The 55,237-nt window shown below is 70.4% G+C and carries 53 protein-coding genes and 1 tRNA gene (1 of these 54 cut by a window edge); 25 read left to right on the forward strand and 29 right to left on the reverse strand.

Annotated features, from left to right (window positions below; all coding sequences use genetic code 11):
* Nucleotides 1-248 precede the first annotated feature (248 nt).
* On the reverse strand, nt 249-1,424 hold the full coding sequence (locus P7A99_RS07125; RefSeq protein ID WP_277793219.1) for a TetR/AcrR family transcriptional regulator: 1,176 nt from the start codon (nt 1,422-1,424) through the stop codon (nt 249-251).
* Nucleotides 1,425-1,649: 225 nt separating this feature from the next.
* Here P7A99_RS07125 and P7A99_RS07130 point away from each other — a divergent pair, with 225 nt between their 5' ends.
* The 3 genes from P7A99_RS07130 (at nt 1,650) to P7A99_RS07140 (ending at nt 8,214) form a co-directional block, all read left to right on the forward strand.
* The gene (locus tag P7A99_RS07130; RefSeq protein WP_277793220.1) at nt 1,650-4,496 is read left to right on the forward strand and encodes a TonB-dependent receptor; all 2,847 of its coding nucleotides are present in this window, start codon (nt 1,650-1,652) and stop codon (nt 4,494-4,496) included.
* 17 nt (nt 4,497-4,513) lie between these two features.
* Complete coding sequence (locus P7A99_RS07135) at nt 4,514-5,626, forward strand: tyrosine-protein phosphatase (protein WP_277793221.1); 1,113 nt, start codon at nt 4,514-4,516, stop codon at nt 5,624-5,626.
* 116 nt (nt 5,627-5,742) lie between these two features.
* Entirely contained in the window at nt 5,743-8,214 is a 2,472-nt protein-coding gene (locus tag P7A99_RS07140) for a glycosyl hydrolase 115 family protein (RefSeq protein WP_277793222.1), read from the forward strand.
* A gap of 150 nt (nt 8,215-8,364) precedes the next feature.
* On the opposite strand, the gene P7A99_RS07145 is transcribed toward P7A99_RS07140, so the two are convergent.
* The 8 genes from P7A99_RS07145 to P7A99_RS07180 all read right to left on the reverse strand — a co-directional run bounded on the left by P7A99_RS07145 (nt 8,365) and on the right by P7A99_RS07180 (nt 15,481).
* Nucleotides 8,365-9,813: an adenosine deaminase family protein gene (locus tag P7A99_RS07145; protein WP_277793223.1), complete on the reverse strand. Its 1,449-nt coding sequence runs from the start codon at nt 9,811-9,813 to the stop codon at nt 8,365-8,367.
* 147 nt (nt 9,814-9,960) lie between these two features.
* On the reverse strand, nt 9,961-10,776 hold the full coding sequence (locus P7A99_RS07150; protein ID WP_277793224.1) for a DUF1521 domain-containing protein: 816 nt from the start codon (nt 10,774-10,776) through the stop codon (nt 9,961-9,963).
* A gap of 252 nt (nt 10,777-11,028) precedes the next feature.
* Nucleotides 11,029-11,832, reverse strand: coding sequence for a type III secretion system export apparatus subunit SctT (gene sctT, locus P7A99_RS07155; RefSeq protein ID WP_277793225.1), 804 nt, complete (start codon nt 11,830-11,832; stop codon nt 11,029-11,031).
* Nucleotides 11,829-12,101: a type III secretion system export apparatus subunit SctS gene (gene sctS / locus P7A99_RS07160; RefSeq protein WP_058348272.1), complete on the reverse strand. Its 273-nt coding sequence runs from the start codon at nt 12,099-12,101 to the stop codon at nt 11,829-11,831. Before sctS ends, sctT begins: the two co-directional genes overlap by 4 nt.
* 13 nt (nt 12,102-12,114) lie before the next feature.
* Nucleotides 12,115-12,777, reverse strand: a complete 663-nt coding sequence (sctR, locus tag P7A99_RS07165) for a type III secretion system export apparatus subunit SctR (protein ID WP_277793226.1) — start codon at nt 12,775-12,777, stop codon at nt 12,115-12,117.
* Nucleotides 12,778-12,783: 6 nt separating this feature from the next.
* On the reverse strand, nt 12,784-13,782 hold the full coding sequence (locus P7A99_RS07170) for a FliM/FliN family flagellar motor switch protein (RefSeq protein WP_277793227.1): 999 nt from the start codon (nt 13,780-13,782) through the stop codon (nt 12,784-12,786).
* Complete coding sequence (locus tag P7A99_RS07175; RefSeq protein ID WP_277793228.1) at nt 13,779-14,423, reverse strand: response regulator transcription factor; 645 nt, start codon at nt 14,421-14,423, stop codon at nt 13,779-13,781. The genes P7A99_RS07170 and P7A99_RS07175 overlap by 4 nt, the downstream gene beginning before the upstream one ends.
* Nucleotides 14,420-15,481, reverse strand: coding sequence for a sensor histidine kinase (locus P7A99_RS07180; protein ID WP_277793229.1), 1,062 nt, complete (start codon nt 15,479-15,481; stop codon nt 14,420-14,422). Before P7A99_RS07180 ends, P7A99_RS07175 begins: the two co-directional genes overlap by 4 nt.
* An 80-nt stretch (nt 15,482-15,561) precedes the next feature.
* Between P7A99_RS07180 and P7A99_RS07185 the strand changes: the two genes are divergently transcribed.
* Nucleotides 15,562-15,792, forward strand: coding sequence for a hypothetical protein (locus P7A99_RS07185; protein ID WP_277793230.1), 231 nt, complete (start codon nt 15,562-15,564; stop codon nt 15,790-15,792).
* Nucleotides 15,793-15,807: 15 nt separating this feature from the next.
* Entirely contained in the window at nt 15,808-16,467 is a 660-nt protein-coding gene (locus P7A99_RS07190; RefSeq protein WP_277793231.1) for a hypothetical protein, read from the forward strand.
* A 176-nt stretch (nt 16,468-16,643) separates the two neighbouring features.
* Here the strand turns inward: P7A99_RS07190 and P7A99_RS07195 are convergent, their stop codons facing one another.
* From P7A99_RS07195 to P7A99_RS07250, 12 genes are read right to left on the reverse strand one after another with little or no spacing between them, the layout of a single operon-like run.
* The gene (locus P7A99_RS07195; protein ID WP_277793232.1) at nt 16,644-17,303 is read right to left on the reverse strand and encodes a hypothetical protein; all 660 of its coding nucleotides are present in this window, start codon (nt 17,301-17,303) and stop codon (nt 16,644-16,646) included.
* Nucleotides 17,300-17,779 carry a hypothetical protein gene (locus tag P7A99_RS07200; RefSeq protein ID WP_277793233.1) on the reverse strand — a complete coding sequence of 160 codons (480 nt, stop codon included), beginning with the start codon at nt 17,777-17,779 and terminating at the stop codon, nt 17,300-17,302. The genes P7A99_RS07195 and P7A99_RS07200 overlap by 4 nt, the downstream gene beginning before the upstream one ends.
* Nucleotides 17,776-19,113, reverse strand: a complete 1,338-nt coding sequence (locus P7A99_RS07205) for a FliI/YscN family ATPase (RefSeq protein WP_277793234.1) — start codon at nt 19,111-19,113, stop codon at nt 17,776-17,778. Before P7A99_RS07205 ends, P7A99_RS07200 begins: the two co-directional genes overlap by 4 nt.
* Nucleotides 19,110-19,709 carry a FliH/SctL family protein gene (locus P7A99_RS07210; protein WP_277793235.1) on the reverse strand — a complete coding sequence of 200 codons (600 nt, stop codon included), beginning with the start codon at nt 19,707-19,709 and terminating at the stop codon, nt 19,110-19,112. The genes P7A99_RS07205 and P7A99_RS07210 overlap by 4 nt, the downstream gene beginning before the upstream one ends.
* The gene (locus P7A99_RS07215; RefSeq protein WP_277793236.1) at nt 19,706-20,275 is read right to left on the reverse strand and encodes a hypothetical protein; all 570 of its coding nucleotides are present in this window, start codon (nt 20,273-20,275) and stop codon (nt 19,706-19,708) included. Before P7A99_RS07215 ends, P7A99_RS07210 begins: the two co-directional genes overlap by 4 nt.
* Nucleotides 20,272-21,015: a type III secretion system inner membrane ring lipoprotein SctJ gene (gene sctJ, locus P7A99_RS07220; protein ID WP_277793237.1), complete on the reverse strand. Its 744-nt coding sequence runs from the start codon at nt 21,013-21,015 to the stop codon at nt 20,272-20,274. The genes P7A99_RS07215 and sctJ overlap by 4 nt, the downstream gene beginning before the upstream one ends.
* A gap of 10 nt (nt 21,016-21,025) precedes the next feature.
* The gene (locus P7A99_RS07225) at nt 21,026-21,427 is read right to left on the reverse strand and encodes a hypothetical protein (RefSeq protein ID WP_277793238.1); all 402 of its coding nucleotides are present in this window, start codon (nt 21,425-21,427) and stop codon (nt 21,026-21,028) included.
* 24 nt (nt 21,428-21,451) lie between these two features.
* Nucleotides 21,452-21,760 (reverse strand): hypothetical protein, encoded by a 309-nt coding sequence (locus P7A99_RS07230; protein ID WP_277793239.1) that lies wholly within the window; start codon nt 21,758-21,760, stop codon nt 21,452-21,454.
* A 30-nt stretch (nt 21,761-21,790) separates the two neighbouring features.
* A complete protein-coding gene (locus tag P7A99_RS07235) occupies nt 21,791-22,972 on the reverse strand; it encodes a SctD/MshK family protein (RefSeq protein WP_277793240.1) in 1,182 nt (393 codons plus the stop codon).
* 4 nt (nt 22,973-22,976) lie between these two features.
* Nucleotides 22,977-24,875 (reverse strand): type III secretion system outer membrane ring subunit SctC, encoded by a 1,899-nt coding sequence (sctC, locus tag P7A99_RS07240; RefSeq protein ID WP_277793241.1) that lies wholly within the window; start codon nt 24,873-24,875, stop codon nt 22,977-22,979.
* Between the two features lie 13 nt (nt 24,876-24,888).
* Complete coding sequence (locus P7A99_RS07245; protein ID WP_277793242.1) at nt 24,889-26,898, reverse strand: flagellar biosynthesis protein FlhA; 2,010 nt, start codon at nt 26,896-26,898, stop codon at nt 24,889-24,891.
* 13 nt (nt 26,899-26,911) lie between these two features.
* The gene (locus P7A99_RS07250; protein ID WP_277793243.1) at nt 26,912-27,436 is read right to left on the reverse strand and encodes a lytic transglycosylase domain-containing protein; all 525 of its coding nucleotides are present in this window, start codon (nt 27,434-27,436) and stop codon (nt 26,912-26,914) included.
* Between the two features lie 438 nt (nt 27,437-27,874).
* On the opposite strand from P7A99_RS07250, the gene sctU reads away from it, so the two are divergent.
* From sctU to P7A99_RS07280, 6 genes are all read left to right on the forward strand, one after another.
* Nucleotides 27,875-29,002, forward strand: coding sequence for a type III secretion system export apparatus subunit SctU (sctU, locus tag P7A99_RS07255; RefSeq protein ID WP_277793244.1), 1,128 nt, complete (start codon nt 27,875-27,877; stop codon nt 29,000-29,002).
* A 12-nt stretch (nt 29,003-29,014) separates the two neighbouring features.
* The gene (fliO, locus tag P7A99_RS07260; RefSeq protein WP_101712223.1) at nt 29,015-29,386 is read left to right on the forward strand and encodes a flagellar biosynthetic protein FliO; all 372 of its coding nucleotides are present in this window, start codon (nt 29,015-29,017) and stop codon (nt 29,384-29,386) included.
* A 93-nt stretch (nt 29,387-29,479) separates the two neighbouring features.
* Complete coding sequence (locus P7A99_RS07265) at nt 29,480-30,118, forward strand: hypothetical protein (RefSeq protein ID WP_101712222.1); 639 nt, start codon at nt 29,480-29,482, stop codon at nt 30,116-30,118.
* Between the two features lie 101 nt (nt 30,119-30,219).
* On the forward strand, nt 30,220-30,984 hold the full coding sequence (locus P7A99_RS07270; protein ID WP_277793245.1) for a DUF6683 family protein: 765 nt from the start codon (nt 30,220-30,222) through the stop codon (nt 30,982-30,984).
* 72 nt (nt 30,985-31,056) lie between these two features.
* A complete protein-coding gene (locus tag P7A99_RS07275; protein WP_277793246.1) occupies nt 31,057-31,557 on the forward strand; it encodes a hypothetical protein in 501 nt (166 codons plus the stop codon).
* On the forward strand, nt 31,554-32,279 hold the full coding sequence (locus P7A99_RS07280; protein ID WP_277793247.1) for a DUF6683 family protein: 726 nt from the start codon (nt 31,554-31,556) through the stop codon (nt 32,277-32,279). The genes P7A99_RS07275 and P7A99_RS07280 overlap by 4 nt, the downstream gene beginning before the upstream one ends.
* On the opposite strand, the gene P7A99_RS07285 is transcribed toward P7A99_RS07280, so the two are convergent.
* The 3 genes from P7A99_RS07285 to P7A99_RS07295 all read right to left on the reverse strand — a co-directional run bounded on the left by P7A99_RS07285 (nt 32,276) and on the right by P7A99_RS07295 (nt 35,310).
* Nucleotides 32,276-32,788, reverse strand: a complete 513-nt coding sequence (locus P7A99_RS07285; protein ID WP_277793248.1) for a hypothetical protein — start codon at nt 32,786-32,788, stop codon at nt 32,276-32,278. The two genes, P7A99_RS07280 and P7A99_RS07285, sit on opposite strands and share 4 nt — an antisense overlap.
* Nucleotides 32,785-33,372 (reverse strand): hypothetical protein, encoded by a 588-nt coding sequence (locus P7A99_RS07290; protein ID WP_277793249.1) that lies wholly within the window; start codon nt 33,370-33,372, stop codon nt 32,785-32,787. Before P7A99_RS07290 ends, P7A99_RS07285 begins: the two co-directional genes overlap by 4 nt.
* 207 nt (nt 33,373-33,579) lie before the next feature.
* Nucleotides 33,580-35,310: a LysM peptidoglycan-binding domain-containing protein gene (locus tag P7A99_RS07295; RefSeq protein ID WP_277793250.1), complete on the reverse strand. Its 1,731-nt coding sequence runs from the start codon at nt 35,308-35,310 to the stop codon at nt 33,580-33,582.
* Nucleotides 35,311-35,466: 156 nt separating this feature from the next.
* On the opposite strand from P7A99_RS07295, the gene P7A99_RS07300 reads away from it, so the two are divergent.
* Together P7A99_RS07300 and P7A99_RS07305 are read left to right on the forward strand one after the other, a co-directional pair.
* Complete coding sequence (locus P7A99_RS07300; RefSeq protein ID WP_277793251.1) at nt 35,467-36,606, forward strand: DNA/RNA non-specific endonuclease; 1,140 nt, start codon at nt 35,467-35,469, stop codon at nt 36,604-36,606.
* Nucleotides 36,607-36,636: 30 nt separating this feature from the next.
* Nucleotides 36,637-36,957, forward strand: coding sequence for a hypothetical protein (locus P7A99_RS07305; protein ID WP_277793252.1), 321 nt, complete (start codon nt 36,637-36,639; stop codon nt 36,955-36,957).
* A 7-nt stretch (nt 36,958-36,964) separates the two neighbouring features.
* On the opposite strand, the gene P7A99_RS07310 is transcribed toward P7A99_RS07305, so the two are convergent.
* Complete coding sequence (locus tag P7A99_RS07310; RefSeq protein ID WP_277793253.1) at nt 36,965-37,423, reverse strand: Rid family hydrolase; 459 nt, start codon at nt 37,421-37,423, stop codon at nt 36,965-36,967.
* A 192-nt stretch (nt 37,424-37,615) separates the two neighbouring features.
* Between P7A99_RS07310 and P7A99_RS07315 the strand changes: the two genes are divergently transcribed.
* Both P7A99_RS07315 and P7A99_RS07320 read left to right on the forward strand, forming a co-directional pair.
* Nucleotides 37,616-38,554, forward strand: coding sequence for an Mbeg1-like protein (locus P7A99_RS07315; protein WP_277793254.1), 939 nt, complete (start codon nt 37,616-37,618; stop codon nt 38,552-38,554).
* Nucleotides 38,555-38,559: 5 nt separating this feature from the next.
* Nucleotides 38,560-39,456, forward strand: coding sequence for an ankyrin repeat domain-containing protein (locus P7A99_RS07320; RefSeq protein ID WP_277793255.1), 897 nt, complete (start codon nt 38,560-38,562; stop codon nt 39,454-39,456).
* 120 nt (nt 39,457-39,576) lie between these two features.
* On the opposite strand, the gene P7A99_RS07325 is transcribed toward P7A99_RS07320, so the two are convergent.
* Nucleotides 39,577-39,667, reverse strand: a tRNA-Ser gene (locus tag P7A99_RS07325).
* 140 nt (nt 39,668-39,807) lie between these two features.
* On the opposite strand from P7A99_RS07325, the gene P7A99_RS07330 reads away from it, so the two are divergent.
* From P7A99_RS07330 to P7A99_RS07345, 4 genes are read left to right on the forward strand one after another with little or no spacing between them, the layout of a single operon-like run.
* Complete coding sequence (locus P7A99_RS07330) at nt 39,808-41,256, forward strand: polysaccharide biosynthesis protein HfsE (RefSeq protein ID WP_277793256.1); 1,449 nt, start codon at nt 39,808-39,810, stop codon at nt 41,254-41,256.
* Nucleotides 41,257-41,258: 2 nt separating this feature from the next.
* Nucleotides 41,259-42,698, forward strand: coding sequence for a polysaccharide biosynthesis protein HfsF (locus tag P7A99_RS07335; protein WP_277793257.1), 1,440 nt, complete (start codon nt 41,259-41,261; stop codon nt 42,696-42,698).
* A complete protein-coding gene (locus tag P7A99_RS07340; RefSeq protein ID WP_277793258.1) occupies nt 42,695-43,624 on the forward strand; it encodes a polysaccharide biosynthesis protein HfsG in 930 nt (309 codons plus the stop codon). The genes P7A99_RS07335 and P7A99_RS07340 overlap by 4 nt, the downstream gene beginning before the upstream one ends.
* Nucleotides 43,624-44,418: an oligosaccharide deacetylase HfsH gene (locus P7A99_RS07345; protein ID WP_277793259.1), complete on the forward strand. Its 795-nt coding sequence runs from the start codon at nt 43,624-43,626 to the stop codon at nt 44,416-44,418. The genes P7A99_RS07340 and P7A99_RS07345 overlap by 1 nt, the downstream gene beginning before the upstream one ends.
* A 154-nt stretch (nt 44,419-44,572) precedes the next feature.
* Here the strand turns inward: P7A99_RS07345 and P7A99_RS07350 are convergent, their stop codons facing one another.
* The 3 genes from P7A99_RS07350 to P7A99_RS07360 all read right to left on the reverse strand — a co-directional run bounded on the left by P7A99_RS07350 (nt 44,573) and on the right by P7A99_RS07360 (nt 47,304).
* Nucleotides 44,573-44,923 carry a hypothetical protein gene (locus tag P7A99_RS07350; RefSeq protein ID WP_277793260.1) on the reverse strand — a complete coding sequence of 117 codons (351 nt, stop codon included), beginning with the start codon at nt 44,921-44,923 and terminating at the stop codon, nt 44,573-44,575.
* Between the two features lie 30 nt (nt 44,924-44,953).
* Nucleotides 44,954-45,634, reverse strand: coding sequence for a DUF882 domain-containing protein (locus tag P7A99_RS07355; protein ID WP_277793261.1), 681 nt, complete (start codon nt 45,632-45,634; stop codon nt 44,954-44,956).
* Nucleotides 45,635-45,867: 233 nt separating this feature from the next.
* Nucleotides 45,868-47,304: a L,D-transpeptidase family protein gene (locus P7A99_RS07360; RefSeq protein WP_277793417.1), complete on the reverse strand. Its 1,437-nt coding sequence runs from the start codon at nt 47,302-47,304 to the stop codon at nt 45,868-45,870.
* A 271-nt stretch (nt 47,305-47,575) separates the two neighbouring features.
* Between P7A99_RS07360 and P7A99_RS07365 the strand changes: the two genes are divergently transcribed.
* The 6 genes from P7A99_RS07365 to P7A99_RS07390 all read left to right on the forward strand — a co-directional run.
* Nucleotides 47,576-48,640: a glycosyltransferase family 4 protein gene (locus tag P7A99_RS07365; RefSeq protein WP_277793262.1), complete on the forward strand. Its 1,065-nt coding sequence runs from the start codon at nt 47,576-47,578 to the stop codon at nt 48,638-48,640.
* 112 nt (nt 48,641-48,752) lie between these two features.
* Entirely contained in the window at nt 48,753-50,906 is a 2,154-nt protein-coding gene (locus P7A99_RS07370; RefSeq protein ID WP_277793263.1) for an amylo-alpha-1,6-glucosidase, read from the forward strand.
* Between the two features lie 32 nt (nt 50,907-50,938).
* Entirely contained in the window at nt 50,939-52,735 is a 1,797-nt protein-coding gene (locus P7A99_RS07375) for a glycoside hydrolase family 15 protein (protein ID WP_277793264.1), read from the forward strand.
* A 133-nt stretch (nt 52,736-52,868) separates the two neighbouring features.
* Nucleotides 52,869-53,648, forward strand: coding sequence for a trehalose-phosphatase (otsB, locus tag P7A99_RS07380; protein WP_277793265.1), 780 nt, complete (start codon nt 52,869-52,871; stop codon nt 53,646-53,648).
* Nucleotides 53,645-55,102 carry an alpha,alpha-trehalose-phosphate synthase (UDP-forming) gene (locus P7A99_RS07385; RefSeq protein WP_277793266.1) on the forward strand — a complete coding sequence of 486 codons (1,458 nt, stop codon included), beginning with the start codon at nt 53,645-53,647 and terminating at the stop codon, nt 55,100-55,102. The genes otsB and P7A99_RS07385 overlap by 4 nt, the downstream gene beginning before the upstream one ends.
* 13 nt (nt 55,103-55,115) lie before the next feature.
* On the forward strand, nt 55,116-55,237 hold the start of the coding sequence (locus P7A99_RS07390) for a Ku protein (protein WP_277793267.1). 724 nt of this gene lie beyond the right edge of the window; the window shows 122 of its 846 coding nt (coding positions 1-122); its start codon is at nt 55,116-55,118; its stop codon lies beyond the right edge, outside the window.

The raw sequence follows: 55,237 nt of genomic DNA on the forward strand, positions 1-55,237 counted from the left end.
GCGGCTGTCCTTGCCCGTGCGGGGCTGCCCCCCCCTCGTGTTGGGGGGGGTGGGGGGGGGGGGGGGATCGGCGGGGGGGGGGGGGGGCCCACGGCTGGCACGGCGTCCAGTCTCGCCCCCTCCACCACTTCGTGGTCCCCCTCCCCCGCAAGCGGGGGAGGAGCGGGCTGCCTGGCCGACGTCTGGGAAGCTGAAAACGTCCCCCCTCCGTCGCCTTTGGCGACACCTCCCCCAGAGGGGGAGGATCTTCAGAGCGCGCCGAACAGCCTTGCCTGAAGCTTGTCGCGCATCGCCCCGAACGCGGCCTCGCGGTCGGCGGGGGCGGCGAAGCGGAGTTTGCCGATCAGGCCGCTCATCAGGGTGGACCAGACCATGGCGTCCAGGCCGTCGGCGTCGTTGACGCCCTGGCGGCGCAGCATGCGCATCGAGGTGGCGCCGCGGGTGGCGCGGACGGCGGCGGCCAGGGGCTGGAGGGCCGGCTCGCGGGCGGCGGCCAGTTGCAGGGCGCCCAGCGCCCGCACCCGGGCCGAGAAGCCGCCGGTGGGGGCCATGACTGTGGCGACGCCGGTGTCGTCGGCCGAAGCCAGGACCTCGGCCCGCACCTGGCGATGCAGCTCGACCATGGCCGCCTCGACGAGGTCGGCCTTGGTGCGGAAGAAGTAGGTGGTGGCGGCCAGCGACACCCCGGCCCGGGCGGCGACGTCGCGCTGCGTCAGGCGGAAGACGCCCCGGTCGGCGATGCCGGCGATTGCCGCCTCGACGATGCGGCGGGCGGTGTCGTTGGCGTGCTCGCGCTCGGGCAGCACCTCGTCGGGCGCCGGCCCCGGCGGCGCGGGCTCGATCGGCGCCTTGGCCAGCCGCGCCCCCAGGCGCCGGAAGGCCGGGACCAGCCACAGCAGGCGCTCGCCGGCGTCGGGCTCGACATGCAGCAGGGTCGCCAGCCCCACCGCGAGGCCGGCCCAGCCCTCAGCCTCAACTTCGGACACGCCGAGCACCAGCGCCGTCTCACGCCAGAAGGCGAACTCGGCCTCGCCGCCCTGCCCGGCTGCGGCTTGCAGCTCGGGGTCGCCGCCGACCTCGGCCTCGATCTCGAACTCGCCCAGCAGCACGAAGCCCAGGCGGCCCACCTCCAGACGCTCGGCGACCAGCAGGGTCAGACGGTCGGCCACACTGTTCCAGCGCGGGCCGCGCGAGACGCCCTCCGCCAGCGCCGAACGCTGACGCGCCGCCTCTTCCAGGGCCAGGGCCTGGATCCGTCGCAGGAAGCCGGCGCGATCGCCGAAATGGTAGTTCACGGCCGAGGCGGCCGCCCCCGCGCGGGCGGCGGCGGTGCGCGCGCTGACGGTCCCCAACCCCTCTTCCAGGGCGATGCGGTAGCCCGCCTGCGCCAGTTGGTCGGCGGGATCCAAGTCTGCGAAAGCCATGCCCCGTGTGTGGCTGGACAGCCGTTCGAATGCAAGTCTGGACAAGCGTTCAAGTTGCGCACCTCCCGAAACGATAGGCGCTGCTGACCGTCCATATTATGTCCAATATAATCAGTTATTTGATGCACTTTACAAGATTCCGTCGTCTAAATTTCACGACAGTTTCACACGGTACATTCGTTCAAATTGCTATCCGCCCCTCGTCTTCATCGAGGGGAAGCCATCATGACCCGCGCCAGCCGAAGCGCCGCCAAGGCCCTGCTGCTCACCACCGCCGCGCTCGCCCTGCCGATCGCCGCCCATGCCGCCGATGCGGCCCAGCCCGCCGCGATCGCGACCGCCGCCATGGCCACCGGCCGGGTGATCGGCTCGGACGGCGCCTATCTGATCGCCGCCGAGGTCAGCGCGCCGCAGCTGGGCCTGCGCACCACCACCGACCGCGAAGGCCGCTTCGCCCTGGCCCTGCCGGCCGGTCCGCAGAAGCTGGTCGTGCGCTATCCCGGCCTGCCCGACCGCGAGATCGAGGCGACCGCCGGCGCCGCGCCGATCACCGTCAGCTACGCCGACGCCCAGGAGATGGAAGCGCTGGTGGTGACCGCCGGCCCGATCCTGGGCTCGCAGGCCGCGGCCATCGCCCAGCAGCGCGCCGCCGACAACATCATGAACGTGATCGCCGCCGACGCCATCGGCCGCTTCCCCGACCAGTCGGCCGCCTCGGCCCTGTCGCGCATTCCCGGCGTCGCCATCGAGCGCGACCAGGGCCAGGAGCGCTACGTCCAGCTGCGCGGCGCGCCCGAGCGCTGGACCGTGGTGTCGGTCGACGGGATGAACGTGCTGGGCGCCGAGGAACGGGTGTTCCGCTTCGACTCCGTGCCGGCCGTGGTCATCCAGACCATGGAGGTCAACAAGACCCTGACGCCCGACCAGCCGGCCGAGGCCCTGGCCGGCCGCATCAACATCGTCACCGCCTCGCCCTTCGACCGCCGCGGCTTCCACGTGTCGGGCGATATCGGCTACGGCGAGATGTCGCTGGGCGACGGCCCGCAGCGCCAGGGCTCGATCCGCGGCTCGTGGTCGAACGACAGGTTCGGCGTGGTCGCCGCGCTGGCCCACTACCGCCGCAACCAGACCACCGACAATCGCGAGATCAACTGGACCCGCGACGGCGACCTGAACACGCCCGACGACTTCTCCTTCCGCTCCTACCGCCTGGAGCGCGAGAACAACGCCGCGCAGCTGGGCCTGGAATACCGCCCCGACGGCGGCGGGCGGATCTTCTTCAACAGCCTGTATTCGGAATTCATCGACCGCGAACAGCGCAATCAGTACGACTTCCAGCTATCGCGCGCCCGCACCCAGACGGCGGCCAATCGCGGGGCCGACAGCGGCTTCGTCGACGGCGCGGCCTATACCGGCAGCTGGCAGTACGGCCGCTATTACAGCGACACCTTCGCCAACACCCTGGGCGGCGACCACGACTGGGCCGACACCTCGATCAAGTGGCGGCTGAACTACACCCACACCGACGCCGGCGCGTACCTGCCGCTGATCCAGCAGAACTTCGGCCGCCTGTCGCTGGTCTACAGCGGCGCGACCTCGGGCATTCCGGACCTGGATCTCTACACGACCAGCGGCTCGGGCACGACCTACACGCGGGGGACGGCGCTGAGCGCCCTGCCGCAGACCGGCTCGCAGGCCGACGTGCTGATCCCGATCGTCTACACCACCGACACCGACGCCTGGACGGGCCAGGTGGACATCGCCCGCGACTGGACCTCGCTGGGCGCGGCCTCGACCTTCAAGGCCGGGGTGAAGTACGACACCCGCAAGGCGACCGGGAACACCTTCTCGGGCGTGCCGGGCTCGACGCCGATCCTGCAGAGCCTGGCCGCCCAGACCGGCGGGACCTGGAGCGTCACGCCCCGCATCACCAGCGCCCAGTGGGCCAGCGACTTCGCACGCGGCTGGGGCGTCAACTACGTCGACAACATCGGCCTGCGCCAGGACCTGGACGCCCTGCTGGCCAAGGCCACGAACGCGGGCCTCTACAACGCCGCCGCCGCCGTGCAGCCGCAGGACCGCTTCGCCGTCGACGAGAACATCCTGTCGGCCTACGCCCAGAACAAGTGGCGGCTGGGCAAGTGGGAGGTGCTGGCCGGCCTGCGCGTCGAGAGCGTCGACCTGGAAAGCCGGGGCGTGGCGGTCGCCGGCGGCGTCCAGACCCCGATGACGGCCAAGCAGAGCTACACCGACCTGTTCCCCAGCCTGCACGTCAATTACGAGGTCACCGACGACGTCAAGGCGCGCTTCGCCCTGATCAGCGGCGTGGCCCGGCCCTCGTTCGGCGAGGTCCGCACCAGCGTGTCGGTCGACGACGTCGCCGAGACCATCAGCGGCGGCAACCCTGACCTGAAGCCCGAGCGCGCCTTCGGCTTCGACACGGCGCTGGAATGGTACCTGCCGGGCGCGGGCCTGCTGTCGGCCTCGGCCTTCTACCGCCGGATCGACGACGTGCTGTTCGACAGCGCCGCCATCATCCGCGACGACCGCTACGACGTCGGGACGCTGGACCGCACCGGCTACACCTACTCGACCACGCTGAACGGTTCGGACGGCAGGATGGCCGGCCTCGAACTGGCCTACATGCAGCAGTGGCGGTTCCTGCCGGGCGCGCTGAGCGGCTTCGGCTTCCAGGGCAACGTCACCTTCCTGGACGGCGAGTTCAAGACGCCCGACGGCGTCAAGAGCGCCTTCCCGGGCCTGTCGGACACCATCGTCAACGCCTCGATCTTCTACGAGAAGTACGGCCTGTCGGCCCGCCTGTCGTACCAGTGGCGCAACGACTGGCTGGACGAGCCGAGCGCCGACGCCACCGACCACACCTACTGGGCGGCCACCGAGCAACTGGACCTGTCGCTGCGCTACCAGGTGCGTGACGGCGTCACGGTCTATTTCGACGCCAGCAACCTCACCGACGAAACGGGCATGCGCTACCAGGGCGCCGCCAACCGTCCCATCGAAGCCGAGGGCGTGGGCCGCCGGTTCATGGGCGGCGTGCGGTTCAACTTCTAAATCGGGACATCGAAACCATGCTGATCCGCAACCTGCTGACGGCCGCCTGTGCGGCGGCCGTCCTCGCCGCCCCGGCCGTCCAGGCCCGCACGGCTTCCGCGTCGGTCACCGAAGCCTCGGTGGTGCTGAAGGACGGGACCTACCAGGTAGCCTGGAAGACCAGCCGCCCCGGCGCGCCGGTCGACCTCTATGTCGCCGGCTCGCCCGACGCCCCGCTGAAGGCCATGCGCAAGCTGGCCGACAACGACAAGGACGGCGCGGCGAGCGTGACCGCCGCCCAGGCCGGCGCGAACCGTCCCTATTTCTACGTCGTCGCCGATGGCGAGAAGACCGGCCTGCGCACCGCCACCCGCGTGGTGCCGCTGCAAGGCGCGGCCAATTTCCGTGACCTGGGCGGCTATTCGGCCGCCAACGGCAAGCACGTGCGCTGGGGCCAGGTGTTCCGCTCCAACGGCCTGTCGACCCTGACCGACGCCGACTACAAGACCGTCGGCGACCTGGACGTGCGTCTGGTCTGCGACCTGCGCACCGACCAGGAGCGCAAGACCCAGCCCACCGTCTGGCGTGGCGGCAAGGCGGTGCCGGTGTTCCTGAATTCGCCCAAGGCCGGGCTGGACATGGACATGCGGGCCCTGTTCGGAAACGGCCCGCCCAGCGCCCAGGCCGTGCGCGCCAACTTCATCGGCTTCTACAAGCTGATGCCGGACGCCTATGCCGGCGAGTACAAGGCGATGTTCGAGAAGCTGCTGGCGGGCGATGCGCCGATGCTGGTGCACTGCTCGGCGGGCAAGGACCGCACGGGCGTGGCCTCGGCCCTGATCCTGACCGCGCTGGGCGTGCCGCGCGCCCAGGTCACCGCGGACTACGCCATGAGCGAGACCCTGCTCGACACCGAGAGCGCCCGCCGGGCCATGGCCGCCGGCGCCAAGTCGGATGATCCGAACATGGCCATGTTCGCCAAGCTGCCGCCGGAGATCACCCGCGTGCTGATGCGCACCGAGCCGGCCTATGTGGAAGCCGCGCTGGACGCGGTGACCGAGAAGTACGGTTCGGTCGAGGCCTATCTGGACAAGGTGCTGGGCGTCGACGCCAAGGACCTGGCCAGCCTGCGGGCCCGCTATCTCGAATAGTAGTTTCATTTTGTGGGATAAACACTCACAAAATGAATGGATAATCCTCCAGATCGCTCTATGGTCTGACCAATTCGACCAAGCTGCCTGACAGCTTTGCGATCTGGAGGAAACCCATGCGGCTGACGTCGCTGCTGGCCGGCCTTGTCGCCGCCGTCTTCGCCACCACCGCCTGGGCGCAGGACGCCTGGATCAGCGACAAGCGCACGCCGGGCGCCTTTCCCATCGCCGGCGCCGAGATCATCCATGCCGAAGGCGACTTCCCCGTCGTCGGCCTGGCCGCCAGCGACCTGCGGGACGACCTGGGTGCGGTGCTCGGCAAGGCCCCTTCCCTTTCGACCGGCAAGCCGAACGGCAAGACCGCCATCATCGTCGGGACGCTGGGCAGGAACCCGCTGATCGACGGCCTGGCGCGCGAGGGCAAGCTGGACGTCGGCGACCTTCGCGGCGCCTGGGAAAGCTTCGTCATCGCCGTGGTCGACAAGCCCGCGCCCGGCCTCGACAAGGCCCTGGTCATCGCCGGCAGCGACCGGCGCGGAACCGCCTTCGGCGCCTATGAGCTGAGCCGCGCGGCCGGGGTTTCGCCCTGGACCTGGTGGGCGGACGTAAAGCCCCAGCGCAAGAAGGCGCTGTACGTCGCCGCCGACACACGCCGGTTCGGCCCGCCGTCGGTGAAGTACCGCGGCATCTTCATCAATGACGAGGACTGGGGCCTGCAGCCCTGGGCGGCCAAGACCTTCGACCCGGCCTATGGCGACATCGGGCCCAAGACCTACGAGAAGGTGTTCCAGCTGCTGCTGCGGCTGAAGGCCAACACCCTGTGGCCGGCCATGCACGAGGTGACCAAGCCCTTCAACGCCGACCCGGCCAACGCGGCCCTGGCCGACCGCTGGGGCATCGTCATGGGCTCGTCCCACGCCGAACCGATGCTGCGCAACAATGTCGGCGAGTGGAAAGCGGGCGCGGAGGCCTTCAACTACGCGGCCAATCCGGACGGCGTGCTCGACTACTGGCGCGAGCGGGCCAAGACCAACGGCCGCTACGAGAACGTCTACACCCTGGGCATGCGGGGCATCCACGACTCCGGCATGGTCGGCGGCGGCGACATCGACGGCCAGCGCGCACTGCTGGAGAAGATCATCACCGACCAGCGCGGGCTGATCGGCCAGTATGTCAGCCCCAAGGTCGAGACCGTCCCGCAGGTGTTCACCGCCTACAAGGAGGTGCTCGACATCTACCGTTCGGGCCTGAAGGTTCCCGACGACGTGACCCTGGTCTGGCCGGACGACAATTTCGGCTACATCCGCCAGCTGCCGAACGCTCAGGAGCGCAAGCGGCCCGGCGGCTCGGGCGTCTATTATCACCTGTCCTATCTGGGCGCACCGCTGTCGCACCTGTGGCTGTCGACCGTGCCGCCGGCCCTGGTGATCGAGGAGATGGGCCGCGCCTACGACCTGGACGCCCGCAAGCTGTGGGTGGTGAACGTCGGGGACATCAAGCCGGCCGAGCTGGGCACGCAGCTGTTCCTCGACATGGCCTGGGACGTGGAGCGCGTGCGCGGCCTGGGCGCCCACGGCTACGAGCAAGCCTTCGCGCGCGAGACCTTCGGGCCCGCGCAGGCCAAGGCGATCGCGGCGATCCTGGCCGAGCACCACCAGCTGAACTTCGAGCGCAAGCCCGAGCACCTGCAATGGTTCTGGGGCAAGGGTTCGACGCCGCGCTCCAGCCCGCTGTCGGTCGAGCAGGCGGACGTACGGCTGGCGCGGTTCGACGCCCTGGTGGCCGACCTCGACCGCGAAGCCGCCAGGATCCCGGCACAGCAGCGCGACGCCTGGTTCGAGCTGGTGGACTATCCGGTGCGGGCCGCGGCCCTGGCGAACCGCCGGTTCTTCGACGCCGAGGCCTTCGACCGGCTGATCGGCGCGCGGCCGGAGGAGGCGCATCGCCGCGCCGCCAGCGCCCGAGCGGCGGACGCGGAGATCACCGCCCTCACCCGCCGCTTCAACGAGGAGATCGCCGAAGGCAAGTGGCGCGGGATCATGTCGGTGGAGCCGGCCGACGGCTCGTGGACCTCGTTCCGCCAGCGGCCCTTCGCGGCCCCAGCGGCGGATGCGACCATGCCGCGCCTCCCGCCCTCGCCAGCAGAAGACGAAGGCCTGATCGTGGTCGAGGCAGAAACGGCCGGCGGACAGGGCTGGCGGCGGATCGACGGCCTGGGACGCGGCGGGGCGTCGATGGCGGCCGGCGACGTGCGGGAGGCCTCCGGCGGCGCGTCGCTGGACTATAGGGTGAAGCTGCCGGCCGGCGCCTGGGCGCTGGACCTCGACCTGCTGCCGACCTTCCCGCTGAACGGCCAGACGGCGCTGCGGCTGGCGGTCAGCGCCGACGGCGGCGCGCCGGCTGCCGTGGCTGCGCCGCGCAAGGTCGGCGACAAGGATTGGGCGCGGGGCGTAACCGACGGCCGCCTGCGGGTGGGCTCGGGCCTGACGCTGTGCGGCGGCGAGCGAACGGTGCGGGTGACGTCGGTGGATCCGGGGGTGGTGCTGGACGCGCTGGTGCTGCGGCCGGCGGGGGCGTGCGAGCAATGATCCTTCTCCCATAGGGAGAAGGTGGCCTGCGGAGCAGGTCGGATGAGGGGTTAGGGACTGAAGACGGCGTGCCGGCACGCCGGCTGGCGGCGTAACCCCTCACCCTCCCACGCTTCGCGCGGGCCCCTCCCTCTCCCTATGGGAGAGGGGTCAGAACGTCGCCTCGAAGGCTTCGAAGTCCTTCTCCAGCCGCCACTGCATCGCGGCCTTGAGGTTCTTGTTCAGGAACACGTCGCAGGCCGCGCCGGGCTTGGCGCATTCGGCCGCGCCGCGCAGGCTCTTGCCTGGCAGGAAGGCGTACTCCAGGCTGTCGCGGGCCATGGCCTTGAGGTCGGCGTAGCGCAGGCCGTGCTCGGTGGCGGCGCGGACGTATTCGTTGGTCAGGTCGATGCGCGAGACGCCCTCGTCGTCGGTCGACAGCACCACCGGCACGCCGGCCTGGCGATAGAGCGACAGCGGGTGGTCGGCGCCCTTGACGCCCAGGATGACGTCGTTGCTGGTCAGGTTGATCTCGACGGCGACCTTGTCCCTGGCCATCTGCTTGAGCAGGCCCGGCGCGTCGTGCTCATAGGCGATGTCGACGCCGTGGCCGATGCGCTTGGCGCCGGCCACCGTCACGGCCTGGCTGATGTGGAAGGTCAGGTCGCGCGGCGGCGTGAGACCCAGGGTCAGCTCGCCGGCGTGCAGCGCCATCGGAACCTTGGGATAGCGGCCCGACAGGTACTTCATCATCCGCATGTGCAGAGCGTAGTCGCCGAGCGAGACCGGGTGATCCTCGGGATTGACGATATTGACCCCGACGAAGCGCGGGTCGGCGTCGACCAGGGCGAAGGCGGCGGCCATCTGGGCGAAGACGAAGCCTGCCGGCTGGGCGCGTTCGACGAAGGGCTGGAAGCGCACCTCGACCGCGCAGGGGCCGGCGGTCCCGCTGTTCTGCGCGCAGTCCAGGCGCTTGTCGGCTTCGGTGAGGGCCGCGTCCATCTCCTTGCGCGAGGCCTCGACCATGGCCGGCAGGCCGGGCGCGAAGGCGGCGTAGGTCTTGGCGAAGTCGCCGGTCCAGCGGCCGGCCTCCCGCTCGGCGAAGGCGCGCATGGCGTTGGGATTGGCCGAGCTCTCGACATAGGAGACGCGGTCCTGGGCGGCGTATTCGCGGGTGACGGCGACCATCGGCCCGATATTGGGCACGGCGGCGGCGGCGAAGCGCTCGAAGGTCGAGAAGAACTGGTCGTGGCCCGAGGCGGCGGCGTGGTCGGACCCGCGGTCGTAGTTGCGCACCGACAGGCTGTCGATCACCCGGTTGTAGAGCGCCGGGTCGCGGCGGGCGAGGCCGGCGGCGGGGACGGCGGCCTTGCCGTCGCAAGGACCTCCGATCAGGGCCGGCGGCGTCGCGGTGGAGACGCAAAGCCCGCCCTCACCCGCCCAGGCGATGAAGTCCTCGGCATAGGGCGCGCCCCACAGGTGGTTGTGCAGGTCGCCGCCCTTGGGCATGGCCTGGAGGAAGAGCCGCAGCTTGGCCTTGTCGCCGGCCGCGGCGTCGAAGGCGGCCGATGCGCGCGCCTCTGACGGCGACGGAGCCGCGTGGGCGGGCAAGAGGGTCAACAGCCCGCCCGCGATCGCCATTCCGCTCGCCAGCCATTTCGTTCGCGCGCGCATCGTCCGCCCCCAGATCCTTTCCGCCTACCGACGATGATTTGCAGCGTTTGGCAAATCGCGGGCGGCGGAAAGGAGCAGAAGCGGGCCGCTGGTTCAGACCTCCAGCAGCGGGAAGCGCTCGGCCGCCTTAGCGTTGGTGGTCGAGCCTTCCGTCCCGCCCTCGGCCAGGGCCGCGACGCCGATGCCCAGCAGCCAGCCGGTCAGCATCAGGCCAAGGCCGGAGTTGAAGGCCTCCAGCGCCTCGCGCACCGGCTCCATGCCGGGCTTGGTCAGGTCGAAATCGGCCTGGCCGACGGCGGCGCCGGTGATGCTGCTGGTCCAGCCCGAAGAGGCGCCGTCGTTCTCGTGGATGACCAGACCGTCGTCATGGGCCGCGTCGAGCGCATAGCCGTTGCCGCCGAGAGTGACCGAGAAGTCGCCCTTGGTCTGCTCGCTGACCCCGTCGATGACGATGGCCTGGTCGCCGCGCGTGACCACCACCTGCTCGGCGTAGGTCATGTTGTTCCACTTGGAGGTCTCGGTGTTGATCGTGATCTTCGTGCCGTTCTCGAGCTGGAAGGTCGTGGTTCCCCAGAAGTCGCCGACGTGCTCGCCGTTGTAGCTGAAGTGCGGGTCGCCCCAGACGCGGGTGGCGTTGCCGTCGGCGTCGCGGACGACGATCTCAGAACTGGCTTCGTTGATCGACAGGGTATAGCCGTCGCCGATGTCGATCTCGGCCTTGCCCTCGCCGGGCATGCTGGCGGTGAACGGCTGCTGGGCGGGCGCGGGCTGGAACAGCCCGGCGACCATGGCCCCGAGCGTGAACTGCATGGCGCTGAAGGTCTTCAGCGACTGGCCCAGGCCCGCCCCCACGCCGGTGAGGATCGCCGCGTTGAGCGCCGTGTTCAAGGCGCCGTTGATGGTGGTCATCGCTCCTACCCCTGCTCGATCGGACGGCCGCGGTGCGCGGCCTGCGACGAAAGGTGGCGCCAAGCGGGGCGGTCCAGATAGCTGGGGCGTATCCCATCAGGGAAAACCCTAGGTCGTCATGAGGTCCTTCTCCCCTTGCGGGAGAAGGTGGCGGCCGAAGGCCGACGGATGAGGGGTCGCGCGGACGGTTCCGAGAGACCCCTCACCCGACCTCGCTCCGCGAGGCCACCCTCTCCCGCAGGGGGAGAGGGATCAGGGTTTCCCGTCCAGCCCCCGCAGCACCTCCAGGATCACCGTCGGCCGGGCGCCGATCTCGTTGAGCAGCAGCTGGACGAGGCCGGTCAGCATGGCCAGGACCACCGCCGTTGCGATCCACGACTTGATGGCCAGGCCCAGCGAGAAGACGTTGAGCTGCGGGGCGTAGCGGTTGATCAGGCCAAGGCCGCCGTCGACGAGGTAGAGGACGATCAGCGCCGGGGTCGCCAGCATCACGGCCATGACCATCAGCCGCGAGAACTCGCCCTCGAACAGCGACAGGCTGCGCAAGGAAAGGACCGGGGTCAGGCTGCCGATCGGCCACACCGCGTAGCTGTCGAGGATCACCCCGACCATCAGCAGGAGGCCGCCGCTGAACATGAAGACGAAGTTGGCCAGGCGGCTGAGGAACTCGCCGGTCAGCGAGGTCTGGTGGCCGCTAAGGGGGTCGACGACCTGAGCGATGGTGGCGCCGACCTTGGCGTCGATGATCTGGCCGGCGGCTTCCAGGGCCCACAGCATAGTCCCGAAGAAGAAGCCGATGACCAGGCCGACCAAGGCCTCCTTGGCGAAGATCATGATCCACTGGACCGTCGGCAGCTCCATCTGGGCCAGTTGGGGCTGCAAGGTGATGACGATGATCCCGAAGGCCAGGAAGATCGAGTTGCGCACCAGGGCCGGCACGGTCTCGGGGGACAGCAGCGGCAGCAGCATGAAGGCGGCCGCCACCCGGGTCGCGCCGACGGCCAGGATCAGGGTGTTCTCGAAGATCGCCCCGAGCCAGTCGGGGGCTCCAGTCATCTGCGGACCATGGCCGGGAATTCGGTGAACACCCGGTCGCCGAAGCGATAGAGCGTGCCGCCCAGCAGGCTGGCGGTGACGAAGATCGTCAGCACGATGGCGAAGAACTTGGCCGCGTACTGCAGGGTCTGCTCCTGCAGCTGGGTGGCCGACTGGATGACCGCCACGAAGAGCCCCACCAGCGAGGCGGCGACGATCGGCGGGGCCGACAGGATCAGCACCAGCCAGAGGGCCTGGTTGACGAGTTCGATGGCCTGGGCGTTCAGCATGACGCAGCTCCCGTCACGTGTAGGACAGCACGAGGCCGTGCGAGAGCTTCACCCAGCCGTCGATCAGCACGAACAGCAGGAGCTTGAACGGCAATGACACCGTCGTCGGCGACAGCATCATCATGCCCATGGCCAGCAGGATGTTGGAGACCACGAGATCGATGATCAGGAACGGCAGGAAGATCAAAAAGCCGATCTGGAAGGCCGCTGCCAGCTCCGACACGGTGAAGGCCGGGACGACGACGATGAAGTCGCGCTGGGTCAGGGCGCGGGCCTTTTCCGGGCCGTTGATGCGCTGGGCGGTCTTCAGGAAGAAGGCGCGCTCGCGGGGCGTCGAGTGCTTGATCAGGAACTCGCGCAGCGGCTCCTTGGCCTTGTCGGCATAGGTGAACAGGGCCTGGGTGTCGCTGCTGACGGCGGCGATCGGCTTGATGTCCTGGTTGGCGGCGGCCATCTGCTGGCCGACCGGATACATGACGTAGAGGGTCAGGATCAGGGCCAGGCCGTTGAGCACGATGTTGGGCGGCACCTGCTGGAGGCCCAGGGCATTGCGCAGCAGGCTCAGCGTGACGACGATCTTGGTGAACGAGGTGACCATCACCGCCACGAACGGCGCCAGCGCCAGCAGGATGACGGTGATGAGGGCCGAGCCGGGCGAGAATTGCGTCAGGTCCATCTGCGCTCAGCCCTCGCCGCCTATGGTCTCGACCAGCACGCCCCAGGCCCCGCCGACGGGGACAAGGCGGCCGCGGGCGATGGCGCGGTCGCCGGCCAGCAGCACGACGGGAGCGTCCTCGCGCGGGCCGGCCAGCACGACGGTCGAGCCGGGGCGCAGGCCCGCCAACTCCGACAGCGGCAGGCTGGCCTCGCCCAGCAGCACCTTCAGCGGCACGGGCAGGTCGGCAGGGGCGACCGGGGCGGCGTCGGGAGCGGCGTCTTCGGTCGGGGCGACGGCGATGTCGAGCGGCGGGGACATGGCGCTCTCCTCGATGGCGTTGAGCGTGAAGCGACGATGGGAAAGCTCGAACCGCCCGACAAGGCGGCGGTCGAACAGGGTCAGGGCGGCGAGACCCGGGCGGCTGGCCGACAGCGGGGTCAGCACGATGTCGCCCGGCCGCAGAGCGGCGGCCGTCTGGGCCGGCAGCTCGGGCCCGTCCAGCACCAGCGGTCCGGTCGCGGGGACGGCCAGATGCGCACCGGGGGCCCAGGGGTCGAAGATCGGCTGCGGCCAGGCGCGGGCGACTTCGGGATCAACGGCCAGCACTAGTCGGGCGAAGGGCGCGCTGTCCTGGGCCTCGACCACGATCGACAGGGCCAGCAGGCCGTCGGGCGCATCGGCCTCGACGCCCAGGGGCGACAGGCTTTCGGTGGTCGCCGCCTCGATGGCGGCCAGGACCGGCTCGATCCGGTCGAGGGCGACCAGCAGCTCGGCGTCGTCGGCCGACGCGAAGGCGGCCCCGGACAGGTCTCGGATGGCCAGGCGAAGGCTCGGCTCGTCCTCGCCGAACAGGATCCACGGCCCGGCGCCGACCTCGGCGTCGAGGGCGACGCGGGTGACGAGGCCGGGCGCGCGCAGGGCGGCCAGCACCGCCAGGGCGTGGTTGCGGGCGACGAGATCGGAAAGATCGGCGGCGGCGGGCGATGCGCCCTCCCCGGCCTGGAGGTCGAGGGAGGCGGTCATGCGTCGTCGTCCACGGTTCCGGTGACGGCCATGCGCACCAGCCGGGTCAGGCTGGTCGCCTCCATCTTGGTCATGATCCGCGAGCGGTGCAGCTCGACGGTCTTGGGGCTGATGCCGAGATCGTAGGCGATGACCTTGTTGACCTTGCCGGCCACCACCAGGGCCATGACCTCGCGCTCGCGCTCGGTGAGACCGGCGAGGCGGCGGGCATAGGCCTCCTGGCCGGGCGTCTGGGCAGGCCGGGCCTGGGCGAAGGCGCGTTCGAGGGCGGCTTCCAGCGCGGCCTCCTGGAACGGCTTTTCCAGGAAGGTGATCGCGCCCTTCTGCATGGCCTCGACCGCCAGGGGCACGTCGCCGTGGCCGGTCATGAAGATCACCGGCCGCTCGCAGCCCCGGGCCTTCAGCGCATCAAGCAGTTCCAGGCCCGACATGTCGGGCATGCGCACGTCGAGCAGCAGGCAGGCGTCGGGCGGCGGATCGCCGGCGTCGAGGAAGGCCCGGGCGCCGTCGAAGGTGGAGACGGCGTAGCCCAGACTTTCCAGCCACCAGGCGGCGGACTGACGAAACTCGCCGTGGTCGTCGACCAGGCAGACCGCGCCCAGGGCGCTGGGCTCGGGTGTCGATGCAGAGGGGGTGGTCATGGCTCCTCCTGGCGCGCCGCGGGCAGCGCGATGTGGAATACGGTCCCCCCCTCGGGATCCGGGGCGTGCCAGAGACGCCCGCGATGCAGTTCGACGATGGATCGGCAGATGCCTAAGCCCACGCCCATGCCGCCGGGCTTGGTCGAGAAGAACGGCGAGAACATCCGCCCCTCCGCGCCGGCCTCGACGCCCGGGCCGCTGTCGGCGACGGTCAGCTCGATCATGCGATCGCTGCCGTCCATGGGCGCGGCGGCGATGGTCAGGCGGCGGGGCCCGGGTCGGCCACGCATGGCGTCCAGGCCGTTGCGGGCGAGGTTGACCAGCACCTGCTGGATCATCACCGCGTCGCCCATCACCAGTGGCAGGGTCGAAAACTGGGCGCGGGCGACGACCTTGTCGCGGGCGATCTCCCAGTCGAGCAAGTCAAGGGTGGCGCGCACCAGCCGGGGCAGGTCCAGCGGCTCGACCTGGGGCTGGCGCTGCTCGACGAAGGAGCGCATGCGCTGGATGACGCCCGACGCGTAGAGCGCCTGCTCGGCGGCGCGATCCAGCGCCTCGACGCCTTCTTCCGTCGACAGCGCCCCGCGTGACAGCCGGGCCTTCAAGCCCCGCGCGATGTTGGCGATCGAGCCGATCGGCTGGTTCAGTTCGTGGGCGATCATGGTCGCCATCTCGCCCACCGACATGACACGCGAGGTCAGGAGCAGGCGCTCGCGGTCGGCGAGGCGCCGACCTTCCGCCTCCTGGCGTTCGGCGGCGCTGGACAGGATCAGGCAGATCCGGCCGTCGCCGTGCGCGGCCCGGGCCTCGAAGGCTTGGCCGTCGAGCTCCAGTGGAAAGAGACCGCCCTCGCCGCGCCGCGCCGCCTCGACCGCCGCCAGCAGGCCGCCGGCCGGGACCTGGCCGGGGCGCAGTTCGGGGGTCAGCCGCGCGAAGGCCGGCGAGCGCCAGGCCAGGCGCGGCGCGGCGGCGTCCTCGAAGGCGGCGACGGCCAGGCCCAGGACGTCCAGCGCCTCGGCCTCGGGCGATTGCGACAGGAGCGCGGCCAGGCCCGTCATGCGACACACTGGCCAGCTAGGGAAAACCCGACTGGCGGGCGCGCGTTGTCTTTCGTATCGAGAGACTGAAGGAGCTTGCCATGTCCGCCAGCCGTATCGACGCCCCGTCCGTCTCCGGCGTCTGGAGCCACGGTCTTTCCGGGATTTCCCCGGCCGGCGAGCCCTCGCGCGCCCAGGTTTTCGGCGACTTTTCCGGCTTCTCGCGCCATGACGGCCGCATCGGCCTTTCGGGCGCCTCGCGCGATCTGGACGACACCGCCCGCGCCGTGGCCGACCGCCTGACCGACACCCGCGACAACGGCCTGTTCTGAGGCTAGCTTTCCGGCGTGAACGCCGACCGCATCCTCAAGTCCGAGCCCGACTGGTTCGGCGCCGCCCAGGCGCTGGTAGAGGGCCTGCGGGGCCAGCCGACCCTGGACCGCCGCGTCGATGTGCTGGAGCGCGTCTGCACCGACCTGGGCGATGCGCTGTATCCCGGCTTCGCCAAGCTCTTGGCGGCAGTCGCCCATTTCGGCGAGCCGGAGGTCAAGGCGCTGGTCGCCGATGCGCTGGCCCAGGCCCTGCTGACCGCCCGCCTGCCCGCCGCGCGCGTGCCGGCCTGGGGCGCGGGCGGGTTCTCCGGATTGGGCGGCGGCCCCTTGCTCAGCAACAGCCGCAAGGTCGGGCCGTTGGAGTTCCTGTGCGTCTGGCTGGTGCGCGACATCGCCGACGCGCCGCTGGACGCCGAGGCCTTCGAGACGGCCGCGACCTACCTGCTGGACCTGGTCAGCGCCTCGCCCAAGGCGAGCGCGCTCTACATCGACAAGCTGCGCGCCGACGCGGCCGACCCGACCGAGGGCCTGCACAACGCCCAGAGCCGCCGGCTGATCGAGGTGCTGGCCGAGCGCTGGGCCGCCGGTGATCCGCCCGCCGAGGTGGCCCGGGCGGTGGCCAGAGCGGCGGAGGCCGATCAGGGCGTTGGGCGGTTCGGGCTGCCGTTCAGATAGGGCCTCCCCATTGATCCCGTCATTCCCGCCCTTGTGGCGGGAACCCCTGGTTCCGCTTCCACGGGAAGTGCAAGCGGCATGCTTGACATGCCGCCCCACCCGCTCTTGCGGCTGACAGAGGGGTTCCCGCCACAAGGGCGGGAATGACGGGAGATGGGGAATAGCGGGGCTGACGCTCAACGCACCCTCCGGATCAGGCTTTCCGGGTCCAGGCCGTCGTCGGCTTCCACGAAGAGATCCGCGAGCGTCAGGCCGCGCACTTCCAGGCGCTTGCGCAGGGCTTCCAGGGCCTTGGTCACCTCGGGCGTGGCGTCCGGCCGCGCCGCCAGGGTCAGGGAAATGGCGCCGTCGGGGGCGCGCGACAGGCCAAGGCCGGTCAGCAGCGAGGCCTTGTCGGCCACTCCCAGGGCCAGCGCCTTGCGGTCGCCGCCGGAGGCCAGCCAGGCCTTGTCCATGGCGGCGGTGAAGGCCTCGATGTCGGCCACGGTCGCGCCGGGCGACGACACGGGCGCTTCGAGGGCATTGCCGCCGGACCTGGTCAGGGCCGACAGGGCGTCGACGCCCGTGGCCTCCTGACCGCCTGTCACGTCCTGGAAGTCGCGGGCCGGGCCCAGCAGGGCCGAGAGGTCGACCTTGCCGTCGTCCTCGTCGCGCTCGGTTTCCTTGTCGCGTTCGGTGCGGCCGGTCTGGCGGGACAGAGGCTCGCGACGCTCGGCGGCCTGCTGCAACAGGGCCTGGAACTCCGACCCGCGCCAGGGCGTGGGCGGCTCGCTCGAACCACGCGGGCTCGGGCTGTTCGGACGATCAGCGGCGGCGTTGTCGCGGATGGTGGTCATCGGAAGCTCCTGAAGGCGCCGGCGTCCTCGATCTCGAGCTGCTCGCGAGCCTCGCGGTCGGCGGCGACCAGGGCGCGGGCGTGGTCGAGGCGGCCGTTCATGGCGTCGAAGCGGCCCTGGGCGCGGGCCAGGGCCTGGATGGCGGCGGTCAGGTCCTCGCGGGCCAGGTCCAGCGCCACGGCCTCCTGGTCGCGCAGCCGCTGTTCGGCGTCGCGGGCGAGCGCGACGGCTTCGCGCCGGGCCAGGGCGGACTCGACCAGATGGGCCGCGCCCGACAGGCCGCCGGCGAACCAGTCGTCGAGCCGGGTCTTTGCGACATCGTGGGCGGCGATGAGCCGATCCCGAGCCTCCAGCGCTTCGACGGCGAGCGCGACCGCGCGGCGGGCCTCGGCGGCCTCGCGCATGGCCTTCTCGACGCGGCGTTCACGCAGCTTGACCACCGGAACGAGGGCCTGGACCTGGGCGCGGGCGGTCATGCGGCGGTCTCCATCAGGCTGGAAAGCGCCTCGTCGAAGGCGACGGCGTCGTGCGCGCCCTGGCGCAGCAGCTCGGTGATGCGCGGCCGGCGGGCGATGGCCTCGTCGGCCAGCAGATCGCCGCCCGTCTTGTACTCGCCGATCTGAAGCAGGAACTCGATCTCGGCGTACTTGGCCATCCAGCCGCGCACCCTGGCGGCGGCGGCCTGCTGCTCGGAACCGGCGACGCGGGGATAGACGCGGCTGAGGCTGGCGGCGACGTCGATGGCCGGATAGTGGCCGGCCTGGCCCAGCTTGCGAGACAGGTAGATATGGCCGTCGAGGATCGAGCGGACCTCCTCGCCCACCGGATCCCCGCCCTCCTCGTCCTCGATCAGCACGGTGTAGAAGGCGGTGATCGCCCCGCCCTCGATCGCGCCGGCCCGCTCGAACAGGCGCGGCAGCTCAGCGAAGACCGACGGCGGAAAGCCCCGGCGCACGGCCGGCTCGCCCACCGACAGGCCGATCTCGCGCAGGGCGCGGGCGAAGCGGGTGACGCTGTCCATCTGGAGCATCACGCGGCGGCCTTCCGCCCGGAACCCCTCGGCGATGGCGGTGGCGACATGGGCGGCGCGCACCCGCTCCATGGCCGGGCGGTCGGAGGTCGAGACGATGACCACCGAGCGGGCAAGGCCCTCGGGGCCCAGGCAGTCGTCGAGGAACTCGCGCACCTCGCGGCCGCGCTCGCCGATCAGGGCGATGACGTTGACGTCGCTGCGGGCGTGGCGGGCGAACATGCCCAGCAAGGTCGACTTACCGCCGCCGGCCATGGCGAAGAGGCCCACGCGCTGGCCCTCGCCGGTGGTCAGCAGGGCGTCGACGCAGCGCACCCCGGTCGCGAACGGCCGGGCGATCGGCGGGCGGGCCAGCGGATTGGGGGCCTCGCCATAGACGGGGAACGGCCGCAGCGGGCCGGTGATCGGGCCAAGGCCGTCGAGCGGCTCGCCATGGGCGTCGAGCACGCGGCCCAAGAGCCCCTCTCCCACCCCGATCTCGCTACGGCGCGGACCAGCCACCACCTCGGCGTCGACGGCCACGCCCTCCAGGCGCGACAGCGGGGTCAGGATCGCCGCCCCGCCGTCGAGGCCGACGACCTGGGCTTTCACGACATTGCCGCCGGCGCGGTCGACGATCTCGCATTCCTGGCCGATGCGCACGTCCAGGCCCGTGGCGCGCACGGTGGTGCCGAAGGCCTGGGCGACGCGGCCGCGCCGCTCGACCGTGCGGGCGCCGCGCAGCGCGTCGCGCAGGCGCTCGTCGCTCGAGCGTTCCGAAGGGGGCGCGTCGAAGCTCATGCCGCGGCCTCGCCGGCCGGGACGTCGAACACCGCCTCCAGGGCCCGAAGCTGGGTTTCGAGCCCGGCGTGGGTGCGGCCCGAGGGGGTGTCGAGCACGCAGTCGCCGGCCGCCACGTCGGCGTCGGCCACCACCTCGATGCGGGCGTCGATCGACCACAGGCGGCGGGTGACCGCGCCGGCGGCGTCGGGCGCGACGCGGACGCGGATCGGCTCTTCGGGCAGGAGATCGCGGGCGGCCTGTTCGGCCAGGGCGGCCAGCACCTCGTCGGGGGCCAGGCCCGCGGCGATGCGGCGGACGATGTCAAGCGCCAGGGCGCCGGCGCTGGCGCGCAGGCGGTCGCGCTCGACCTGCAGGGCGGCGTGGATGCTGGCCAGCACCTGGGCGGTCTCGCGGGCCGCGGCGGCGGTTCCCTCGGCGTGGCCCTGGGCGAAGCCGTCGCGCAGGGCGGCCTCGCGGGTCGCCTGGCGCAGGGCGTCGAGGGCGGCGGTCAGCTCGGCCGCGTCGCGCACGGCGCCGACATCCTCGCGGCGGATCACCGGCTGGTCGGTCAGCAGCGCGCCCGAGGGACCGGAGGAGAGGAGCAGATAGGTCATGCGGCGGCCTCCAGGGCGCCGGCCTCGAAGGCCATGAAGAGCCCCCGCCCGGCATGCGCCGCGCCAAGGCCCCGGTCGGGATCGATCGCCAGCGGGGCGACCTCGAACAGTTCGGAAAGACGGGCGAGCGCGGCGGGACGGCGCCCGACTTCGGCCAGCAGCACGCCGGCGCCCAGGGCGGAAAAGGCCACGTCGTCGCCCAGCGCGCCTTGCGCCTGCGGGATCGTCGCCACCAGGCCCGGCGGCGAGGCCAGGACCGCGTCCAGGGCCGGCTCGCCGATACGGCGGGCGACGCGGGCCAGGCGCTTGCCGTCGATCGTGCGGCGCAGGATCTCGGTGCAGGCGGCGGCGGCGGCGAAGTCGGCCAGGCGCGCGCGGCGCTCGGCCGGCCAGGCGGCCCAGTCAGGCGCGGCGGCGATGTCGGCGAAGGCCAGCGGGGTGTCGGCGCGCCCGCTCAACCGCCGCGCCAGCCGCGCTGCGCGCGGACCGACCGGCGCGGGAAAGCCGATCACGCCCAGCAGGCGGGCCTGGTCGACCAGGCGACGGCGGTCGGCGCGGGCGTTCATGCGGCGGGCGTCCCCGGCTCGGCCAGGGTCTTCAGCTTGCGGCGCGGCTTGCCTCGGCTGGTGCGGCTGAAGACATAGGCCCCCACCCCGCCGATGGCGGCGAGGATGGCGACGGCCGGCATGGTGAAGGAGCGGATCGGCGAGGCCGGGGCCGCCACCATCACCGGCTTGGCCGGGAACATCACCACCGTCACCTTGTCGTAGGGCAGGCCCTCGATCGAGTTGGTGACCAGGGCCTTGATCGAGCCCACCTGGCCGGAGAGGTCAACGTCGGGATTGTGGCGGATGAACACCGAGGCCGAGGACGGCTTCTGCTGCTCGGCCAGCGGATCGGCCTCGGGCACGGCGATGTGCACGCGGGCCTGCACCACGCCATCGATCGACGAGATGGTCTGGCTGAGCTCCTGGGACAGGCCGTACATCAGCCGCGCCCGCTGCTCCATCGGCGAGGAGACGAAGCCCTCCTTCTTGAAGACCTCGCCCAGGCTCTCGAACTTGTCGCGCGGATAGCCCTGGTCGTGCAGCACGGCGACGGCCGACGAGAACTGCTCGGCGCGGGTCTTCAGCGCCCAGACCTTGCCGTCCTTGCTGCTCTTGGAGGCGGCGACATTGGCGTTCTGGAGCACGGCGACCATCTCGTTGGCCTCGCGCTCGGTGAGCCCGCCGTAGAGCTCCTTCTCGGCGCAGGCCGTAAGGCCCAGAGCGGCGGCCACGAGCACGGCCGGCAGGATCTTGCGCATGGCCGTCACCCTAGGCTTGCTGCCGGAACAGCTGCTGCAGGCCGTCGGACGTGCGGTTGGCGATGTTCGAGGTCAGCTGGCAGTTGAACATGAACTCGTGGCACTGGACGGTCAGGCCGATCATCTCGCCGGGGGTGATCGCCGCGCCCTTGGCCTCGGCGGCCTTGGCGTGAGCGGCCAGGTTCGAGGCCTGGCTGTTGACGAACTCCAGCTGGTTGAAGACGCCCTTCATGGCCGGGGCCAGGGCTTCGGGGCCGCCGAGCCCCGCCACCTGCGAGGCGCCGGCGGTGTGCAGGGCGTTCTGGAACTGGACGGCGTCGGTGAGGCTGGCGCCGTAGCCGACCTGGGCCACCTGGGACGCGGCTTCCTGGGGCATGGCCAGGGCGGCGGCCGAAACGGGATCGAAGGACATGGCGTCCTCTCCTGAAAGACGCGCTTAGTTCTTGCGGGCCATGGTTTCGAGGGCGCGGCCGACGCTGTCGACCGAGGTGGATTCCGAGTTGGCCATGAAATTCATCCGCAGGCTCTCGGCGGTCAGCTGGGCCATGACCGAGGGCTTGTCCTCGCCGCCGGGGCCGATCTGGTCGGAAAGCTCGGTGATCCGAACGGCCTGCTGGTCGAGCACCTGGCCCCAGGCATGGGCCATGGCTTCGAACCAGCTGCCGGGGCGGTTCTTGTTGTTGGACCCCAGCAGGCTGGGCGCGACGCCCGTGCTGCCGAAACCGGAAATGCTGCTGTCGGACATGATCGCTTCTCCTCGTATCTCGTTGGATTTTCAGAACATCAGGCGGGTGGTCGCGCCGTCTTTCTCGACGACGACGGCCTGGCTCTCGACGCCGACGATGCGGTCGCCCGTGGGCAGGGTGGAGCCGGCGAAGTAGCGGGCGCCGTCGGCGGTGGCGACGTAGCCGGCCTCGCCGCCGACCACCGCCACCACGCGCTTGCCGGGGCCCTGGTCGAAGACGGCGCCGAAGCGGTCGCCGCCGGCCGCGCGGGCCACGTCGAGGTCGCGCAGGCCCTTGACGTCGTGCAGGGCGATCTTCTCGACCTTGGCGACCTCGTCGGAGGAACCGGTGACCTGCACCTGGACGCGGCCCAGGCCGTTGGGACGGGCGGTGGCGGCCAGGCCGTTGGCCTGGAAGACGTCCTCGACGTTCTGGGCCAGGCCCTCGCTGGTCACGACCTCGACGCGGGCGGGCAGCTCGCGGGAGCTGACCAGGCGGGCCAGGCGGGCCTTCTCGGCGTCGCGGTTGAGCACGCCGGCGATCACCAGCTTGCCGTCTGCCTCGGGCTGCACGGCCAGGGCGCCGTAGCCTTCCTGGCGCAGCAGGGCGTGGACCTTGGAGGGGCTGGCCTCCTGGCCGCCGAACCGGGGCACGTTGGCGACGGCGTAAGTGACGCAGGCCAGGGCCGCGCCGAACACCAGGGCCGGCACGAGGTGCGGCGTCGAGCCCACCACCTGGACGCCGCGATCAAGCGTGCGGCGCAGCAGGCTGCGGCCATCTTCGAAGAGATCGCCGCCCTCCTCCTCCGACGGCGCGGCGGCCTCGCCTTGAACGGAAGCGGCCAGCAGCCGTTCGGCCTCGCGCCAGCGGGGGCTTTCCTCGACGCCCAGGGCCAGGGCGTTGTCGCCGACGATCAGCGGCACGTAGCAGGGCAGCACCGCGCGGGCCGGCGCCTCCAGCCGATGGCCGAGCATCTCGACCTGGCCGGAGACGACCTCGATCTCGGCGGCCTCCTCGCCGGCGGTCAGGCGCACGCGCACGCCCTTGGCGCTGGGATCGCGCAGAACGATGTCGGCGTCGAAGCCGTGGCCGAGCTCGGCGCTTTCGCCGGCCGGCAGCGGCAGGACGGCGCCGGCCACGCGGCCGGACAGCACCCTGACGACCAGCGCCTCGGACGGCGTGGCGGCGGGGATTTCGGTCGGTTCGTCGGACAGCAGGGCTTGATCGGTCATGGGCCTAGCTCGGATTGGGGATGGGTTTCATCGTGCCGTAGGGCGGCTGCGCGGCCGCGGGCGCGGGCGGCAGCATCTGGGCGGGCGCCCCGGGGGCGACCTTGGCGGGCTTGCGGTTGGACGGCAGGGTCGGCGCCGCCGGCAGCGGGGCGCTCTCGAAGCCCGAGGCCGGCGCGTCGTAGCGCAGGCCGGCCGGCGTGGTGGAGCGCGGCGCGGCGATCGAGGCCAGGCGCGGGGTGATCAGGAACATCCGCTCGATGCGGCCGCTGCTGCGCGACTGCACCTTGAACAGGTTGCCCAGCACCGGGATGTTGCCCAGCACCGGGATCTTCTGAGCGCCGGTGGTGTCGGACTGCACGGTCATGCCGCCCAGCAGCAGGCTCTGGCCTTCCTGGATCAGGGCCTGGGTGTTGAGCGCGGCGCGGCGGACAACGGGGATGTTGTCGACGCTGGCGTTGGTCAGCGAGCCGTCCTCGATGGTCACAAGCATGCGGATGCGGGTCTGGGTCCCGTCGCGGGTGACGTGCGGGGTGACGCGCAGGGTGGTGCCGGCCGTGACGTTGAAGAGGTCGACGTCGCGCTCGCCGGCCAGACGGACGTAGAAGTCGCGGCTGTTCTCGAACACGGCCTCGACGTTCGACAGGGTGACGATCTGCGGCCGCGACACGACACGGGCCACGCCTTCGGTCTCCAGGGCGTTGAGGCGGGCGGCGAAGTAGTCGCCGTTGCCGATGATGGTCGAAGCCACCAGGCCGGTCGCCGACTTGGGCGAGGTATTGCCGCGCACCAGGTTGCCGTCCTCAAGGCCGGCCGGCGCATCGGGACCACGCCCGAACTGGATGCCGCCGTTGCCGTCGTCGAAGCGCCAGTTGACGCCCAGGTCGCGGGCCTTGGTGGTGTCGATGTCGATGATCGCCGCCTCGACCTCGAGCAGCTGCGGCTCGACGTCCAGCGCGCGGACGAGTTCCTCATAGGCCGACATGCGCTCGGCCACGTCGCGGACGATGACGGCGTTGAGGCGGGTGTCGGCCTGCACGCGGACGGGATTCTGCGGCGAGTAGACGCCGGTCTGCTCGTTGGCCAGCGGCGTGCCCAGGGTCTCCTGGCCGCCGTAGAAAGCGCCGCCGGCGTTGGGCGTGCCCAGCGTCGCCAGGCCCTGGCCGCGCAGGCCCTGGACGGCGGCGGGGATCGGGGTCTCGCTGCGGGCGGCCGCCCCGGCCCGCTCGTTGGGATCGGAGCTGACCAGCGAGCGGATGATCGAGGCCACGCCGGGGATGGTCACCTGCTTGGCGCCGACCGTCAGGTTCACGTCGTCGGCCCAGCCGTAGCGCAGGTAGAAGACGCGATATTGCAGGGTCGGCGACGCGGCTTCGGCCTGGACGCCGCCTCGGGCCAGCTCGTCGACCTGCTGGAGAAAGCGTGGCGCACCGGTGGCCACCAGCATGTCGCCGGTGGTGCGCAGGGTGTTGCGGTTGTCGAGCAGACCCAGCTGCCGGGCCGCCCGGTCCACCCGCCGCGAGGCCGAGCCCGAGATCGGGAAGCTGCGGCTGGACAGCTGGGCGGCGGTGTAAACATACGCCGCCCCACCGTCGTAATAGGTGACGAGGTCGAAGGCCTTGGCGATGTCGGCGTCGATCTTGGCGGCCGGGCCGCGGAACACGCCGTTGATGGTGCCGGTGACCTGCGAGGAGATCACCACCGGCACGCCGATCTGGTTGTAGAAGTTCTGCAGGAACTGGGCGATCGGCTGTTCGCGCGCGGTCAGGTCGACGCTGCGGGCGCCCAGCGGGACCTCGCCCGCATGCCCCTGAGGCGCTGTCGCGGCCAGGGCGGCGGCGACCGCCGCGGCCACGCCCATCCGGGCGGCGCGGCGAACAGCAGTTCTATCCTTCGGAAGCGACATTCTGTCTCCGGGTTCAGGCGGCCGCGGACGCGGGCGGCGGCGGGTCGGGATCGTTGGGCACTACGGTCAGGGGCTCGCGCGGGAAGGCCACGCGGCCGGCCACGTCCAGCCGCAGGGTCGGCAGCAGTTCGTGGAAGGACAGGACGCCCAGGTCGAAGGCGCGGGCCTCGATCAGCTTGCGCACGTGTCGGCGCAGGTCGATGGCGGCCAGGACGACGGTGGCCCCCGTCTCCTCGACCTTGGCCAGCAGGGCGTCAGTGACGCGGCGGCTCATCTCCGGATCCAGCGCCAGTTGCTGGGCGCCGCCGCCGGTGCGGATGGCCTCGCGCAGGTGCTGTTCCAGCGCCGGCTCGAGCACGACCGCCCGCAGCTCGCCGTCGGGAGCGTAGCGGTGGCTGATCTGGCGGCGCAGGGCGACGCGGGCGAACTCGGTCAGGGCCAGCGGATCCTTCTCGCGCTGGCCGGCGTCGGCCAGGGCCTCAAGGATGTCGCGCTGATTGCGCAGCGGCACCTCTTCCTCGGCCAGGCGGCGCATGACCTCGGCGATGCGGGCCAGAGGCAGGGCGCGGGCGGCTTCCTTGACCACCTCGGGGTATTCGCCGCCGGCCCGGGTCAGGAGGTTGCTGGCCTCCTGGATGCCGACGAACAGGCCGGCGTTGCGGCGCAAGGCCTGGCGCACGGCGTCCTGAAGTTCCGAAAGATCAGCCGGATGGGCCAGTTCGCCGGCGCCGATCGGGGCCTCGAAGGCCAGCAGCCGCCAGCGCGGCGCACCGCCCCCCTCGCCGTAATGGAACGAGGCGCGCGGCAAAGCGACGCCAAGGCGCAGCTCGAACTCTTCCAGCACCTCCTCCAGGCCCCGGGTCATGACGGCGGCCTCGTGGCGGCGCACGGCCTCGCCGTCGAGTTCCAGCAGCAGCGGCACCACCGGCTGGGTCTCGGTGACCTTGGTGCGGGCGGCGGCCGGCGAGGCCTTGGCCTCTTCGGCGGCGGCGCGACCCGGCGCGATCTTGCGGGTGACCCGGGCGCGGATGTCGGCGTCGACCAGGGCGCCGGTGACGATGGCCACGCCGCCCAGCAGCAGGAACACGATCACCGGGAAGCCGGGCACCAGGGCCATCAGCCAGCAGATGCCGCCGGCCACCAGGAACACCCGGGGCTTGGCCGCGAACTGACGGCGCATGGCGTCGCCCAGGTGGGTCTCGCTGTCTTCGTCAGTGGTGCGGGTGACGATCAGGCCGGCGGCCATGGCGCCCAGCAGCGCCGGGATCTGGGTGACCATGCCGTCGCCGATGGTCAGGATCGAGTACTTGTGGATCGCCGAGCCGAAGTCGAGGCCCTGTTGCAGCATGCCGATGGCCAGGCCGCCCAGCAGGTTGATGACCACGATGATGATGCTGGCGATGGCGTCGCCTTTGACGAACTTCATCGCGCCGTCGAGGCTGCCGTGGAGCTTGCTCTCCATCTCCAGCACGCGCCGGCGGCGCTTGGCCTCGTCCTTGTCGATCATGCCCGAGCGCAGGTCGCTGTCGATCGACAGCTGCTTGCCCGGCATGGCGTCGAGGCTGAAGCGCGCGGCCACCTCGGCCACCCGCTCGGCGCCCTTGGCGATGACGATGAACTGCACGACGGTGATGATCAGGAACACCACCAGGCCGACCACCAGATTGCCGCCGGCGACCATGGTGCCGAAGGTGTCGATGATGTGCCCGGCGTGGCCCTCGATCAGGATCATCCGGGTCGTGGCGATCGACAGGGCCAGCCGGTAGAGGGTGGTGATCAGCAGCAGGCTCGGGAACACCGAGAACTCGACGATCGTTGAGATATAGATCGCCACCAGCAGCAGCATGACGCCGAAGCAGATGTTGACCGCCACCAGCGCGTCGAGCGCCAGGGCCGGCAGCGGCAGGATCATCAGGGCGACGATCGCCACGACGCCGGCCACCAGGAACAGGTCGCTGAAGCGCGCCATGACGCCCTGGCGCGGACGCCTTTGCAGGCGCTTGAGATAGCCTTCGACGCTCATGGGGAAATGGTCCTCAGAAGCCGCCGCGGGCTGAAACCAGGCCGCGATAGCGGTCGAGGACGCTGGCGACGTACCCTTGCGTCTCGCGATAGGGCGGGATCTTGCGGCCGTACTTGATGACGGCCCCCTCGCCGGCGTTGTAGGCCGCCAGCACCAGTTCCAGGTCGTTGCCGAAATGGCCCTGCAGGGTCTTGAGGTAGGCCGCGCCGGTGCGGATGTTGACCATCGGGTCGCCCAGCTCGACGTCCGGATCGCGCACCCCGAAGCGCTTGGCGGTGGCGGGCATGATCTGCATCAGCCCCCGCGCGCCCTTGGGCGAGATCGCTCCCGGATTGGCCCGGGATTCCACGTGCATGACCGCCTGCAGCAGGTCGGGATCGATGTCGAAGTCGCGGCCGGCGGCGGCCACGAGGGGCGCGTAGAGGGCCGGTCCGCGAGCGCCCCTTGCGATGACGACCGGCGCCGCCGCGACACGTCCAGCCGAGATAACGGCGGTCGCCACCTGGGGGCCGTCATAGAGACGGAGCTGTTCGGACACCCCCGTCGGTTGTGTTTCCTCAACGCAATCTATGCGCGCCAGCGAGAACTTTTCATTGATCGGGAGAGCGCTGCTGAACTTCAAGCCGTCGGCAGTCACGCATTCATATGCGAACACTGGACTTGAAGAAAATAAGACTAAACACACGCTCGACGCCACCACGCGGAACTTGCGCATAAATTTGTCCCTCTATGCAGCGCCCCGCCTGTGCATACTACCCATTCAAAAGCTAACTTTGGCGCATCAATCCTGTCAACCTCGGAGTTAAAACAATTTTCATACTCAGTATACTGCTTACCGGACAACAAATTCTATGGCTCAGCTTAACTACTACTATGGCTAAGCTCGCCGCTTTTTCGCCACGATTGGCGCCATTGTCGGCATCTCACCGGTCGGCGAACGTCCGACGCCCTTCGCGATGACGCCAGAACACACGCTATGGCTGAAAAGAACGACGGCGGAGACAAGACGGAGAAGCCGACACCCAAGCGGCTGTCGGACGCCCGCAAGAAGGGCGACGTTCCCAAGTCCAAGGACCTGACCTCGACCGCCGTGCTCGGGGTCTGGCTGCTGCTGGGGGCGATGACGGCGGGCTTCGCCTTCGACCGGCTGGGCGGCCTCTTCGACGAGGTGTTCGCGGTGATGGACAGGCCATTCGCCGAGGCCTGGCCGATCGCCGGCGCGGCCGCCGGCAAGGCCTTCGTCCTGCTGACGGCGATCACCTTCGTACCCGTGGCGATCTTCGGCATGCTGGCCGAGTTCGGCCAGGTGGGCCCGGTCTTCACCTTCGAGAAGATGAGCCCGAAGATGTCGCACATGAACCCCGGCGAGGGGCTCAAGCGCATGTTCAGCCTCGACAACCTGTTCGAGGTGGCCAAGTCGCTGGCCAAGACCCTGCTGCTGGGCGTGTTTACCTGGATCGTCGTGGCGCTGTCGTTCGACCAGTTGATGGCCCTGCCCTCCGGCGAGGCCGACGGCGCGCTGTCGGCCTATGGCGGCCTCACCTTCAAGCTGCTGGCCGGAACGGTGGTGCTGTTCGTCTTCGTGTCGCTGCTGGACCTGGCCTACCAGCGCCACAGCTTCACCAAGAAGATGCGGATGAGCCGGCGCGACATCCGCCAGGAGATGAAGGATTCCGAGGGCGATCCGCACGTGAAGGCCCACCGGCGGCAGCTGCACCAGGAGTGGGCGCAGCAGAACGCCGCCCAGGCCGCGCGCGACGCCTCGGTGCTGGTGGTGAACCCCACCCACATCGCCTGCGCCCTGGCCTACGACCCGGCCGAACACGCCGCCCCAGTGCTGCTGGGCAAGGGCGAAGGGCCGATCGCCCAGACCATGCGCGAGGCGGCCGAGGAAGCCGGCGTGCCGATCATCCGCAATGTCGAGCTGGCCCGCGCCCTGCGCGACAAGGCCGCCATCGACGACATCGTGCCCCAGGACCTGTTCGCCGCCGTGGCCGAGGTGATCCTCTGGGCCCGCAGGCTGAAGGACGAGCAGGCCAGAGCCGCCGACGAAGAACCGCCCGAAGGGCCGCCGCCCGGCCCGACCTTCCCGCCCCTGCCCTGACCTGGAGCCCTCGTGAGCGCCATCCTCGACCTGCTGACCGTCGCCATCGCCCTGGCCATCGTGCTGGGCCTGGCCTTCTTCTCGCTGAAGCTGCTCAAGCGGGTGCAGGCGGGACCAGCCAGCGACGACCAGATCCGCTATTTGCGGGCCCTGCCGGTGGGCCAGCGCGAGCGACTGACCCTGGTGGCCTATCGCGACGAGGTGTTCCTGCTGGGCGTCACCGCCGGCCAGATCACCGTGCTCGACCGCCGGACCCGCTCGCCCGAAGAGATCGCCGCCGAGGCCCGCGCCGCCGACGAGGCCCGGATGCGCGCGGCCCAGCCCTCGGCCGCCATGCGTCGGCTGATAGGGAAAACCCTAGCTAGGGAACGACCCGACTACTGACGATCGACCCGCGATGGTTGTCTTGCGGCGTCAGGTCGCAGCGATGAACGCGGGACCGAGGACAGCAAGATTTCAAATCGCGGAGTTCGAAACATGTCCGGCATCTTCAGCGGCGGCGGTCTCAACATCGGCAGCCTGTTCAGCACCGTCGCCCTGGCGGCGCTCACCGGCGGCACCTCGCTGGCCTTCCAGTCGATCTTCCAGCAGATCATCAGCTCGGTCGCCAGCCAGGTAATCCAGCAGGTCGGCCAGCAACTGGGTCTGCCGCAGGGCGTGATCGACCTGGCCCAGGGCGTGTTCCAGGCCGCCACCGGCAATCCGGGCGGCGCGGCCCAGAGCCTGACCGAAGCGGTCCAGGGCGCGGCCGACACCTTCGGCTTCAGCCCGGCCGAGCAGGGCGACCTGCAGCGCACCGCCGAGGACGTGGCCCAGAGCTGGACCAACTCGATCCTGGAAAGCGTCCGCGACGGCGGCGAGGGCAAGTCGACCAAGGGCGACAGCTTCCTGGTCGCCCTCGCCAAGGCTCTCGGCAAGGTGATGGACGGCAAGATGGGTCAGATGAAGGCCAAGACCGACGAACTGGGCGGCCTGGACTCCAAGGACTCCAAGTACGGCCAGCTGACCGCCGAGATCCAGGCCCTGGGCCAGGAGATGAACATGGTCAGCCAGGCCCTGAACAACTCGATCAAGTCCATCGGCGAAGCCGGCTCGACCCTCGCCCGCAAGGGTTAAGCTTAAGCTCGACAGTAGAAAAGACAGGCGGCCATCTGGCCGCCTGTCGTTTTCTTGTCAATATTGCACGTCAGGGTTGGAAAAACAGTGGAGCACACCGGATGAACCGCCGCCTCGTTCCCGCGCTCAGCGCCATCGCCCTGATGATCGGCCTGCCGGCCGCGGCGCAGGACTTCTCCAGCATCGGCACCCAGTACATGGACTTCGGTTCGTCGATGATGTCGGTGGGCCAGATGAACAACGTGCTGGGCTCGACGGTGCAGCGCGGCGGCCGCACCCGCTCCACCCCCGCCCGGCCCATGCCCGGCGCCAGCCTGTCGGCCCAGCAGCGCAACGCCGCGGCCGTCAGCACGCGCTATCGCCCCTCCCCCGCCGTCTCGACCCGCGTGCGCGGCCAGTTCGCCGACTTCGTCGCCAAGCGCGACCCGACCAACGGCGACCGCCTGCGCCAGGCCGTGCAGCAGAAGGACCTGCTGGGCGCCTGGGAAAAGCACGTGGCGGTCGACGGCCTGCGTCGAGGCGACGTGGCCGACGCCATGACCGCCTACTGGGTGCAGAACTGGCAGATCGCCAACAACGTGCCCTTCGCCAACCGCGCCCAGGTGCAGGGCGTGCGCGGCCAGGTCTCGCAGGCCCTGGGTTCGAACCCCGCCTTCGCCCGCCTCGACGACGCCGGCAAGCAGGAGATGGCCGAGGTGTTCATGCTGAACTTCGTGGCCCAGGGCTCGGCCTTCTCCGACGCCAACGCCAAGAAGAACACCACCCTCAGCCGCCAGCTGTCGGAGGCCGCCGTGGCCCGCTTCCGCAATGAGATGAGCATCGACCTGCGGCAGCTGAAGCTGACCGAGGCCGGCTTCGTGCGCTGATCCCCGCTCGGGAAAACCCCAATAGCGGCGGCGTGGGCGCTGGCGCAGGCTGCACTCGAGGAGGCCCCGGCCATGATCGTGCAAGACCCTTCCGCCGCCGCCCGCGCCGCCACTGGTCCCGCGCCGCGCCCCGGCCGCCTGGATGAGGCCGTCGATCGCTTCCAGCGAACCGGCGAAGTGGACGCCGCGGCCTTCGCCGCCACCGGTCCGGCGCAGACCGCGGAGGCGCTGAAAGGCCTGCCGCCCGCCCAGCGCGGCGCGCTTGAAGGCGCGCTGCTGGCCAAGGGCCTGGGCGGCCTGCTGGACGGCGTCGGCAGAGTGGTCGACGACACGGTGGGCGTCGTGGAGGACACCGCCGACACGGTGGCCGATCCCGTGGTCGAGACCCGCTCGGAACGGGTCAACGGCGACTTCCAGGCCGCCGTCCACGACGAGTGGTGGAGCCAGATGCGCGGGCAGGCCTGGATGGACGTGACCCTGGCGGTCCACAACAAGCAGGACCGCCCCGCCGCGGCGCTCGCCAACCTGACCCGCACCGACGACGGCGCGGCGACGCCGGAGCGCAAGGCTTGAGCGCCCGGCTGGCCGTCGCGCTGGCGGCATGCGTCGCCCTGGCCACGCCCGCCTTCGCCCAGGACATCCCCGCCCCGTTCGAAGGCCTGATGCTGCAGGAGATGCACCGCACGGTGATGGACGACCTGCGCGAGCGGAATCTCGGCATCAGGGGTAATGGACCAGCCAAGCCCAGGGCCGCGGCGGCCGGCCAGGCGGTGTCGACCGCCTATCGTCCCTCGCCGCAGGTCAGCGCCAAGGTCCGCGCGCAGTTCGCCCAGCACATGACCCGCCAGGCCGGCGCCGAAGGCGGCCGCAAGGTCGCCGCCGCCATGCAGGCGCGCGATCCGGTGCGCAACTGGGCCCAGTTGGTCGCCGCCGACGGCCTTCGCCCCGGCGACGCCGCCGACGCCCTGGCCGGCTACTGGGTGCTGAACTGGATGATCGCCAATCGCGGCGACAACAACCGCGCCCAGACCCTGGCGGTCCGCGACCAGGTGCGGGTGATCATGACTTCCAATCCGGCCTATGCGCGCCTGAGCGAAGCCCAGCGCCAGGAGTTCGCCGAGGTGCTGATGCTGAACTTCCTGGTTCAGCAGGCGGCCTATGTGGACGCGCTGAAACGAGGCGACCAGGCCGCCTTGCAGCGGCTGGGCGACGCTGCGGTGGCGCGCTTCAAGGGCGAGATGGGCGTCGACCTGCGCCGGCTGCGACTGACCGAGCGCGGCTTCGCCAAGGGCTAGGCTGTCTTCAACTCGGCGGTCGCGCCGTCGATGATCCGCACGAACTGCTCGACGACATCGCTGCGCGCCGTGCCGGGGGCCGGCTCGCGCTGGAGGCCGGCGGCGACCGAACGCAGCAGCGGCTCGACGATGGCCGAGGGCGTCAGGTGCGGCTTTTCGGCGGCCTGGGCGCGCAGTTCGCGGGCGAAGTCGGCCAGCACCCGCTCGATGCGGCCGGCGTCGACCGGCGAGGTGGCCGAAAGCCGGCCGGCCACCGACTGACCGCTCTGGGCCGCCAGGATCCGCAGGTCAGCGCCCACCTGGGCCATGCTCGACTGGCCGTGCTCGGCCCAGACGAAAGCGGCGGCCTGGCCGCGATCGCCGCCGCGCAGAGGATCCACCAGCGCCGCGCCGGCGACGGTGGCCATGGCCTCGATCGCCAGCCGCGCCACCCCGGCCCGCGCCGCCGTGGTCGACGGGGTCCAGGTGGAAAGGTCGGCGCCCGAAGCGCGCTCGACGGGACGGATCACGACGCGCCTCCCTCGACCTTGACGACCCGCAGGGCCGGCTTCAGCGCGCCCCAGCCAAGCTGGGCGCCGATCGCCTGCTGGCTGTTGCGGCCGTCGGCCAGCTCCTCGTTCTCGCCGTCGAACTGCACCACCGCCAGCCGCTTGCCGCCCCGCTCGATCGCGAAGCGGGCCCAGGGATAGCCATCGAGTATGGTCAGGCGGGCGTCCGGCAGGGCCGCCGACAGGTCGGCGACGCGGTCGCCTTCCGAGATCGCGCCCGGCGCCTGGCGCACATAGCGGCCGGAAAGATCCGCGCCGACGCCGCAGCCCTGGAAGTCGGTGCTCACGCTCGCCGTCTCCGCATCGAGGGTCACCCGCGCCGTTGCGGGCCGCGCCGCCAGGTCGGCGGCGCTGAGGCTGATGTTCGTCCCTTCGAAGGGCACCACCCGCGCCTCGATACGGCCGTCCTTCAGCACGCCCTCGGCCTCGAGCTCGCAGTCGGCCGCCGTGGCCGCTCCGTCGGACAGGGCGCCGCCCGACAGGCTGACACGCCAGACCTCGCCCTTGGGCGTCAGGGTCAGAAGGCCGCGACGCTGCCCGCTCATCACGTACTTTCCCGCCGGTCCCTGCGTGGGCGCTTCAGCGGTGCCGGCGGCGGCCATGGGTAGGGGGGGATCGGCCGCCGCCGGTCGCTCACAACCGGCAACGGCCAGCGCGAGGGCGATGAGGGTTGGGGGAGCAAACTTCATCGTCGGGTGATCCGGAGCGGTCCTGGCGTCTCTCTGCTCAACGCCGGCCCGCCGCGGCGGTTCTCATTGGCCCAGCATGGCCAGGGCGTCCTGGCGTTCGCTGGCGAAGCGGTTGGCGACCGAGACCTGCACGGCGGCCGAGGCGCTGGTGAAATAGGCCAGCTGGCCGGCGTCGTTGCGCTTGCCGCGCTCGTCATAGATGGCGTTGATCAGGGCGCGGTCATAGGCCTTGCCGTCGGCGGGCGAGAGCCCCTGCCCTTCCACCTTGGCCATCGCCTTGACGATGGCGCCGGTCTCGGGCCCGTGCTGCACGGAGGTGGACCAGACCACGTCGCGGATCGCCGCCGAGCGGGTCGAAAGATCCAGGCCCGTGGCGTTGCTGACCGTGTCGAGCTGCACCTGGTAGTGGGTGCGCTGGATGTAGTCGTGCTGGGCGGCCTCGAACTTTTCCGGCTCGCGGGCGGCGATCGCCTTCCAGGTGGCGGTGAAGCTGGCCGAGCCGGGCGAGGCCCCGCCGAACTCGGCGGCCCACTGGCGGCCCTCGGCGGCCAGGAACTGCTGCGGCCGGCCGCGATTGCCCGCCAGCTGGTAGGTGCCGTAGGAGACGCCGCCGGGATCGCCGGCGCCGCTCGACACCGTGCCGGGACCGCGCCCGCCGGTCTCGTACTGCTCCGACAGGGCGCCGATGCGCGCGTCGCTCGACGCCGAGGTCTGCGTCGTGGTGGTCGCGCCGCCGGGCGGCCCCTGCCGGTCGACGTTCACGAGCACGTAGTTGAAGGCCTTCTGGCCGCCCAGGCCGTTCCAGAACGCCTGGAAGTCGCCGGGCTTCAGCGTCTGGCAGCCGGCCGAGCCGGTGTTGCTGTTGCCGCCAGCGTGGAACAGGAACGAGTTGTCGGTGCTGACGCCCTTGCCCTTGGCGTCGGCGTCGTCGATGCGGCCGTCATGGTTGGTGTCGCGCTGGATAGCGTGGCTTTCGGTCGGACGCAGCACATTGCCCAGGCTCGAGCTGGTGCTCTTCTGGAAGGTGACCGTGCCTTCGGCGATGCGGCCAAGCTCCTTGCGGCCGTCGCCGTTGAAGTCGGATCCATAGCGGCCGTCGTATTGGGCCGAGGGTTCGGTGTTGGCCGCGAACTCCTGAACCTTGCCGCCCTTCTGCAGGACGACGATCCGGTCGTCATAGGCGCCCTTGCCGCCGTTGGCGTTCAGGCTGGTCTCGGTGCGCAGGCCCAGGATCACCTGCTTGCCGGCCGCCAGATCCGCCTTGGCCTGAGCGTCGCCATAGGCGTTCACGTAACCCGAATAGAGCTCGTACTTCTGGGCCTCGCTCATGCCCTTCGTCGAAGGCAGAACGCCCGTGGCCTGGCCCGTGGTGGTCGGCGAGCTCGGGACCGCGTCGGTCGTGGCCGGCGCCGGACGCGCGGCCGCGCCGCCGCCGGGGATCAGCAGTTCCTGGCCGACATTGATCAGGTTGGGGTTCGACAGCCGGTTGGCCTGGGCGATCGACTGCCAGGAGACGCCGAACTCGGCGCCGATGCTCGAAAGGTTGTCGCCCGCCTCGACGGTGTAGCTGCGCGGCTCGGCCGCCGCCCCCGTCGGCACGGTCACTTCCTGGCCGGGCCGGATGACGTTGGGATTGGTGATCTGCGGATTGGCGCGGATCAGCGCGTCCAGCGAGACGCCGTGCCTGTCGGCGATGGCCGACAGGGTGTCGCCCGACTGTACGACATAGTCGCTCGAGCGCCCGCCGCCTGAGCCTGACACGGATGACTGGGTGTTGAGGGACACGGCGGTCATCGGGCACTCCTGGTACGGACGCTTTCCTGAGGAAGACGCTATTCCCGGCCCGCCGCCCGCATAACTAGGGTTATCCCTAGCTAGGGACGCTCCCAGCTATCGACGCCCCCTGCCCCCGGCCATCGTCGCGCCAGTCGAGGCGCAACGGAGGCATCCATGTCCGGACTGAACGCAGCCGAGTCCATCGGGGCCTCCAGTCGCGTCGCATCCAGCGCCGCCAGCGTCTCCGCCGAGGCGTCCGGCCTGCTGGCGGCCAGCCGCACCGGCGGGCAGCTGAACACCAGCGAGCTGGCCGGCCAGCTTTCCGAGATCGCCAAGTCCGATCCGGCCAAGGCCCAGAGCCTGCGCGCGGAGATCGAGGCCGACCTGTCGCCCGCCGACCACAAGCGCCTGGCCGACGACATGGACGCCGCCACAGCGGCCCAGAAGCAGGAACTTATCCTCGACCTTGGCCAGATGGCCCTGGACGTGGCGGGCCTGTTCGATCCGACCCCGATCTCGGACGGCGTCAACGGGGTGATCTCGCTGTTCCGCGGCGACTTCCTGGGCGCGGGCCTGTCGGCCGTCAGCATGGTTCCCTACATCGGCGACGCGGCCAAGCTGGGCAAGCTTGGCAAATGGGCCGAGACGGTGAGCAAGGCCGCAGACCTGGCCAAGGTCGACAGCGCCTTCGCCGCCGCCGCCAAGCCGGCGCTGGAAAAGCTGAAGGGCGCGATCGACGCCCTGCCGCTGGACAAGCTGCCCGACAGCGCCCGCCAGACGCTGGAGACCGCCAGCCGCAAGCTGGACGAGGCTCTCTCCGCCCGCCCGCGCGTCGAGCTGGACCAAGGCGCCAAGGGCGGCTGGAACGCCAAGCTGAATGGCGAGCTGGCGCCCAATACCGACTATGTGGTCAGCGGCCGCTACACCTATTCCACCGACGCCAGCGGCCGCGTGGAGCAGGTGACCGGGACGCTCGACCTGAAGCACGCCGACCGCAACGGCTACCAGCAGACCAAGGCGGGCCAGGAAGGCGGCATCAAGGATGGGGTCGACGGCGACGAGGGCGGCCACCTGATCGCGGCGATCTTCAACGGCCCCGGCGAACAGATCAACTACCACGCCATGGACGGCACGCTGAACAAGAGCGGCTGGAAGGTGATGGAGAACGAGTGGGCCGCCGCCCTGAAGGAGGGCAAGCAGGTCGACGTCGACATCAAGGCGGTGTTCGAAGGCGACTCCAAGCGGCCCGACGCGTTCAGGGTGGAGTACGTCATCGACGGCAAGCCCTCGACCCGCACCTTCTTCAACGACTAGATTTAGCCTCTACGCCTCCCGGAGGATTCCATGGCCGACATCGACAGCCCCGAAGGCATCTACCGCCACGTCGGCCAGGCCCTGGCCGACAGCGTGGCCGAGCCCTGGTCGGAGATCCGCCTGAACATCGACGTCGTCGACGGCTCGGTGGGCCTGACGGGCGACTACACCAGGGCCGCCGGCGGCGTGACCGACCTGGACGTACGCAAGCTGGACTACACCGTATCGAAGGCGCTGCGGAACCTGCACCGCCTGACGGCGTCGAGCGCCCACGAACCCTGGTCGAAGGCGGTGTTCTCGCTGAAGTCGGACGGCGCCTTCGACCTGAAGTACGACTACGCGGCGGCTTAGGATCCGCTCAACCGGCCCCCAGCACCGCCTTGAACGAAATCTCGATCAGCTGCTGGGGGAACGCCAGGCGCGAGACGCCGATGAGGTTGCTGGCGCAGCGCGGCCTCTCGGCGCCGTAGGCCTGGCGGCGCACCTGGCCGGCGACGGCGAAGGCGGCGTCCACGTCCAGCACATAGAGGGTTTCCTCGACCACGTTGTCCAGCGAGGCTCCGAACTGGGCCAGCACCCTGGCGGCGTTGGCGTAGGTCGCCTGCATCTGCCGCTCCATCGTCGAGAAATCTCGGGGCTTGCCGGCCTCGTCGAGTTCGGCCGGGGCGATCAGGGCGCCGGCCTCGTCGTGGCTGAGCTGGCCCGAAACATGGATCGTGTCGCCGACCAGGACGGCCTGGGCGTAGCCGTAGGCGTCTTCCCACGGCGCCCCCAGATGGGCCAGCTTCTTCGACGACGCTTCGACGTTCGCGGACATGGGCGATCCTCCTGCCAAGACAAGACCGCCAGGATGGATCGTCGCCTCCGTTCAGGCTTGCATGACGGCGCCCGGATCACCTTGGCCGACTCGCGCGATCCGCTCGCCGCGCACTAGGGAATTCCCCAGCTATCCCCCTCGCACCGTGGCGCGCAGCATCCTCGTCCTGACGAGGACGCCGAGGGACAGGCCATGCGTATCGAGGGCGGATCCGGGATCAGCGCGACAAGCGAGCGCTTCGACACCAGCACCGCAGCCCAGGTCGGGGTCGACGCCCGGGTGGCGGCCGAGTGGGACGCGCCCGCCTCCCGCCCGGCGATCGCGACCACGGCCCAGGCCGACGTACGGATCTCGGCGGTCGCGGCCGGCGGGGGCAAGTCGGCCGAACTGGCCGAGGCCCGGGTGCACATGGCCCTGGCCGCCGACGTCTATAACGACACGCCCAACCCGCCCGCCGGCTGGGAGGTGGCGAGTTCCGACGACCTGGCCCGCCTGGGCCTGGACGCCACCGACCTGGAGGAGCCGGGTTCGAGCTTCCGCGCCCGGGTCTATGTCGACGCCCAGGGCGACTATGTCGTGGCCTTCCGCGGCAGCCAGAACGCCGAGGACTGGCGCAACAATTTCCAGCAGGGGCTGGGGCTGGACTCCGGCCACTACGACAAGGCCCTGGTGATCGGCGAGCGCCTGCGCACCGCCGGCGAGGACGTCACCCTGACCGGCCACTCGCTGGGCGGGGGCCTGGCCTCGGCGGCGGCGGTGGCTTCGGGCCTGCCGGCCGACACCTTCAACGCCGCGGGCCTGCATGAGGACACGCTGGAGGCCGCCCGGGCCGGCGGCGCGGCGGCTCCGCAGGTCGACGCCTATTACCTGGACGGCGATCCCCTGAGCCGCGTGCAGGACGGCGGCGACCGCTGGCTGGGCGCGGGCCTGGGGGGCCTGCTCGGCGGCATTCCCGGCGCGATCCTGGGCGGCCTGTTCGCCGATGCTCCGCCGGCCTATGGCGAACGGCACGTGCTGACGCCGGTCGGCCCCGAGGGCCAGTCGGCGGGCGACGCCTCGCTGGGCGACCTGCACGGCCAGGCCTGGCTGTCGTCCAGCCTTGACGCGGCCTATCGCGCGGCGGCCAACTGAGGTCCGTGACCCGCACCGCAGCAATCGCCGCCCTGGCGGCTTCGATGGTGATGATGACGGACGCCGCGCTCGCCGCCTGCTTCGTGGGCGGAACCGCCCTGCCCGACAGCCGCGCCGCCCTGGCCGCCGCCGACCACGGCCAGGCCGGTCGTGATGTGATGGCCGCCGTGCTGAAGGGCGACGTCGGCGAGGTCCAGCGCCGCCTGCGCGCCGATCCGGCGCTGAAGACCACGCGCGGCGGCTCGAACGGCGACCTGCTCAGCCTGGCCATCGCCCGCTGCGACAAGCCGATGGTCGCCGCCCTGCTGGATCTCGGCGTTCCGCCCGACGGAGCCGCCGACGCCGTTCCGCTGAGCCTGGCCCTCCGCGCCACCGATCCCGCCTTCGCGACGCAACTGCTGGCCGCCGGCGCCAGTCCGCAGCGGCGCGAGGCCTACTGGCCGCTGAAGGCCGCGATCGGCCTCAACTCGCTGGGCGCGGTGCGGCTGCTGCTTCAGCACGGCGCGAAGGTCGACGACCACGACGCCTCCGGCGCCACGCCCCTGCGGCTGGCGGTGGAACAGCAGAACTTCCGCATCGCCGGCCTGTTGCTGGAAAAGGGCGCCGATCCCTGGACCGTCGGCAGCAACGGCGAGACAGTCGGAACTGTGCTGGCGGGCCCCATGCGTCCCGGCGAGCCCGAGGAGCAGGCCGCCCGCCCCCGCGTGCTCGAGACCCTGAAGAAAGCCGGCTGGGCCATACCCGGCGGTCCCGACGCCAAGCGGACGCGCCAGATGGTCCTGACCAGCGCCTGGCCGCCGCCCGAAGCCCGCGCCGCCGGCTGGAAAAATCCGCCGCCGGCCGAGGTCGTCGCCCGGATGCGGCGGTTCTGGACCGAAAGCGGCGACAAGCGGTCGCGCTGAAGGAATCACTCCCGACTCGCGGGCGGCGTGATTCCGTCCCCAACGGCGTCGCGACGACACGCGCAACGCTGCGTCGAAGGTGTGCCCAGAAGGGGCTAAATAGCTGATTTTAAAGGGGGATGGCGGAGACGGAGGGATTCGAACCCTCGATACCCTTTTGAGGTATGCCGCTTTAGCAAAGCGGTGCCTTCAGCCTCTCGGCCACGTCTCCTCCTGAGAGGGAGCGGTTCGATAGCCTGTTCGCTCGCGAATGACAATCGAGGCGTGAAGGAAAATCGCGTTAACGCGACGCTCAGACGGCCACGCTAGGTTGAACCTCGTTCTCCAGTGCGCAGAAGCCCAAGAGCGATCATGAGTTCCGCCCTCGCCCGCCCAGCGGACGCTAGCCACGCGCCCGACGCCGCACGCAGCCGGCGCGGACCGTTCCGGCCGGAGCGACTGACCCCGGCCCGCGCCCGGGTGCAGATCCAAAACCTGACTCGCGCCTTCCGCCTCGCCGATTCGATTCTCGCCGCCGCCTTCGCGCTGTGGCTGGCCCGCGACGGCGGCCTGGCCGCGCCGCTGGTCGGCGCCGTGGTGCTGCTGGTCGCCCTGCACGGCTTCGAGGCCTACGCCTTCGCCCACCGCGAGCCGCTGGCCCGCCACCTGCTGAGGGTCGGCGCCGCCATCGGCGCCTCGGCTCTGGCCGCCCAGGCCGTGGTGCTAACGCCGCTGGTCCCCGACACCCTTACGGTCGCCGGCTGGGTGCTGGCCGCTCTGCCCGCCTTTCTGGTCGTGCATGCGGCCTGGTGGGCGATCGTCCGCCACGGCCGGCGCATCGGCAGGCTGACGCCCAACATCGTGCTGGTCGGCGCCACCACCAACGCCGAACGGCTGATCGCTGCGGCCCTGCGCACCGGCGAGGTCAACGTGCTGGGCGTGTTCGACGACCGCGCCGCCCGCGCGCCCGAGGCCGTGCTGGGCGTGCCGGTGCTGGGCGACACCAAGGCCCTGGTCGACCACCGCATCATGCCCTTCGTCGACCGCGTGGTGATCGCCGTCCAGTCCACCGCCCAGGCCCGCGTCGGCCAGCTGGTCGAGCGCCTGTCGGAACTGCCCAACCCCGTCAGCATGATCGTCGACGTGGGCGGCGACGCCGACCGCGATGCGGCCCTGGCCCATCTGGCCGACCTGTCGGGCGCCCCCACCGACGCCCGCCGGGCGATCGCCAAGCGGATCCAGGACCTGGCGGTCGCCGGCGTCGGCCTGATCGTCGCCGCGCCGGTGATGCTGGCCGTGGCCCTGGCCGTGAAACTGGACAGCCCCGGCCCGATCTTCTTCCGCCAGCGCCGTCACGGCTTCAACAACGAGACCATACTGATCTGGAAGTTCCGCTCGATGCGGCACGAGATGGCCGACGCCCGCGCCGCCCGCCAGATCAGCGCCGACGACGACCGCGTCACGCGGGTCGGCAAGTTCATCCGTCGCACCAGCCTCGACGAGCTGCCGCAGTTGTTCAACGTGCTGTCGGGCGAGATGTCGATCGTCGGCCCGCGCCCCCACGCCATCGGCATGATGACCGGCGAGGTGGAGTCGGCCAAGCTGGTGGCCACCTACGCCCACCGCCACCGCATGAAGCCCGGCGTCACCGGCTGGGCGGCGATCAAGGGCTCGCGCGGGGCGGTCGACACCCCCGAGCTGGTGCGCCAGCGCGTGGCCTACGACGTGGAATACATCGAGCGCCAGTCGTTCTGGCTGGACCTCTACGTGATCCTGATGACCGTCCCCTGCCTGCTGGGCGACAAGACCGCCGTGCGCTGACCATGTTCTGGCGCGGCGTCCTGGGCTACCTGCCCGTCAACATCGCCCAGGGGGTCGTCGGCCTCCTGACGATCGTGCTGTTCACGCAGATCCTGTCTCCGGCCGAGTACGGGATCTATGCGCTGGCCTTCTCGGTGCTGAGCCTGACCCAGACGGCGTTCCTGACCTGGACCGAGGCGGCCATGGCCCGGTTCCTGGCCCGCGCCGACGAGGACGGCCGCCTGCCCGACCACTTCGCCACCCTCTACCGGCTGTGGATCCTGATGGCCCTGGCCATCCCGGTGGTCGCCGCCGTGGCGCTGCGGTTCTGGCCCATGGCCCCGGCCCTGAAGGTCGCCGTCGCCGCCGCCTTCGCCGCCGCGGCGGTGAAAAGCCTGGCCAAGATGTCCCAGGAGCGCCGCCGCGCCGCCGGCGAGGTGTCGGGCGCGGCCCTGCTGGACGTGATACAGACCGTCGGCGGCTTCGCCCTGGGCTTGGTGCTGGCCCTGGTGGGCCTGGGCGGCGCGGCGCCGATCCTGGGCACGGGCGCGGTCGCCCTGCTGTGCCTGGTGTTCGTGCTGCCGACCGACCTGAAACGCCTGAAGGGCGGCAGTTTCGACAAGGCGATGGCCAAGGCCTATGCCGCCTACGGCGTGCCGGTGGCCTTCTCGCTGATCCTGGCCCTGGTGCTGTCGACCACCGATCGCTTCCTGCTGGCCGCCTTCCTCGACGAGAGCGCGGTCGGCGTCTACCACGCCGGCTATTCGCTGGGCTCGCGCACCCTGGACGTGGTGTTTATCTGGCTGGGCATGGCCGGCGGACCGGCCATGGTCGCGGCCCTGGAGCGCGGCGGCCGGCCGGCGCTGCAGGATAGCGCCCGCGAGCAGGCCGACTTCATTGTGCTGCTGACCCTGCCCGCCGCCGTGGGCCTGGCCCTGGTCGCCCGTCCGCTGACCGAGGTGATGATCGGCCCGGCTCTGCGCGAAGGCGCGGCGGGCGTGACGCCGTGGATCGCCGCCAGCGGCTGGCTGTCGGGCGTGACCACCTACTACCTGCTGCAGGCCTTCACGCTTGGCCGGCGCACGACGATGCTGAGCGCCTGCATGGCGATCCCGGCCGGCGCCAACCTGGCGCTGAACCTGATCCTGATCCCGCGCTTCGGTCTTTCCGGCGCGCTGTGGGCCACCACCGCCAGCTACGCCCTGGGCGCGATCGCCGCTGGCGTGCTGGGCCGCCAGGCCTGCGCCTTGCCGATCCCCTGGGCTACCCTGGCCAGGACGGGCCTGGCCTGCGCCCTGATGGCCGCCGTGGTGCTGGCCCTGCCCGACCTTGGCGGCCTCTTCGAACTGATCCTCAAGGCCGGCCTTGGCGCTGCGACCTTCGGCGGCGCGGCCCTGCTGCTCGACGCCGGCGGCGCCCGCGCCCGGCTGGCCGTCATCACCCGCAGGTTCCGCACCGCATGAGCGCCCCGATCACCGAGACCATCACCGACAACGCCGCCTGGCCGGATGCCGCGCCGCGCCTGTCGGTGCTGATCCCCACCTATCGCGACGACCCGACCGCCCTGCTGCGCGCGCTGGACGGGAAGGACGCTTCCGCCGAGATCGTGGTCCTGGACGACGGCGGCGGCGACGAGGCCCTGGCCGCGCGGATCGGCAAGCTGATCGCGGGCCTAAAACGCCCCGCCCGCTTCGTGCGGCTGTCGCGCAACGCCGGCCGCGCCCAGGGCCGCAACCGCCTGGCCGCCCACGCTCGGGGCCGGCATCTGCTGTTCCTCGACAGCGACATGCTGCCTGACCCGAAGGACTTCCTGGCCCGCTGGCTCGCCGTGGGGGGCGACGACGCGCCGGTGGCCTTCGGCGGCTTCACCCTGGACCAGACCCCGATCCGGCCCGAGCACGCCCTGCACCGGGCCATGGCGCTGAAAAGCGACTGCACGCCGGCGCCGCAGCGCGCCCAGGCGCCGGAGAAGCACGTCTTCACCTCCAACCTGCTGGTGCGCCGCGACGTCTTCGAGACCATCGCCTTCGACGAAGGCTTCGCCGGTTGGGGCTGGGAGGACGTCGAATGGGCCATGCGGGTCGCCCGCGCCCATCCGATCCTGCACATCGACAACACCGCCACGCACCTGGGCCTGGATCCCGCGCCGGTCATGGCCGCCAAGTACGAGCAGTCGGCCGCCAACTTCGCCCGCGTGGTGGCCGCCCACCGCGACGTGGTCAGCGCCTATCCCAGCTACAAGGTCGCCAAGGTCCTGAAGGCTGTTCCCCTGCGCGGGACCTGGCGGCCCTGGCTGAAGGCTATCGCCCTGGCCGAGAGCCTGCCCACCCCGCTTCGCGCCTTTTCCATGCGGCTCTACCGGGCCGCCCTCTATTCGGACGCCGTGTGATGACCGCAGTCGAACAAACCTACGAGAAGGTGGACGCCCCAGTGGACGCTTACGAGCCGGACCGCTCGCTGAAGGGCAAGGTCCGCCGCCGGCTGATCCGCCTGCAGCATCGCCGCCCGGCGCGGGTGAAGCTGGAACGGCCGATGGTGTCGTTCAGCTTCGACGACGCTCCCGCCACCGCCTGCGAGGCGGGCGCGCGCGTGCTGGAGAGCCGCGGCTTTCGCGGCACCTATTACTTCGCCGCTGGCCTGACCGGGCGCGACGGGCCAATGGGCCGCTACGCCACCGGCGAGGACGCCGCCCGCCTGCACGCGGCCGGCCACGAGATCGGCTGCCACACCTTCAGCCACCTCGACTGCGGCCAGGCGACGACGCAGGTCGCCCTGGCCGACGTGGCGCAGAACACCGACGCCTTGGCCGCGTGGGGCGTGGGGACCGCGGTCAGCTTCGCCTACCCGTATGGCGACGTCGCCGCCCCGGCCAAGACGGCGCTGGCCGGCCGCTTCAAGACCTTGCGGGCCCTGCATCACGGCCTGATCGCCAACGGCGCGGACCTCAACCAGGCGCCGGCCGTCGGCATCGAGGGCGAAGACGGCGAGGACGTAGCCCTGCATTGGCTGGACCAGGCGCACCGCCGCAAGGCCTGGCTGATCCTCTACACCCACGACGTCGCTGAGCAGCCGTCGGCCTGGGGCTGCACGGTGCAGGCGCTGGAGCGGCTGGTCGACGGCGCGGTCAACGCCGGCTTCGACGTGGTGACCGTGGCGGAAGGCTCGCGGCGGATCGGGCTCTGAAACCCCTTCTCCCTGGAGGGAGAAGGTGGCGGCGAAGCCGTCGGATGAGGGGTTAGGGACCGAAGACGGCGTGCCGGCACATCGGCCAGCGGCGTAACTCCTCACCCTCCCAGGCTATCGCCTGGGCCCCTCCCTCTCCCTATGGGAGAGGGAATTATTGGCGCGTACGCGAAGTCATCCCTGCCGCGGCCGCGTCGTCGGCCATCTGGGGGTCGACTTCGGGCGCGGGTTTGGGCGTGGCGGGCGGGGCCTCGACCACCGGCGGCTTTTCGGGTTCGGGCGTGACGGCGGGCGGCGGAGTCTGGGCGGCGGGCGTGCGGACCGTGGCTGCGCTGGCGGCGTCATCAGCCGTGGTGCGGATTTCCGCGCCCTCTTCGTAGCCGGAGCTCTCGAAACCGACCCCGGCGCTGACCACCAGGATCACGCCCAGGGCGGCGACCGCCCCGACGACGAAACCCAGGACGATCCATCCCAACGGATTGCCGCGACGTTCGGCCTTGGCCATCTGGAGCTCCCTAAAGGGAAGGCTCCGATCCTAGGAGCCGACCCAGCGTCGGACCGCGCCGACATCGACGTGAACGAAATTACTGACGGGATAGTACCCGACGCCGCCCTGTTTCAGGTCGAGGGCCGCAGTCCTCAATCGATCCAGGGAGACATCCTCCAGATAGAGATCGATGGCCTTGCCGTCCATGTGCAGGCTGCGCTTGGCGACCTCACCGCTGCGCGCGTGCAACATCGCGTTGGTCTTGGGCGAGCGATAGCCAGAGATGATCTGGAAGTGCGACTTGCTCTGGGTGCGCGCCGCCAGGCCCGCCATGATGTCGTAGAGCTTCGGGTTCATCGGCGAGACGTCGCCGGTGCGATAGTCCCGCAGCACCTTGTCGAGGGCCTGGACCGCGTCGGGCACGTACTCGCCCTTGTCGAAATAGACGGCTTCGAGCTTTTCCTGGGTGTGCACGTTGTGCAGCTTCACCCAGCGCGGTTCGGCGGAAATGATGCGTTTCGGCTCGGCGACGGGAACCGGCGCTTCGGGCAGGCCGTTCTCAGGCATGCCCTCGGCCGCACTGCCCAAGTCGCCCTGCTTCATCAGCAGGTCGGCGATGGGGTCGGCCCCGGGGCCGAACTTGGACTGTGCGAAGGCCGCCATCGGCCCGACCGCACTGGCGCCCAGCACACCCAGGCCAAGGCCCAGGAGCTTGCGTCGTTCGATCATAGATACGCTTTCCCGACTGACTGCGTCAGGCCGCCAAACAGGCGGCCCGCGCTCACTTGGAACACGATAAACTTTCCCGATCGGAAAGGCTTACGCGGCAAAAGAGGCCTGACGAGGGCCGTCGGGTCAAGCCGGACGCATGGACGCGCGGCCGCCGAAAGCGTGGGCATTCCCGTTTCCGGCAACGCTTCAAATGCTGCAAAGACAGCGGCTTGGACGGCTGAGCGAACCGCTCAGACGGTCTTGGATGCGGCGATACGCTGCACCAGCGCCTTGTCCCAGCCGTACGGATCATCGCGGAAGTTCACCTGCCCGTCCGGCGTCACATAGGCGGTCCAGTACAGCAGATAGACGGCCATCGGCTTGGGCAGTTGGGCGCGCACGGTCTTGCCCGAGGCGATGGTGGCGTCAACGTTCTCGGCCGTCCATTCGGCGCTGCCGTCGAGCAACTGCTTGGCTAGCGGGATGGGCTTTTCCAGTCGCACGCAGCCGTGGCTGGCCAGGCGGCTGTAGCTGGCGAACTTCGCCCGCGACGGCGTGTCGTGCAGATAGACGCCGTAGGGATTGTTGAAGTCGAACTTCACCAGGCCCAGGGCGGCCTTGTCGCCGGCCTTCTGCTGAAGACGCGTGCCGCCGCCCTCGGTCGGGATGACGATGAAGTCGTTGCGAGCCAGATAGCCGGGATTGGCGCGTTCCTTGGGCCACAGCTCCTTGGTGGCGATGGAGCTCGGCACGTTCCACGGCGGATTGAGCACGATCGAGTGGATCTGCGATTGCAGCATCGGCGTCTCGTCGCCCGGACGCCCGGTGACGGCGCGCATGGTCAGGGTCGGAGCGTCACGGTGGAACACGCTCATCACCGCGGCGGCGATGTTGACCTGGATACGATCGGCCGGCAGCTCTTCCGGGAGCCAGCGCCAGCGTTCCATGTTGGCGACGATCTGGTCGATGCGCAGTTGCACCGGCACGTTCAGCGCCGCCAGCGTGCCCTTGCCCATCACCCCGTCGGGATTGATGCCAAAGCGCTTCTGGGCGCGCATCAGGGCCTGTTGCAGAGCCTCGTCGAACACCGGAGCCTTGTCGACGGCGATGGTCGGGTCCTCGATCGCCAGCCGGGCCTCGAGCTGGGCGATCCGCGGATCGCCCTTGTCGCCCAGCTTCAGCGGCGGGCCCTCTGGGATCAAGGCCCAGCCGCCCCGGGCGGCGATGTCGCGATAGACCACCAGCCCTTTTTGCAGGGTCTGGTAGCCGGTGTAGGGCGGCGACAGCTCTTCCAGCCAGCCGGCCAGGCGATCGTTCTGCACGGCGGCGGCGAAGCCGGGGGCCGGATCATAGGCGGCGGGACGCAGCCCCCAGTTGCCGTCGAAGTCGGCGGCCGCCAGGCGGCCGCTGTGCACGGCCTTGGCGTAACGCATGGTCAGGGCCACCAGCTGGGTGACGCCGGCCTGGCGATCGGCGGCGTTGCGCGAGTCGAGCAGGGCCAGGGCGCGGTCGGGCGCGAAGAGGCCGGGTTCGAAGCCGTGCGAGGGGGCGTCGTTCAGCGCCTTGACCAGCAGGTCGACCTGGTCGGCGCGCAGGGCCGGCGGCGCGGGCACGGCCACAGGCGCTTGCTGCGGCGTGCGGACGGGCCGGACCTGAGCTTGAGCGAGAACGGCCGGCGCCGCCGACATCCACAGGGCCGCCCCAAGAAGGACGGTCGAAACTTTCAGGCTCTGGTTCACCGCAGACGGGTCTCGCACGCACGTTGCACGCGGCCCTTCCGCGCACTTCTCAAATGGCAATTCCGCGTCGGGGTCGTCAACGCGAGTATCGTGAAAGTCCAACGGCCAAGGTCCCGGTTTGGTTCTTTCTGACGTTGCGGAACCTTAACGCCACACTCGCGGTTTGCTGTTCGACGACGGCGCCTTTGCGCCACAATCGTCCTTGTCAGGACAACCCAATATGAGAATCGCCCAGGTTCCGCCCCTGTATGAAGCCGTGCCGCCACGGCTCTACGGGGGCACCGAAAGGGTGGTCGCGCACCTGACGGACGCGCTTGTCGACCTCGGCCACGAAGTCACCCTGTTCGCCTCCGCCGAAGCCCGCACCAAGGCCGACCTCGTGGTCGTCCGCGACCAGGCCATCCGCCTGGACCCCGCCCCGCTGAAATCCGACCTCGCCGCCCACATCGCCATGCTGGCCGAGGTTCGCCGTCGCGCCGCCGAATTCGACGTCATCCATTTCCACACCGACATGATCCACTTCCCCCTGTTCGAGGGCATGGCGGAAAAGACCCTGACCACCCTGCACGGACGGCTGGATCTGAAGGACCTGCCCGGCGTCTACCGGCGCTGGCCGCAGTTTCCGCTGGTGTCGATCTCCGACAGCCAGCGCGCGCCCCTGCCCTTCGCCAACTGGGCCGGCACGGTGCTGCACGGCATGTGCGCCGAGATCTACGAATATCATGCGAAGTCAGAAGGTTACCTGGCTTTTCTCGGACGGATCTCGCCGGAGAAAGGGCCCGAACGGGCCATCGCCATCGCCAAGCGCATGGGTCGCAGGCTGAAGATCGCCGCCAAGGTCGACGCCGCCGACCTGGAATATTTCCACACCGTCGTCGAGCCGCTGCTGAACCATCCCCTGGTCGAGTTCGTGGGCGAGATCGGCGACGCCGAGAAGTCGGCCTTCCTGGGCGGGGCGGACGCCCTGCTCTTCCCCATCGCCTGGCCCGAGCCGTTCGGCCTGGTGATGATCGAGGCCATGGCCTGCGGCACGCCGGTGATCGCCTACCAGTGGGGCTCGGTGCCCGAGGTGATCGAGGAGAGCCTGACCGGCTTCATCGTCGACGACGAGGACGAGGCGGTCGCCGCCCTGCGCCGCCTGCCCGACCTGTCGCGCCAGACCGTGCGCGAACGGTTCGAGCTGCGGTTCTCGGCGCACGCCATGGCCCGTCGCTATCTCGACCTCTATGCGCGCCTGGACGAGGCGGCCCAGCCGCCGCGCCTGACCCTGGCCCAGAGTGCGTGACCTCAAAGGCGGCCAAACCCCGCCGGGTTGAGGCCGCATTGTAGCTTTCAAGTTCAGCGACCGCGCCTCCCCTGGCGCGGCCGCTGATCGCGTTTAGACAAGGGGCATCGATATGGACGATCTGGCGCCGACCCCGTTGACCGCGGGCGAGCATGGAGAGACCGGCGAACCGCGCGTGCCCTACCGGCTGTTCGCCCTGAAGGACCGTGACACCTTTCTGGTGGCCGACGCCTTCGGCGACGTGCTGGGAGCGGCCGACGGCCTGTTCCACGACGACACCCGCCTTTTGTCGCGCCTGAGGCTGCTGATCGGCGGGCGGCCGCCGGCCCTGCTGAGCGCCAGCGTCTCGCAGGACAACGTCTTCTTCACCTCGCACTCGACCAACCAGACCCTGCCGTCGCTGGGCGGGGCGTCGGCGCCGCATGGAGCGATCCACATCGAGCGCAAGCGCTTCCTGTGGTGCGAGCGGCTGTACGAACGCCTGCGGTTCGTGAACTACAGCCGCGACATGGTCATCCTGCCGGTGGCCCTGGAGTACGACGCCGACTTTCACGACATGTTCGAGGTGCGCGGCTCCAAGCGCAAAGCCAGGGGCCGGGTGCTGCCGGCCGAGCTGAACGGCCGCTCGGTGCACTTCGCGTATCAGGGGCTGGACGAGCTGCGTCGCGACAGCGTCATCGCCTTCTCCGAACCGCCCGGCCGCCTGACGCCGCAGCGGGCCGAGTTCATGTTCATGCTGACGCCGGAGACCCATTTCGACCTCTATCTCGAGGTGGGCCCAGTCCCGGACCATCCGCCGACCCGCGAGCGCTGGCGGGCCGCCGCCGCCCGGGCCCGGATCGACATGCGCGGCCGCCGCCGGCGCGGGGCGCGGCTGAAGAGTTCGGGACGCCTCTTCAACGACTGGCTGGAGAAGTCGCGGGCGGACCTGGCCTTGCTGACCACCGAGTTCGAGACCGGTCCCTACCCCTATGCCGGCATCCCCTGGTTCTCGACCCCGTTCGGCCGCGACGCCATCATCACCGCCTGGCAGGTGCTGTGGATCGAGCCCCGCCTGGCCAAGGGCGTGCTCGGCTACCTGGCGGAACACCAGGCCGAAGAGGTCAGCGCCTTCCGCGACAGCGCGCCGGGCAAGATCATGCACGAGACCCGCAAGGGCGAGATGACCCGCCTCGGCGAACTTCCGTTCGGCCGCTACTACGGCGGGGTCGACACCACGCCGCTGTTCGTGGCCCTGGCCTGCGCCTATGCCGAGCGCACCGGGGACCTGGCGTTCATCGACGGGCTGTGGGGCGCCCTGCGCGCGGCGGTGGCCTGGATCGAGCAGTTCGGCGACAGCGACGGCGACGGGCTGATCGACTACGCCCGCGGCGCCGACACCGGCCTTTCCAACCAGAACTGGAAGGACAGCGAAGACAGCGTCTTCCACGCCGACGGCAAGTTCCCCGACGGGCCGATCGCCGTGGTCGAGGTGCAGGGCTACGCCTTCGCCGCCTTCAAGGGCATGGCCGACCTGGCCCGTCGCCGAGGCGAGACCGCCGACGCCGAGCGCTGGGCCGCCAAGGCCGAACACCTGCGGACCATGGTCGAAGAGCGGTTCTGGATGGAGGACAAGGGCTTCTACGCCATGGCGGTCGACGGTCACGGCAAGCCCTGCCGCGTGCGCGGCTCCAATCCCGGGCATCTGCTGTTCTGCGGCCTGCCCTCGCCCGAGCGCGCGGCCAAGGTGGCCGACACCCTGCTGTCGGCGGCGTTCAACAACGGCTTTGGCGTGCGAACCCTGGCCGAGGGCGAGCCGCGCTTCAATCCGATGAGCTATCACAACGGCTCGGTGTGGCCCCACGACACGGCCATCTGCGCCATGGGCCTGGCGCGCTACGGGCATCGGGACGGCGTGGTGCGAATGACCTCGGGCCTGTTCGAGACCGCCGCCCACTACGAGATGCGGCTGCCGGAGCTGTTCTGCGGCTTTCCCCGCCAGCCGGGCGAACCGCCGGTGGCCTATCCTGTCGCCTGCCTGCCCCAGGCCTGGGCCGCCGGTTCGGCCTTCATGATGTTGCAGGCGTGCCTGGGCATCACCGTCGACGGCTGGGCCGGCGAGATCCGCATCCAGGAGCCGCGCCTGCCCATCGGCATCGACAGCCTGTCGATCGAGAACCTGGGCGTCGGCGATCGCCTGACCGACCTGTCGTTCGAACACGTCGGCCGACACGTCACCGTCCAGGGCGGGCGGCGGTCCACAGTGCCGATCCTCACCCGCTGCTGATTTTCCCCAAAAGCGTAACAAGAACAAAGACCATGCCCCAGAACCTCGACCTGTTTCCGATCGGCAACTGCTCGGTCAGCGCCCTGATCGACCGCGAAGGCCGCTTCGTCTGGGGCTGCATGCCCCGCATCGATTCCGACCCGGTGTTCAGCACCCTGCTCGGCGGGCTGGAGCCGCCGTTCGAGGGCGGCAAGGGCCTGTGGGACGTGGTCGTCGACGGGGCGGTGAAGGTCGAGCAGGCTTACCTGCGCAACACACCGATCCTGCGCACCGTGGTCACCGACGCAGACGGGGCGAGCCTGGAGATCATCGACTTCGCCCCCCGCTTCCAGCAGTTCGGCCGCATCTATCGCCCCACCGCCTTCATCCGCCTGGTGAGGCCGCTCAGCGGGGTATGCCGCGCCACTATCCGCCTGCGCCCGACCGCTAACTGGGGCGCGCGCCTGGCCGAGCACACCAACGGCTCCAACCACATCCGCTACCTGTGCTCGGACATGACGGTGCGCCTGACCACCGACTGCCCCGTCTCGCACATTCTGGAGGAACGCACCTTCCGCGTGGAGCGGACGCTGGCGATGTTCCTCGGCGCCGACGAGGGCTTCGACGCCGACGTCGGCGCGACCTGCGCGCGGATGTTGCAGCAGACCGAGGACTATTGGCTGGGCTGGGTGCGGGGCCTGGCCGTGCCGCTGGACTGGCAATCGGCGGTGATCCGCGCGGCCATCACCCTGAAGCTCTGCATGCATGAGGAGACCGGCGCGATCGTCGCGGCCATGACCACCTCGATCCCCGAGCACGCCAACAGCGGCCGCAACTGGGACTACCGCTACTGCTGGCTGCGCGACGCCTATTATGTGGTCCAGGCGCTGAACCGCCTGGGCGCGGCCGACATCCTGGAGAACTATCTCTCGTACCTGCGCAACATCGTCGACCGGGCGGCGGGCGGCCACATCCAGCCGCTGTTCGGGGTGGGCTACGAGCCGGCCTTGGTCGAGCGCTTCGCGCCGGACCTGCCCGGCTATCGCGGCATGGGGCCGGTGCGGATCGGCAACCAGGCCTTCGAGCACCAGCAGCACGACGTCTACGGCCAGATCATCCTGTCCTCGACGCAAGCCTTCTTCGACGAGCGCCTGCTGCGGCCGGCCACGGTCGACGACTTCAAGGCCCTGGAGCCGGTGGGCGAGCGGGCCTTCCAACTGCACGACCAGCCCGACGCCAGCCTCTGGGAGTTCCGCGGCCGCGCCAACGTGCACACCTATTCGTCGGTGATGTGCTGGGCCGCCTGCGACCGCCTGGGCAATGTCGCCGAGAAGCTGGGCCTGGCCGACCGCGCCAAGTTCTGGAACGACCGCGCGGCCAAGGTGCGCGAGGCCATCGATACCCACGCCTGGAACGAGACCCTGGGCCGGTTCGCCGCCACCTTCGGCGGCGAAGAGCTGGACGCCAGCCTGCTGCAACTGGTGGACCTGCGCTTCATCGCCGCCGACGACCCGCGCAACAAGGCCACGGTCGCGGCCATCGAGGCGGGCCTGCGCAAAGGCAGCTACCTGCTGCGCTACGCCCTGCCCGACGATTTCGGCACGCCGCAGACGGCCTTCAACATCTGCACCTTCTGGCTGGTCGAGGCGCTGTATCTCGAAGGCCGGGTCGAGGAAGCCAGGTCGCTGTTCCAGGAAATGCTCGACCGCCGCACCTCGGCCGGCCTGCTGTCGGAGGACATCGGTTTCGAGGACGGCGAGCTGTGGGGCAACTACCCGCAGACCTATTCGTTGGTAGGTCTGATCAACTGCGCGGCGCTGCTTAGCAGACCCTGGACTTCGGTACGCTGAAGCTGGGTCAACCCCTTCGGCCTCACGTTTTGGTCAGTCAAACGTGACCCCCCGACCAGCGGGTTGGGGGGATCGAACCGAGCCTAGGGGCGTTCTTGGCGGCTGAGTTCCATAGTGAAAGGGGCCTAACTGCATGACCACGTACGGGTCTGCCGCTCGGCTTGCGTCGTCGGATCTTCCGCCGCCGCCCACCAGTATTCCTGCCAATTGCGCGCTGTTCCTCGACCTCGACGGAACCCTTGCGCCCATCATGCCGCGTCCCGACGACGTCGGCCCCGACGCCGCGCGCGCGGCCCTGATCGCGCGCCTGCGCGAAGCCTTCGATGACCGCGTGGCGGTGATCAGCGGCCGTTCGCTGGATGATCTTTCCCGTATCCTGGGCGACGGCGCCCTGGCCTACATGGCCGGCGTGCACGGCCTGGAGCGCCGCACGCCCGAGGGCGTGTTCCGCGCCCAGCCCCATGAAGGCCTGGCCGAGGCCCGCGACGTCCTGGCCGATCTGGCCCGCTGCGACCGCGGCCTGATCTTCGAGGACAAGCACCTGAGCGTCGGCCTGCACTACCGCAACACCCCGTCGGCCGCCGACGCGGTGATCGAGGCGGCCGAGCGCCTCAAGCGCCAGACGGGCCTGGTGCTGCAACTGGGCGACATGGTCGCCGAGCTGCGCACGCCCGGCCAGGACAAGGGCTCGTCAGTCGCCGCCCTGCTGCGCGAACCGGCCTTCGACGGCGCCCTGCCGATCTTCATCGGCGACGATCTGACCGACGAGGACGGCTTCGAGGCCGCCCGCCGCCTGGGCGGCTACGGCGTGCTGGTCGGCCCCGAGCGGCCCAGCGCCGCCGGCTATCGCCTCGACGGTCCCGAGGCGGTCCACGCCTGGCTGGACGCCATCGCTCGGGAGGCCGCCCGATGAGCCGCCTGATCGTCGTTTCGAACCGCGTCAACCCGCCGTCCGGCAAGGGCGAGGAAAGCGTCGGGGGCCTGGCCATGGCCCTGGCCGCGGCCCTGCGCGAATATTCCGGCATCTGGTTCGGCTGGAGCGGCAAGACCACGCCCGAGTTCACCGGCCAGCTGAACATGCAGCGTGTCGAGGGCGTGACCGTGGCGACGGTCGACCTCGAGGACGGCGACTACCAGGAATATTACAACGGCTACGCCAACAAGACGCTGTGGCCGCTGTTCCACTACCGCGTCGACCTGACGGCCTATGACCGCTCGTTCGGCGAGGGCTATGACCGGGTCAACAAGCGCTTCGCCGAGACCCTGCGCCCGCTGATCGAGCCGGACGACATCATCTGGGTGCACGACTATCACCTGATCCCGATGGCGCGGGAGCTGCGGCGGCTGGGCGTGACCAACCGCATCGGCTTCTTCCTGCACATCCCCTGGCCGGCCCACCAGCTGGTGGTCACCCTGCCCCGCCACCGGCCGCTGGTGGAGGCGATGTTCCATTACGACCTGCTCGGCTTCCAGACCGAGGAAAGCCTGCAGGCGTTCGAGGGCTACGTGTTCAACGAGGTCGGCGGCGAGAAGACCGAGGACGGCCGCCTGCGCGCCTTCGGCCAGATCACCGAGGCCGGGGCCTTCCCGATCGGCATCGACGCCGAGGACTTCGCCCGCATCACCAAGAGCCCGCGCGCCATGCGGGTCTATGACCGGATGGCCGCACACAGCGTGTTCCGCAAGATGGTCGTGGGCGTCGACCGCCTGGACTACTCCAAGGGCCTGGAGGAGCGCCTGCTCGGCTTCGAGCGGTTCCTGCACGACCACGAGGAGGCCCGGCGCGAGGTGATGCTGCTGCAGATCGCCCCGTTGTCACGCGACGAGGTCGAGGCCTACCAGGACATCCGCCATCGCCTGGACGGCCTGATCGGCCGCATCAACGGCGCCTATGCCGAGATGGACTTCACGCCGATCCGCTATCTCAACCGCTCCTACCGGCGCGACGAGCTGGCGGGGGTGTATCGCGCGGCCAAGGCGGCGCTGGTCACGCCCCTGCGCGACGGCATGAACCTGGTGGCCAAGGAGTACGTGGCCTCGCAGAACCCCGAGGATCCGGGCGTGCTGATCCTGTCGCGCTTCGCCGGCGCCGCGCGGCAGATGAAGGAAGCGCTGATCATCAACCCCAACAGCCCCGAGGAGATCTCGGACGCGCTGAGCCGGGCGCTGGCCATGGACGAGACCGAGCGTAAGCGGCGCTGGGAGGACCTGATGGACAACGTCACCCGCCAGGACGTCACCGCCTGGCGCGACGACTTCGTCACGGCGCTGAAAGGCCGCCCCAATGTCGAGGCGGCCAACACCGAGACCCCGGACGAGCCCGCCGTGGCGGCGGTGAAGAAGGCGCTGGCCGGCGCCAAGAAGTAGGAGCGACACGCAGATGGCCCCGCGTCCCACCTGGCAGGGCCATCTGCGGCTCTCGCTCGTCACCTGCCCGGTGGCGCTCTACACGGCCACCAATCCCGGCGGCGAGGTGCGCTTCAACCTGCTGCACCCCAAGAC

Origin of the sequence: Caulobacter endophyticus, assembly GCF_029543245.1 — a bacterium.
Classification (GTDB): Bacteria; Pseudomonadota; Alphaproteobacteria; order Caulobacterales; family Caulobacteraceae; genus Caulobacter; species Caulobacter endophyticus_A.

What these genes read in the sequence shown, in the direction of transcription:
- P7A99_RS07230 (WP_277793239.1), bottom strand. Translation starts at nt 21,760, where the DNA reads ATGTCCGACAGCAGCATTTCCGGTTTCGGCAGCACGGGCGTCGCGCCC.
- P7A99_RS07235 (WP_277793240.1), bottom strand. Translation starts at nt 22,972, where the DNA reads ATGACCGATCAAGCCCTGCTGTCCGACGAACCGACCGAAATCCCCGCC.
- P7A99_RS07175 (WP_277793228.1), bottom strand. Translation starts at nt 14,423, where the DNA reads ATGACCACCCCCTCTGCATCGACACCCGAGCCCAGCGCCCTGGGCGCG.
- P7A99_RS07295 (WP_277793250.1), bottom strand. Translation starts at nt 35,310, where the DNA reads ATGACCGCCGTGTCCCTCAACACCCAGTCATCCGTGTCAGGCTCAGGC.
- P7A99_RS07140 (WP_277793222.1), top strand. Translation starts at nt 5,743, where the DNA reads ATGCGGCTGACGTCGCTGCTGGCCGGCCTTGTCGCCGCCGTCTTCGCC.
- P7A99_RS07195 (WP_277793232.1), bottom strand. Translation starts at nt 17,303, where the DNA reads ATGACCACCATCCGCGACAACGCCGCCGCTGATCGTCCGAACAGCCCG.
- P7A99_RS07345 (WP_277793259.1), top strand. Translation starts at nt 43,624, where the DNA reads ATGACCGCAGTCGAACAAACCTACGAGAAGGTGGACGCCCCAGTGGAC.
- P7A99_RS07225 (WP_277793238.1), bottom strand. Translation starts at nt 21,427, where the DNA reads ATGTCCTTCGATCCCGTTTCGGCCGCCGCCCTGGCCATGCCCCAGGAA.
- P7A99_RS07275 (WP_277793246.1), top strand. Translation starts at nt 31,057, where the DNA reads ATGATCGTGCAAGACCCTTCCGCCGCCGCCCGCGCCGCCACTGGTCCC.
- P7A99_RS07130 (WP_277793220.1), top strand. Translation starts at nt 1,650, where the DNA reads ATGACCCGCGCCAGCCGAAGCGCCGCCAAGGCCCTGCTGCTCACCACC.
- P7A99_RS07170 (WP_277793227.1), bottom strand. Translation starts at nt 13,782, where the DNA reads ATGACCGCCTCCCTCGACCTCCAGGCCGGGGAGGGCGCATCGCCCGCC.
- P7A99_RS07270 (WP_277793245.1), top strand. Translation starts at nt 30,220, where the DNA reads ATGAACCGCCGCCTCGTTCCCGCGCTCAGCGCCATCGCCCTGATGATC.
- P7A99_RS07360 (WP_277793417.1), bottom strand. Translation starts at nt 47,304, where the DNA reads ATGTCGGCGGCGCCGGCCGTTCTCGCTCAAGCTCAGGTCCGGCCCGTC.
- P7A99_RS07385 (WP_277793266.1), top strand. Translation starts at nt 53,645, where the DNA reads ATGAGCCGCCTGATCGTCGTTTCGAACCGCGTCAACCCGCCGTCCGGC.
- P7A99_RS07340 (WP_277793258.1), top strand. Translation starts at nt 42,695, where the DNA reads ATGAGCGCCCCGATCACCGAGACCATCACCGACAACGCCGCCTGGCCG.
- P7A99_RS07205 (WP_277793234.1), bottom strand. Translation starts at nt 19,113, where the DNA reads ATGAGCTTCGACGCGCCCCCTTCGGAACGCTCGAGCGACGAGCGCCTG.
- P7A99_RS07125 (WP_277793219.1), bottom strand. Translation starts at nt 1,424, where the DNA reads ATGGCTTTCGCAGACTTGGATCCCGCCGACCAACTGGCGCAGGCGGGC.
- P7A99_RS07185 (WP_277793230.1), top strand. Translation starts at nt 15,562, where the DNA reads ATGTCCGCCAGCCGTATCGACGCCCCGTCCGTCTCCGGCGTCTGGAGC.
- P7A99_RS07150 (WP_277793224.1), bottom strand. Translation starts at nt 10,776, where the DNA reads ATGACCACCATCAACGGCGCCTTGAACACGGCGCTCAACGCGGCGATC.
- otsB (WP_277793265.1), top strand. Translation starts at nt 52,869, where the DNA reads ATGACCACGTACGGGTCTGCCGCTCGGCTTGCGTCGTCGGATCTTCCG.
- P7A99_RS07315 (WP_277793254.1), top strand. Translation starts at nt 37,616, where the DNA reads ATGCGTATCGAGGGCGGATCCGGGATCAGCGCGACAAGCGAGCGCTTC.
- P7A99_RS07375 (WP_277793264.1), top strand. Translation starts at nt 50,939, where the DNA reads ATGCCCCAGAACCTCGACCTGTTTCCGATCGGCAACTGCTCGGTCAGC.
- P7A99_RS07265 (WP_101712222.1), top strand. Translation starts at nt 29,480, where the DNA reads ATGTCCGGCATCTTCAGCGGCGGCGGTCTCAACATCGGCAGCCTGTTC.
- P7A99_RS07210 (WP_277793235.1), bottom strand. Translation starts at nt 19,709, where the DNA reads ATGACCTATCTGCTCCTCTCCTCCGGTCCCTCGGGCGCGCTGCTGACC.
- sctU (WP_277793244.1), top strand. Translation starts at nt 27,875, where the DNA reads ATGGCTGAAAAGAACGACGGCGGAGACAAGACGGAGAAGCCGACACCC.
- sctJ (WP_277793237.1), bottom strand. Translation starts at nt 21,015, where the DNA reads ATGCGCAAGATCCTGCCGGCCGTGCTCGTGGCCGCCGCTCTGGGCCTT.
- P7A99_RS07300 (WP_277793251.1), top strand. Translation starts at nt 35,467, where the DNA reads ATGTCCGGACTGAACGCAGCCGAGTCCATCGGGGCCTCCAGTCGCGTC.
- sctS (WP_058348272.1), bottom strand. Translation starts at nt 12,101, where the DNA reads ATGCTGAACGCCCAGGCCATCGAACTCGTCAACCAGGCCCTCTGGCTG.
- P7A99_RS07245 (WP_277793242.1), bottom strand. Translation starts at nt 26,898, where the DNA reads ATGAGCGTCGAAGGCTATCTCAAGCGCCTGCAAAGGCGTCCGCGCCAG.
- P7A99_RS07330 (WP_277793256.1), top strand. Translation starts at nt 39,808, where the DNA reads ATGAGTTCCGCCCTCGCCCGCCCAGCGGACGCTAGCCACGCGCCCGAC.
- P7A99_RS07310 (WP_277793253.1), bottom strand. Translation starts at nt 37,423, where the DNA reads ATGTCCGCGAACGTCGAAGCGTCGTCGAAGAAGCTGGCCCATCTGGGG.
- P7A99_RS07350 (WP_277793260.1), bottom strand. Translation starts at nt 44,923, where the DNA reads ATGGCCAAGGCCGAACGTCGCGGCAATCCGTTGGGATGGATCGTCCTG.
- P7A99_RS07365 (WP_277793262.1), top strand. Translation starts at nt 47,576, where the DNA reads ATGAGAATCGCCCAGGTTCCGCCCCTGTATGAAGCCGTGCCGCCACGG.
- sctC (WP_277793241.1), bottom strand. Translation starts at nt 24,875, where the DNA reads ATGTCGCTTCCGAAGGATAGAACTGCTGTTCGCCGCGCCGCCCGGATG.
- P7A99_RS07215 (WP_277793236.1), bottom strand. Translation starts at nt 20,275, where the DNA reads ATGAACGCCCGCGCCGACCGCCGTCGCCTGGTCGACCAGGCCCGCCTG.
- sctT (WP_277793225.1), bottom strand. Translation starts at nt 11,832, where the DNA reads ATGACTGGAGCCCCCGACTGGCTCGGGGCGATCTTCGAGAACACCCTG.
- P7A99_RS07335 (WP_277793257.1), top strand. Translation starts at nt 41,259, where the DNA reads ATGTTCTGGCGCGGCGTCCTGGGCTACCTGCCCGTCAACATCGCCCAG.
- P7A99_RS07305 (WP_277793252.1), top strand. Translation starts at nt 36,637, where the DNA reads ATGGCCGACATCGACAGCCCCGAAGGCATCTACCGCCACGTCGGCCAG.
- sctR (WP_277793226.1), bottom strand. Translation starts at nt 12,777, where the DNA reads ATGGACCTGACGCAATTCTCGCCCGGCTCGGCCCTCATCACCGTCATC.
- P7A99_RS07135 (WP_277793221.1), top strand. Translation starts at nt 4,514, where the DNA reads ATGCTGATCCGCAACCTGCTGACGGCCGCCTGTGCGGCGGCCGTCCTC.
- P7A99_RS07290 (WP_277793249.1), bottom strand. Translation starts at nt 33,372, where the DNA reads ATGAGCGGGCAGCGTCGCGGCCTTCTGACCCTGACGCCCAAGGGCGAG.
- P7A99_RS07200 (WP_277793233.1), bottom strand. Translation starts at nt 17,779, where the DNA reads ATGACCGCCCGCGCCCAGGTCCAGGCCCTCGTTCCGGTGGTCAAGCTG.
- P7A99_RS07355 (WP_277793261.1), bottom strand. Translation starts at nt 45,634, where the DNA reads ATGATCGAACGACGCAAGCTCCTGGGCCTTGGCCTGGGTGTGCTGGGC.
- P7A99_RS07180 (WP_277793229.1), bottom strand. Translation starts at nt 15,481, where the DNA reads ATGACGGGCCTGGCCGCGCTCCTGTCGCAATCGCCCGAGGCCGAGGCG.
- P7A99_RS07370 (WP_277793263.1), top strand. Translation starts at nt 48,753, where the DNA reads ATGGACGATCTGGCGCCGACCCCGTTGACCGCGGGCGAGCATGGAGAG.